The sequence below is a fragment of the Burkholderia sp. BCC1993 genome (assembly GCF_905339865.1).
GTDB lineage: Bacteria > Pseudomonadota > Gammaproteobacteria > Burkholderiales > Burkholderiaceae > Burkholderia.
On sequence record NZ_CAJPGZ010000025.1, the window covers coordinates 55783 to 112796 of the forward strand.

A 57014-nucleotide genomic window follows, 5' to 3' on the forward strand; every position below is an offset into this window, starting at 1 on the left:
CCAATTGCAGGAGGCATGACCCGCGGCGTTGATATGCCGCGCGTCTGCCTCATCTTCATTGCATCCCGGCGGCGGCGCCAGCCGGCCGGATGGCCGATGCGGCGCGCCGCTCCACCGAATACCGAACACCATGGCTTTGCTGAACATTCTTCATTACCCCGACAAGCGGCTGCACAAGGTCGCGAAGCCCGTCGACAAGGTCGACGACCGGATCCGCAAGCTCGTCGCCGACATGGCCGAAACCATGTACGCCGCGCCGGGCATCGGCCTCGCGGCGACGCAGGTCGACGTGCACGAGCGCGTGATCGTGATCGACATCTCCGAGGAGAAGAACGAGCTGCGCGCGTTCATCAACCCCGAGATCATCTGGTCGAGCGATGTGAAGCAGGTCTACGAGGAGGGCTGCCTGTCGGTGCCCGGGATCTACGACGAAGTCGAGCGTCCCGACCACGTGCGCGTGCGTGCGCTCAACGAGCACGGCGAGACCTTCGAGCTCGACTGCGAGGGCCTCCTGGCCGTGTGCGTGCAGCACGAGATGGATCACCTGATGGGGCGCGTGTTCGTCGAATATCTGTCGCCGCTGAAGCAGACCCGCATCAAGACGAAGATGAAGAAACTCGAACGCGCGATGTGACGCGCGTGTGCCCAGCCCGATCCCGAACGCTGTCATGACCCATACGTTGCGCGTGATTTTTGCCGGCACGCCGGAATTCGCCGCGGCCGCACTCGCCGCGATCCACGAGGCCGGTTTTCCGGTGCCGCTCGTGCTCACCCAGCCCGATCGCCCTGCCGGGCGCGGGATGAAACTGCAGGCGAGCGCCGTGAAGCGCTATGCCGTCGAGCACGGGATGCCCGTCGCGCAGCCGCCGTCGCTGCGCCGCGCGGGCAAGTACCCGGCCGAGGCGGCCGACGCGATCGAGCTGCTGCGCGCGACCCCGCACGACGTGATGGTGGTCGCCGCATACGGCCTGCTGCTGCCGCAGGAAGTGCTCGACATTCCGCGTGCCGGCTGCATCAACATCCACGCGTCGCTGTTGCCGCGCTGGCGCGGCGCCGCGCCGATCCACCGCGCGATCGAGGCCGGTGACGCCGAGACGGGCGTCACGCTGATGCAGATGGACGTCGGTCTCGACACCGGCGCGATGATCGAGGAAGCGCGCGTCGCGATCGCGCCCGACGATACGACCGCCACGCTGCACGACCGGCTCGCCGCCGACGGCGCGCGGCTGATCGTCGATGCGCTGGTGCGGCTCGAGCGCGACGGCACGCTGCCCGCCACGCCGCAGCCGGCCGACGGCGTGACCTATGCGGAAAAGATCGGCAAGCACGAAGCGGCGCTCGACTGGCGCAAGCCGGCCGACGTGCTCGCGCGCCAGGTGCGCGCGTTCGACCCGTTCCCGGGCGGCGTCGCCACGCTCGACGGCGCGGCAATCAAGCTGTGGGCGGCCGAGCCGGTGGCGGCGCGCGGCACGACGGTCGACGTGGCGCCCGGCACGATCGTCGAGGCTGCGCCGGAGGGCGTGGTCGTCGCCTGCGGCAGCGGCGCGCTGCGCGTCACGCAACTGCAGAAACCGGGCGGCAAGCGGCTGCCCGCGCGCGAATTCCTGGCCGGCTCGCCGCTCGCCGCGGGCCAGCGCTTCGCGTTGCCTGACGCGGCCTGAGCGTCATTCGACCCGATCTGCCGACCTGCCGGCCGCACGCGATCGCACGCATTCGGCCGGATGGTCGAGTCGCGCGGCGCGGCAGGCGCGCGTAGAATTTCCCTGCGCATTCCGGTTTCGAGGTTCTCATGCTTGGCATCACCCATTTCGGCTTCTTCGTGCTCGCGGTCTTCCTGCTGAACGTCACGCCCGGCCCCGATACGGCGTACATCGTCGGCCGCAGCGTCGCGCAGGGCCGTGGCGCGGGGCTGATGTCGGCGCTCGGCATCTCGGCCGGCTGTTGCGTGCACGCGCTTGCGTGCGCATTCGGCCTGACCGCGCTGCTCGCGGCGTCGGCCGCCGCGTTCACGGCGATCAAGCTGGTCGGTGCCGCTTACCTGATCTACCTCGGCGTGCGCATGATCGTCACGAAGCAGGCCGCCGCGCCGGCAGGCGCCGAGGCGGCGCAGGCCAGGGCCGCGAAGCCGCTGCGCCAGCTGTTCATGCAGGGTTTCTGGACCAACGTGCTGAATCCGAAGGTCGTGCTGTTCTTCGTGTCGTTCTTCCCGCAGTTCGTGTCGGCCGACAGCCCGCACAAGGCGCTGGCGTTCCTGGCCCTCGGGTCGGTGTTCCTCGTGATGAGCACCGTCTGGAGCTGCATCGTCGCGTGGGTCGCGGGTAGCGTCACGCAGCGCTTTTCCGGCAAGCCGGGCGTCAGGAAATGGCTGGATCGCACGGTGGGCAGCGCCTTCGTCGGCCTCGGGCTGCGGCTCGCGGCGACGCAACGCTGAAATTGAATTTTTCCGGCAAGACCTTATCTAACAAATCGCTTACAATTTTCCGCCGCGCACTGTGATGTCGGCGGGTCCCCTGACGGATAAGGAGTGGGTATGTTCAATTGGGTCAAAACGGCGATGCTGATGGCCGCGATCACGGCCCTGTTCATCGTGATCGGCGGCATGATCGGTGGCTCGCGCGGCATGACGATCGCGCTGCTGTTCGCGCTCGGCATGAATTTCTTCTCATACTGGTTCTCCGACAAGATGGTGCTGCGCATGTACAACGCGCAGGAAGTCGACGAGAACACGGCGCCGCAGTTCTACCGGATGGTGCGCGAGCTCGCCACGCGCGCGAACCTGCCGATGCCGCGCGTCTACCTGATCAACGAGGACGCGCCGAACGCGTTCGCCACGGGCCGCAACCCCGAGCACGCGGCGGTCGCCGCGACGACGGGCATCCTGCGCGTGCTGTCCGAGCGCGAGATGCGCGGCGTGATGGCGCACGAGCTCGCACACGTGAAGCACCGCGACATCCTGATCTCGACGATCACCGCGACGATGGCGGGCGCGATTTCGGCGCTGGCCAACTTCGCGATGTTCTTCGGCGGCCGCGACGAAAACGGCCGTCCGGCCAACCCGATCGCGGGGATCGCGGTCGCGCTGCTCGCGCCGATCGCCGGTGCGCTGATCCAGATGGCGATCTCGCGGGCGCGCGAGTTCGAGGCCGACCGCGGCGGCGCGCAGATCTCCGGCGATCCGCAGTCGCTCGCCACCGCGCTCGACAAGATCCATCGCTATGCGGCCGGCATCCCGTTCCAGGCGGCCGAAGCGCATCCGGCCACCGCGCAGATGATGATCATGAACCCGCTGCACGGCGGCGGCCTGCAGAACCTGTTCTCCACGCACCCGGCGACCGAGGAACGCATCGCGCGCCTGATGGAGATGGCCCGTACCGGCCGCTTCGATTGATCCCCGGCGTATCGCGCGGCCATTGCCGCGCGGGGGCGCCATACCACCCCGCACGCTTCGCGCTGCGGGGTTTTTCATTTCTGCGCGCCGTAAAGGGGCCAAAGGGTTCGCGCGGTCGCACGCTACAATGCGCGGTTTGGAATCGCGCGGCCTCGGGGCCGTTGTGATCCCGCCGTTTGCCGCCTGTGTTTGCCGTACCTGCTTGCCGCGCTTGATTGCCGATTCCGTTCCGATGACACGAACCCGTTCCTCCGCCCCGTCTTCCTCCGGCCGCCCGGCGCGCCCGTCCGCGCTGCATCTCGCGCCCGATTCGCTGGGCTTCGCGCTCGACGCGGCCGCGCAGGCAGTCGATGCGGTGCGGCGCGGCACCGCGCTGCCGGCGGCGCTCGCCGCGGTGTTTGCGCAGATGCCGGCCGGCACGCAGGCGCTTGCGCGTGGCGCGACGCAGGACGTTGCATACCGGACGATGCGTCGTCTCGGGAGCGCCGATTGGCTGATCGGCCGGCTCGTCAGCAAGGCGCCGCCCGCGCACGTGCATGCGGTGCTCGCCGGCGCATTCACGCTGCTGCTCGATCCGGAGGAAACGGCTGCATATCCGGCGTTCACGATCGTCGACCAGGCCGTGACTGTAATCGGCGCGCGACGCGAATACGCGTTCGCGAAGGGGCTGGTCAACGCGGTGCTGCGGCGTTTCCTGCGCGAGCGCGATGCGCTCGTCGCGACGCTGCAGGACGATCCCGTCGCGCGCTGGAATTACCGCGCCTGGTGGGTCGATGCGGTGAAGCGCGCGTGGCCGGACGCATGGCAGGCGATCCTCGCGGCCGGCGAGCGCCAGGGGCCGCTGACGCTGCGCGTGAACGCGCGCCGCGCGAGCGTCGACGCGTATCTCGACACGCTGCGTGCGAGCGGGATCGACGCGACCGCGATCGGCCGTCACGCGGTGCGGCTCGCGTCGGCGCTGCCGGTCGATCGTATTCCGGGCTTTGCCGACGGCGTCGTGTCGGTGCAGGACGCCGGCGCGCAACTCGCGGCCGAATGGCTCGGTGCGCGCGACGGCATGCGCGTGCTCGACGCGTGCGCGGCACCGGGCGGCAAGACCGGGCATATCCTCGAACTGGCCGACGCGGAAGTCGTTGCGCTCGAAAGCGACGCGACGCGCGCGGCGCGTATCGGCGAGAACCTCGCGCGCCTGTCGCTCGCGGCGGACGTGCGCGTCGGCGACGCGGGCGCGCCGCACGCGTGGTACGACGGCCGTCCGTTCGACCGCATCCTGGCCGACGTGCCGTGCTCGGCGTCCGGCATCGTGCGCCGTCATCCCGACATCCGCTGGCTGCGCCGCGAAGCCGACATCGCCGCGCTCGTCGCGGAACAGCGCCGCATCCTGAGCGCGTTGTGGCCGCTCGTGAAGCCGGGCGGCGAACTGCTCTACGTGACCTGTTCGATCTTCCCCGAGGAAGGTGAGTTGCAGGCGCGCTGGTTTGAAGCGGCCTGTGAAGATGCGGTACGATTGGACGCGCCCGGCCAACTGCTGCCGGGCGGCGTGCACGGCGGGGCGGCCGGCGCACGCGACCAGAACACCGATCACGACGGATTCTTCTACGCGCGGTTTCAGAAACGGTGACGATCAAACACCTTTTTCCACTTCGGCTTGCGGCCGTCCTGCTGGTCGCGTTGACGCTGTGCCTGACGGTCGTTCGGCCGGCGCGCGCCGAGTCGATCGCCGTGCAGCGCGCATCGCTGCAGGCTGACGGAAGCGGCTGGAGCCTCGATGCCCGCTTCGATTTCGAGCTGAATCCGAACCTCGAGGATGCCGTCAACAAGGGCATCCCGCTTTACTTCACGACCGACTTCGAACTGGGCCGCGCGCGCTGGTACTGGTTCGACGAGCAGCCGGTGTCGGTGTCGCAGACGATCCGGCTGTCGTTCCAGCCGCTCACGCGCGAGTACCGCGTGTCGACGGGCGGCCTGCAACTCGGCTTCCCGTCGCTGAAGGACGCGCTCGCGGTCGTCCGGCACATCACGTCGTGGCACGTGATCGACCGCAACCAGGTGCGTGCCGGCGAAACCTACACGGCCTCGGTGCGGATGCAGCTCGATACGGCGCTGATGCCGAAGCCGTTCCAGGTCGACGCGGTGAACAACCGCGACTGGACGCTCGGGTCGGACTGGAAGCGCTTTACTTTCACGGTGACCGAACGTGCTAAATAAAGTGCGCCGCGCGGCCAGCGGGAAGAGCCTCCTCGTTCGCGTGATCGTCTCGACCGTCGCGATCACCGCACTGCTGCTGCTCGTGCTGCTCGCGGCCGCGAGCGCGAACACCGAATTCTTCGACCGCTACTACTCGTGGCTGTACGCGACGAACATCGTCGTCGCGCTCGTGTTCCTGCTCGTGGTGCTCGGGCTGATCGGGATGATCGTCGTGCGCCTGAGGAAGGGCAAGTTCGGCACGCGGCTGCTCGCGAAGCTCGCGGTGTTCTTCGCGCTCGTCGGCGTGGTGCCGGGCGGGATCATCTACATCGTGTCGTACCAGTTCGTGTCGCGCAGTATCGAGTCGTGGTTCGACGTGAACGTCGAGACCGCGCTGACGGCCGGCCTGAACCTCGGCCGCGGGATGCTCGACGCGTCGCTGTCCGACCTGCAGACGAAGGCGCGGCTGATGTCCGACCAGCTCGCGAGCGTCGATGCGAACACGAACGGCACGACGCTCACGCTCTTGCGCTTGCGCGACCAGTTCGGCGTGCAGGATGCGACGATCGTCGAGCCGAGCCGCGGCGGGTCCGGCGCGGCGCCCGAGCTGCACATCGTCGCGCAGGCATCGGGCAATTTCGCCGCGCTGATTCCGGACGACCTGCCGACGCAGCTGATGTTGAGCCAGGCGCGCGAACACGGCGCGTACGCGGCGATCGAGGGCGAAGTCGACGGCGACCCGCGCGCGCATGGCGCGAAGGGCGCATTGCGGCTGCGTGTCGTGCGGCCGATTCCCGACGCGACGACGTCGCTGCTGCAGCCGGCGGAGCGATTCCTGCAACTCACGCAGCCGGTGCCGCCCACGCTCGCGCACAATGCCGACGCGGTGCAGCGCGCGTATCGCGAGTACCAGGAAAAATCGCTCGGCCGCACCGGGCTGCGCAAGATGTACATCGGCACGCTGACGCTCGCGCTGTTCCTCGCGACCTTCATCGCGATGATGCTCGCGCTCGCGCTCGGCCAGCAGCTCGCGCGGCCGCTGTTCCTGCTCGCGCAGGGCACGAAGGAGATCACGGAAGGCGACTACACGCCGAAGCGCGAGATCAAGTCGCGCGACGAGCTCGGCTTCCTCACGCAGTCGTTCAATGCGATGACGCGCCAGCTGTCCGAGGCGCGGCTCGCGGTCGAGAAGAACCGCGTCGCGCTCGAGCATTCGAAGACGTATCTCGAGAGCATCCTCGCGAACCTGACCGCCGGCGTGTTCGTGCTCGACCGCCAGTTCCGGCTGACGACGGCCAACCGCGGCGCCGAGCGCATTTTCCGCCAGCCGTTCGGCGCGATGATCGGCACGGCGCTCGACCGGATCGGCGTCGTCGCGGAATTCGGCGCGATGGTGCGCAAGGCGTTCGCCGATCGCGAAGCGGCGTCCGACGACGGCAGCGGCGATCGCGGCCACTGGCAGCAGCAGTTCGCGATCGAAGTGCCGGGCGAAGCCGATCCGCTGACCTTGCTCGTACGCGGCGCGCGCCTCGTATCGACCGTCGAGGGCGAGGCCGACGATCCGCAGACGTCCGGCTACGTCGTCGTGTTCGACGACATCTCCGACGTGATTTCCGCGCAGCGTTCGGTCGCATGGGGCGAGGTCGCGCGGCGTCTCGCGCACGAGATCAAGAACCCGCTGACGCCGATCCAGCTGTCGGCCGAGCGGCTGCAGATGAAGCTGTCCGACAAGCTCGCGCCGCCCGATGCTGACGTGCTCAAGCGCGGCGCGACGATGATCGTCAACCAGGTGGCCGCGATGAAGCGGATGGTCGACGACTTCCGCGAATATGCGCGCACGCCGCCGGCGGTGCTCGCCAACCTGCAGCTGAACGAACTGGCGAGCGAGGTGCTCGGGCTGTATGGTGTCGGCGAAGGCAAGAGCGCGATCGTCGCCGAACTCGCGCCGTCGCTGCCGGTGATCCGCGGCGACGCGACGCAACTGCGCCAGGTGATTCACAACCTGCTGCAGAACGCGCAGGATTCGGTCGCGGAAGTCGCGCATCCGCGTGTGTTGATCGAAACCAAGACAGTAGAATATGGCGACCCCGACGCCGAGGGCAAAACGCGCGTCGCGGTACGTCTTACCGTGTCCGACAACGGGCCCGGTTTTCCGGCACGCATCCTGACCCGTGCGTTCGAGCCTTACGTGACGACGAAGGCGAAGGGCACGGGGCTCGGGTTGGCCACGGTCAAGAAAATCGTCGACGAGCACGGCGCGCGGATCGATCTGCGCAATCGCATGCACGGCGAGACCGTCGAGGGTGCGCAGGTGTCGATCCTGTTCCTGCAGATGGCGAGCGATACGCCAGGCGTCGAATCCGGCGCGCAGGGCGGGACGGCTCCCGCCAAGACAAAAGCAAGTGTGCAGACAAAGGCAGCGTAAATGGCAACCATCCTGGTGGTAGATGATGAAATGGGCATCCGGGAATTGCTCTCGGAGATCCTCAGCGATGAAGGACATGTCGTCGAGGCGGCGGAGAACGCGCAGGCCGCGCGGGAATACCGCCTGAATCAGGCGCCCGATCTCGTGCTGCTCGATATCTGGATGCCCGATACCGACGGCGTCACGCTGCTCAAGGAATGGGCGGCGCAGGGCCTGTTGACGATGCCCGTGATCATGATGTCCGGGCACGCGACGATCGACACGGCCGTCGAGGCGACGAAGATCGGCGCACTCGATTTCCTGGAGAAGCCGATCGCGCTGCAGAAGCTGCTGAAGTCGGTCGAGCATGGTCTCGCGCGCGGCGCGGCACCGGTGTCTGCCAACGCGGCGGCGAAGGCGGGCGGCGGCCAGGCATCGGGTCCGGCGGCGGTCGCGTCCGCCGCCGCGCTGCCGACGCTCGGCGACGACATGGCCGCGGCGCTCGGCCTCGCGGGCCAGACGGCGGCGATTCCGTTCGACATCCCGTTGCGCGAAGCGCGCGACGCGTTCGAGCGCGCGTACTTCGAATATCACCTCGCGCGCGAGAACGGCAGCATGACGCGCGTCGCGGAGAAGACGGGCCTCGAGCGCACGCACCTGTATCGCAAGCTCAAGCAGCTCGGCGTCGAGCTCGGCAAGAAGCCGTCGGAAGGGGCCGTATAAGAAATTTCACGAAACCCCTTGTGCGACACAATAAAGCTCGATATACTTTGTTTCTTCGTTGGCCCGGTAGCTCAGTTGGTAGAGCAGCGGATTGAAAATCCGCGTGTCGATGGTTCGATTCCGTCCCAGGCCACCAGCAGTTCCAACCCCAAGAATCGGAAGGTTCTTGGGGTTTTTCGTTTGTGGTGGGTTTGCGTGGCATCGGCGGTGCGCCCGGCAGCATTCGCCGGGGCGTGATAAAATCCGTGCCCGCTCAATGACTTAGCGCATCGCTTCATGCGCACGGCAAGGCTGCCCGCAGGCGCTGCCGTGATGTGCGGCAACGATGCCGCGCGATGGGCGGTATAAGCGCTCCGCCGCGTTCGCGGCCGACCGCGCTGCCTATACTGGTCGAGCCGGCGCAGGCCGGCACGCGTCGGGCCGCCCGGCGGCAGCCGGCCCCGGGGCGCAGCGCGACGCGAGCCTACACATTCACGGAGTATCACGGTGATTCGGACAGACGCTAAAGACGGCGCGCTCGTGTTGTTTTCCGGCGGGCAGGACTCGACCACGTGCGTGGCGTGGGCCCTCGAACGCTACCAGACGGTCGAGACGCTCGGCTTCGATTACGGCCAGCGCCACCGCGTCGAACTCGAATGTCGCGAAGGTGTGCGCGACGCGCTGAAGCATCAGTTTCCCGCCTGGGCGGACCGCCTCGGCGACGATCACATGGTCGACCTGTCGGTGCTCGGCGCGATCAGCGATACCGCGATGACGCGCACGATCGAGATCGAGACCGCGGCGAACGGCTTGCCGAACACGTTCGTGCCGGGCCGCAACCTGCTGTTCATGACGATCGCGGCCGCGATCGCCTATCGTCGCGGCTTGCGCGTGCTGGTCGGCGGGATGTGCGAGACCGATTTCTCGGGCTACCCGGACTGCCGCGACGATACGATGAAGGCGCTGCAGGTCGCGCTGAACCTCGGGATGGATACGCGCGTCGTGCTCGAGACGCCGCTGATGTGGCTGGACAAGGCACAGACCTGGCAACTCGCCGAACAACTCGGCGGCGAGGCGCTCGTTGAGCTGATCCGCGTCGAGACGCACACGTGCTATGTGGGTGAGCGCGCGGAACTGCACGACTGGGGCTTCGGCTGCGGCGAATGCCCGGCCTGCAAGCTGCGCAAGCGCGGCTACGAGGCCTACCTGAAGGGCGAGCGCGTGACCGAAGCACCGCTGTGACGCGGGTGCGGGCAGCGCTTGATGGACAACGGATTCTGATCGACAACGAGCGGCGCGAGCCGGACGAAGCACGATGACTTACGCGGTCAAGGAAATTTTCTACACGTTGCAGGGCGAGGGCGCGAACGCGGGCCGTCCGGCCGTGTTCTGCCGGTTCGCCGGCTGCAATCTGTGGTCGGGCCGCGAAGAGGATCGGGCGGACGCCGTGTGCCGCTTCTGCGATACGGACTTCGTCGGCACCGACGGCGAGAACGGCGGCAAGTTCAAGGACGCTGACGCGCTCGTCGCGACGATCGCCGGCCTGTGGCCGGACGGCGAGGCGCATCGCTTCGTCGTCTGCACGGGCGGCGAGCCGATGCTGCAGCTCGACCAGCCGCTCGTCGACGCGCTGCACGCGGCGGGCTTCGAGATCGCGATCGAGACCAACGGCTCGCTGCCGGTGCTCGAGACGATCGACTGGATCTGCGTGAGCCCGAAGGCCGACGCGCCGCTCGTCGTCACGAAGGGCAACGAACTGAAGGTCGTGATCCCGCAGGACAACCAGCGGCTGGCCGACTACGCGAAGCTCGATTTCGAGTATTTTCTCGTGCAGCCGATGGACGGCCCGTCGCGCGATCTCAATACCAAGCTCGCGATCGACTGGTGCAAGCGGCATCCGCAGTGGCGGCTGTCGATGCAGACCCACAAATATCTGAACATTCCCTGAGCCACGGCTTTTGACATCGTGCTGATTACCCGAAAACTCGAATTCGACGCGGGCCACCGCATTCCCGATCACCGCAGCCAGTGCCGCAACCTGCACGGCCATCGCTACGTGCTCGAAGTCACGCTGCGCGGCGATCTCGTCGATACCGAGGGGGCGCCCGACCGCGGCATGGTGATGGACTTCGCCGACGTGAAGGCGCTCGCGGTCGAGCACCTCGTCAACAAGTGGGATCACGCGTTCCTGGTCTATGCGCGCGACGAAGTCGTGCGCTCGTTCCTCGAGCAGATGGCCGACCACAAGACCGTCGTGCTCGACCGGATCCCGACCGTCGAGAACCTCGCGGCGATCGCGTTCGACATCCTCGCGAATGTGTACGACGCGCACTACGGCGTGAACCTGCGCCTGGAGCGCGTGCGCCTGTACGAAACGCCGAACTGCTGGGCCGACGTCGAGCGCCAGCCCGGCCGCTGATCCTGCCTTCCCGGCAGCCCCGCCAGCCGGCGCGGGCTGCCTGCCGCCGCGCCGCGCAGCCTCGCCCGGCGCTGTTCCCCGCCTGTTCCCACATTCCGCGTAACGCCGCGCTATGATCGTTGCGTGGCACCGGAAAACGCATCCGTGCGGCCTCGCGCGGCCCGCGCTGTCAGATCGGCTGCTCACGGCCGACTGACGTTCCAGGGCCCGGTCCGGCGCCGCCGGGCATGGCGGCCCGGCGTATTGCGCCCGCTTCGCCTGTTGCTTGTCCCGTTCGATTGCCGTTCCGTCCAGGAGCCCGTATCGATGAGCACGCTCACCAATTCCCTCAAACAACGCCTGCACGACGGCGACGAGCCGCTGTACGGCCTGTGGCTGTCGCTCGGCTGCGATTCGGCCGCGGAAGCGCTCGCGCACGCCGGCTACGATTGGCTCTGCATCGACATGGAGCATGCTCCGAACGACAGCCGCGACGTCGCGTCGCAACTGCGCGCGCTGGCCGCCGCGCATCTGCCGAGCGAGCCCGTCGTGCGCGTGCCGGGGCGCGAGCCGTGGCTCGTGAAGCGCGCGCTCGACGCCGGCGCGCGCACGCTGATGTTCCCGTGCATCGAGACGCCCGGCGAGGCCGCGCACGCGGTGCGGCTCACGCGCTTCCCGTCGCCGGATTCCCCCGACGGGCTGCGCGGCGTGGCCGGCATGGTGCGTGCGGCGGCGTTCGGCATGCGTCGCGATTACCTGCAGACGGCGAACGCGCAGGTCGCGGTGATCGTGCAGATCGAATCGGCGCGCGGCATCGACGAAGTCGAGCGGATCGCCGCGACGCCGGGCGTCGACTGCCTGTTCGTCGGCCCGGCCGATCTGGCGGCGAGCCTCGGGCACCTCGGCGACAGCCGCCATCCGGACGTCGAAACCGCGATCGCGCGCGTGCTCGCGGCCGGCAAGCAGGCCGGCGTCGCGGTCGGCATCTTCGCGAGCGATACCGCGACCGCGCGCCAGTATCGCGAGGCCGGCTTCCGGATGATCTCGCTGTCCGCCGACGTGAGCTGGCTGCTGCGTGCGACGCGCCAGGCGCTGCAGGAGGTGCGGTCATGAACGATGGCGACGGCGCGGGGCACGAAGGTGTGCGGCGTACGACCGGCGTACGCGGGCGGATCGGCGCGCTGCTCGGGCTGTGGGCCGTATGCGTCGCGGCGGTTGCGCAGAATGCGCCGCACGCGAAGCCGGACCCGGCGCGCGAGACGCAATCCGCGGTGGCCGACTACAACGCGGGCGACTATCGCGCGGCGCTGGTGCAGTTCCACGACGCGGCCGAACGCGGCGACCGGCTCGCGCAGTTCAACTACGCGATGATGCTGCTCACCGGTGTCGGCGTGAGCGCGAACGTTGACGAAGGGCTGCGCTGGCTGAAGCGGGCGGCCGACGCGAACATGTCGCATGCGCAGTACGTGTACGGGCGCATGTTCGACGACGGCGAGTTCGTTGCGCGCAACCCGGCCGAAGCGCACCGCTGGTTCCTGCGCGCGGCGAAGCAGGGGCACGTGCAGGCCGAGCTGTCGCTCGCGAACCAGTTCCTCGACGGGCGCGGCACGCCGCGCGACAACCGGCGGGCGTTCGAGTGGTACAAGCAGGCGGCCGACGCGGGCGAGCCGACCGCACAGTACGTGACCGCGTCGTTCTACGAGCGCGGTGGCGACGGCGTCACGCAGAACCTGAACATCGCGCGCGCGTATTACGCGGCCGCGGCCGCGCAGGGCGACGAGACGGCCGGGCTGAAATTCAAGGAGCTGAGCGCGCGGCTGAGAGCGCAGGAGCCTGCTTCGGGCGCCGGTGCGGATCATGGTAGCCCGCGCGCGACGCCGCAATGAGTGGGCCGTCCCCGCTGCATTCGACCTGCCTGACGAAAAACGGCGCCCGGGGCGCCGTTTTTCGTTGCTGCGACTGTGTGCGGCCGCTGCGGCAGCGTGTCGCGCCGCGCCGTCAGCTCTTCATCAGCCGCCGCTGTCGCCCGACGCTCATGATCATGCCGATCGCGACACCGAGCGTCGCGAGTGCGGTGCCGCCGTAACTCATGAACGGCAACGGCACGCCGACGACGGGCAGCACGCCGCTCACCATCCCGATGTTGACGAACGCGTAGACGAAGAACGCGAGTGTGAGCGAGCCTGCGAGCAGCCGGCCGAACAGCGTCGCGCCCTGCGCGGCGATATAGAGCCCGCGTGCGATCAGCGCCATGTACAGCGTCAGCAGCACGAGGCCGCCGGCGAGCCCCCATTCTTCCGAGAACACCGCGAAGATGAAGTCGGTGTGCTTCTCCGGAATGAATTCGAGGTGGGCCTGGGTGCCCTTCAGGTAGCCCTTGCCGAGCGCGCCGCCCGAGCCGATCGCGATCACGGCCTGGATCGTATGGAAGCCCTTGCCGAGCGGGTCGGAGGTCGGGTCGAGCAGCGTGCACACGCGGTGCTTCTGGTAGTCGTGCATCAGCGGCCACTGCACTTCGGGCTGGCAGATGCGCTCTTCGAACACGGCGATCGAGCCGACCGCGATCACGCCCGCGACGAGCACCGGCACGATCAGCTTGAACGACAGGCCCGCGAGGTAGATCACGAAGAAGCCCGCCGCGAACACGAGCAGGCCCGTGCCGAGGTCGGGCTGCTTCGCGATCAGGCCGACCGGCACCAGCAGGATCGCGAACGCGGCGATGAAGTCGTACCAGCGCAGCCCGCCTTCGCGGCGCTGGTAGTACCACGCGAGCATCAGCGGTGTCGCGATCTTGAGGATTTCCGACGGCTGGATCACGACGCCGACGTTCAGCCAGCGCTTCGCGCCTTTCTTGGTCATCCCGAACAGCGCGACGGCGACCAGCAGCGTGACCCCGAACGTATAGAGCGGGACCGCGAAGCGCATCAGTGTCGTCGGCGGGATGTTGGCGATCACCCACATCAGCACGAACGTCAGCAGGATGTTGCGCAGCTGATCCTCGACGCGGCCCGGCATGTCGATCGACGCGCTGTACAGCGTGACGATGCCGACGCACAGCAGCAGGAACACGATGAGGGCGAGCGGGCGGTCGAAGCCCGCGAACATCTGCTTGATCTTGTCGAGCCAGGCGCGCTTGTCGAATTGCATGCCTTTCTCCGTTAATGAGCGGTGCCGGCGTTCACCGCTTTCGCGGAGGCCGTGACACGGAAGTTGTCGTCGCGCGGCGCAGTGGCGAGCGGCTGCGCGTCGCTGGCGGGCCGGCGCGGCCGGTGCGGGCGCCGGATCGGCGGCAGGCTCGCGGCCCTCGGCGCCGCGGCGCTCGCGTCGGCGGGCTGCGCCGCGCTTGCCCCGGCCGCACCGGACGCATCGGGCGCCGACGCGGCCGATGCCGCATCCGCCGCGCTGGCCGCGGCCGGCACGACGGGCTGCGGCAGCGCCTTGAAGCCGGCCGCGACGGACACGGCCTTCGAGGCATCGCCGATCACCGGTGCGCTGATCGGCTCGGTCGCCGACGCGGCGGCGGCGACGGCGGCCGCCTCGTTCTCCGGTTTCTGGCGCTCGACGAGGTAGAAGTCGAGCACGCGGCGCGCGATCGGGCCCGCGGCCTGCGCGCCCCAGCCGCCGTTCTCGACGACCAGCGCGAGCGCGATCTGCGGATGGTCGACCGGCGCGTACGCGATGAACAGCGCGTGGTCGCGCAAGTGCTCGGCGAGCAGGTGGCCCTTGTAGTTCGAGCCCTGCAGCGAGAACACCTGCGCGGTACCGGTCTTGCCGGCCGCGAGGTACGACGCGCCGCGGAACACCTTGTACGCGGTGCCGGACGGGTTCTCGATCACGTTCTCCATCCCGCGCTTCACGACATCGATGTCGGCCTGCTTGAGCGGGATCGTTTCGCTTTCCTTCGGCACGGTCAGGTGGCGCCCGCGCGTGATCGGATCCTCGACTTCCTTCACGAGGTGGGGCTTCATCACGACGCCGTTGTTCGCGAGCGTCGCGGTGGCATGCGCGAGCTGCAGGATCGTGTACGAGTTGTAGCCCTGGCCGATCCCGAGGCTGATCGTCTCGCCGTCGAACCACTTCTGCTGCGCGGCCTTCTTGAACGCCTTCTTCTTCCAGTCGGTCGACGGCAGGATCCCGCGTGCCTCGCCCTGGATGTCGATGCCGGTGATCTGGCCGAAACCGAACGGCTTCATGAAGTTCGCGATCGCGTTCACGCCGAGATCGCGCGCGAGCATGTAGAAGTAGGTGTCGTTCGACACCATGATCGCCTTGTTCATGTCGACCCAGCCCTGGCCCGAGCGCACGTCGTTGCGGAACGTGTGCCCGCCGAACGTGAAGTAGCCGGGATCCTGGAAGCCCCAGCCCGGCGTGCGCTTGCCGAGCGTCAGGCCGGCCAGCGCCATGAACGGCTTGTACGTCGAGCCGGGCGGGTAGGTGCCGTGCAGCGGGCGGTTCAGGAGCGGCTTGTCGGACGAGTTGTTCAGTTCGTCCCAGGTCTGCTGGTCGATGCCGTCGACGAACGAGTTCGGGTCGAAGCTCGGCGACGACACGAACGCGAGCACGTCGCCCGTATTCGGCTCGATCGCGACGAGCGCGCCGCGCTTGCCGGCGAACGCCTGCTCGGCGACCTGCTGCAGCGCGATGTCGAGCGACAGCACGAGGTTGTTGCCGGGCGTCGCCTGCGTGCGCGACAGCGTGCGCACGGGCCGGCCGCCGGCCGTCACCTCGACTTCCTCGAAGCCCGTGAGGCCGTGCAGCTCGGTTTCGTAGCTCTGCTCGACGCCGATCTTGCCGATGTAGTCGGTGCCCTTGTAGTTGTTCGCGTCGCGACGCGGATCGTAGTGTTCCTGGTCGCTGTCGTTGTCGTCGCTCATCGCATCGATGCGATCCTGGTCGCGCTTCGAGATCCGGCCGATGTAGCCGATCACGTGCGCGGCCGTCATGCCGAGCGGGTATTGGCGGAACAGCCGCGCGCGCACGTCGACGCCGGGAAAGCGGAAGCGCTGCGCGGTGAAGCGCGCGACTTCCGCGTCGGTGAGGCGCGTGCGGATCGGCAGGCTCTCGAAGTTCTTCGAGTCTTCCTGCAGCTTCTTGAAGCGGCGGCGGTCGCGCGCGTCGATCGGGATGATCTCGGACAGCTTGTCGATCGTGTTGTCGAGCGTGTCGTTGAGCTTCGACGGCGTGATCTCGAGCGTGTAGGCCGAATAGTTCTTCGCGAGGACCACGCCGTTGCGGTCGGTGATGATCCCGCGGTTCGGCACGATCGGCGCGACCGAGATGCGGTTTTCCTCGGCCTGCAGCGCGTATTTGCCGTGCTGCATCAGCTGCAGGTAGAAGAAGCGGCTCGCGAGCAGCCCGAAGCAGACGAACACGAACACGCCCGCCGCCGCGACGCGCAGGCGGAACTTCGAGAGCTGCTGTTGGGTGTCGTTGAATTCGGTCATGCGGTTACGATCGATCTGGCCCGTGCGCGGCGCGCGCGCGGGCGAGGAGCCGCCCCGGAGCGCGGCGCGCGGGCGTGGGGGCGGCGGGTATTCAAGGTCGGTCCGGCTCAGATGGGGCGCGTATCGTCCGGGTCGACCGGGCGGCGTTGCGGCATCAGCAGCAGGTGGCTCGCGATCGGCCACAGCGCGGCCTCGACGAAGCCGTCCACCAGATAGCGCCAGCCGGGAAACGCGGCGCCCATCACGAGGCGGATCACGAACGGCACCAGCTGCGCGACGACGAGCAGCGGCGTGACGTACAGCACCTGCACGCCGATCGGCATCCACAGCACGCGGCGGTGGATCGTGATCGCGCCGTACGACAGCAGCGTATAGGCGAGCGCATGCTCGCCGAGCAGCCCCGCGTCATGCACGTCCATCAGGATGCCGAGCGCGAACGCGACGCCCATTCCGACCTTGCGCGGCTGGTGGATGTTCCAGAACAGCAGCACGAGCGCGACGAAGTCGGGCACGCCGGGCAGGCGGCCCCACGGCATCAGGTTCAGCAGGAACGCGGCGGCGAGGCTGAAGACGATGAAGTACGGGTTGACCGGCTGCAGGATGTATTGCGGGCGGTTCATCGCTGGGCTCCTGGTTGCCCGGCCGCGGGCTTCGCGGGCGCGGCGGCGGGCTTGGCAGGCGCGGCGGGGGCGGCAGGCGCAGCGGGTGCCGTCGGCGCCGGTTTCGCGCCGGGCGCAGCCGCGGCGGCCGGTTTCGCGTTCGCGTCCGCCTTGTCGGCCTTCTCGCTCTTCGCGGCGGCCTTGGCGCCTTTCTTGCCCTTCGCGTTCTTGTCGGCCGGCTCGGGCTCGGCCGGGCGCGGCGGGACATCGTTCTGGTAATGCAGCACGAGCATCTGGCGCGCGCCGCGCACGGCGGCGACCGGCGCGCAGGTCACGCGCGCGAACGCGGTATCGGCGAGCTTGTCGACCTTCGCGACCTTCGCGACCGGCAGGCCCGGCGGATAGACGCCATCGAGGCCGCTCGTGACGAGTTCGTCGCCCGCGACGAGGTCCGAGCTCGTCGGCACGAAGCGCAGGTCGAGCGAATCGCCCTTCGGCGTGCCGTAGATCACGCTGCGCAGGCCGGTGCGCAGCACCTGCACGGGAATCGCGAGATCGCGGTCGGTGATCAGCGTGACTTCGGCCTGCAGCGGGAACACGCGCGTGACCTGGCCGATCACGCCGTCCTCGCTGACGACCGGCGCGCCGTTCTGGATGCCCTGCTGCGAACCCTGCCCGATCACGATTTTCTGCGTGAACGGGTCGCTGGTGTCGTACTGGATCTCGACCGGCGTCGAATGCGTCGCGATGTGCTGGCGCAGTTCGAGCACCGCGCGCAGATGCGTGTTCTCCTGCGCGAGCACCGCGGCCTGGTTGGCCTGCGTGGACAGCTGCAGGTTGCGCTTGCGCAGCGCGTCGTTCTCGTGGCGCAGCGATGCGCCGGTGACGGCGATGTCGGCCGCGCCCATGAACAGGTCGCGCGGCACGAGCGCCGCGCGCTGCAGCGGGTACAGCACGGTGCCGAGCACGCCGCGGACGATTTCGAGCGTGCTGAAGCGCGCGTCCGATACGAGGAGCGCGATGGCGAGGGCGACGAAGAAGATGAGCCGCGCGAGCGCGGGCGGACCTTGCTTGAAGAGGGGCGGCGGACTGTATTCCATGGTCGGCGCCGGGCGCGTGGCGATCGGTTAAATAATGCTCAGACGCGCGAACGGCGTGGCGGTTCGTTCTGAACGAGCGATCCGGCCACGCCGCGGGTGCGTCATATCAAACGGGACTGCTTAGGCGACCACTCGTCGATCACTCGTACGAGAAGATGCTGCCCAGCTTGTCCATGCGTTCGAGCGCCATGCCCGAACCGCGTACGACGCAGGTGAGCGGATCTTCGGCGACGAGCACCGGCAGGCCGGTTTCTTCCGCGAGCAGGCGGTCGAGGTCGCGCAGCAGTGCACCGCCGCCCGTCAGCATCATCCCGCGCTCGGCGATGTCGGCGCCGAGTTCCGGCGGCGTCTGCTCGAGGGCGATCTTCACCGACGACACGATCTGGTTCAGCGGATCGGTCAGTGCTTCGAGGATTTCGTTGCTGGAGATCGTGAAGCTGCGCGGAATGCCTTCCGACAGGTTGCGGCCCTTCACTTCCATTTCCTTGACTTCGGAGCCCGGGAACGCGGAGCCGATTTCCTTCTTGATCGCTTCGGCCGTTTGCTCGCCGATCAGCATCCCGTAGTTGCGGCGGATGTAGTTGACGATCGCCTCGTCGAACTTGTCGCCGCCGACGCGCACCGAGCCTTTGTAGACGATGCCGCCGAGCGAGATCACGCCGACTTCCGTGGTGCCGCCGCCGATGTCGACGACCATCGAGCCGGTGGCTTCCGACACTGGCAGGCCCGCGCCGATCGCGGCCGCCATCGGCTCCTCGATCAGGTAGACCTGCGATGCGCCGGCGCCGTGCGCGGCTTCCTTGATCGCGCGGCGCTCGACCTGGGTCGAGCCGCACGGCACGCAGATGATGATGCGCGGCGACGGCGAGAACATGCGCGACTCGTGCGCCGTCTTGATGAACTGCTTGATCATCTGCTCGGTGACGGTGAAGTCGGCGATCACGCCGTCCTTCATCGGGCGGATCGCCTCGATGTTGCCCGGCACCTTGCCGAGCATCTGCTTGGCTTCCTTGCCGACTGCCTGGATCGTCTTCTTGCCGTTGGGGCCGCCTTCCTGGCGGATCGACACGACCGACGGCTCATCGAGCACGATGCCCTTGCCGCGCATGTAGATCAGGGTGTTTGCGGTGCCGAGGTCGATCGCCAGATCGTTGGAGAAGTAGCTGCGCAAAAAACCGAACATTCAGAATCCTGTTTCGCTCTGGGCCGGCCCTGCATAGCGAACGCTGAGGGCGGGCAGCGGAAAAAATAACAGCCTCGGGAAGCGTGGCGGAAGCGGCCGCCGCGGCGCACGAAGCTGCGAGTGATGTCTACCGGGAATCGCACGAAGCACGCACGGCTTGCCGAAGCGGGGCGAAACGGTGCGGGAAAAGGCTGCCGGGTTTGGGTCGAACGCGTAATGATACCTTATAATTTCGCGGTATTTGAATCGAAACGGACGGTATTTTTGCCGCTTCGGCCCCGATTTTTGAGGGTGGGATCGTACCCTCCAACCCCCCGCCGCAGCGCGGTTTTCGATGTGCTGCGCAGCCTTGTTTTTCCGGTGATCGCATGGCCCTGACCCTGACCGATGTGAAACGCATCGCGCACCTGGCGCGACTCGAAATGGCCGACGCCGACGCCGAGCATACGCTCGGCCAGCTCAATGAATTCTTCGGCCTCGTCGAGCAGATGCAGGCGGTCGATACCGCCGGCATCGCGCCGCTCGCCCACCCGATCGAACAGATCCAGGAAGTCGCGCAGCGCCTGCGCGACGACGCCGTGACGGAAGTCGTCAATCGCGACGACAACCAGCGTCCGGCGCCGGCCGTCCAGGACGGCCTCTATCTCGTGCCGAAGGTGATCGAGTAAGCATTCGATGAGAAGCGCGCCGGCCGGCTTGCGCCGCGCGCCACCCAGAATTCCCAGGAAAACCACTCAATGCACGCAAAAAGCCTGACCGAACTGCGCGCCGCGCTCGCCGCCAAGGAATGCTCGGCCGTCGAGCTCGCGCAGCTCTACCTGAAACGGATCGACGCGGCACGCGACCTGAACGCGTTCGTCCATGTCGATGCCGACCTCACCCTTGCGCAGGCGAAGGCCGCCGACGCCGAGCTCGCGCGCGGCGCGGGCGGCGCGCTGACCGGCCTGCCGATCGCGCACAAGGACGTGTTCGTCACGCGCGGCTGGCGCTCGACCGCCGGCTCGAAGATGCTCGCGAACTACGAGAGCCCGTTCGACGCGACCGTCGTCGCCCGCCTGCAGGCGGCCGGCATGGTCACGCTCGGCAAGACCAACATGGACGAGTTCGCGATGGGCTCGTCGAACGAGAATTCCGCGTTCGGCGCGGTGAAGAACCCGTGGGATACCAACGCGGTGCCGGGCGGCAGCTCGGGCGGCAGCTCGGCCGCCGTCGCCGCGCGCCTCGCGCCGGCCGCGACCGGCACCGACACCGGCGGCTCGATCCGCCAGCCCGCGTCGTTCGCGGGCGTGACGGGCATCAAGCCGACCTATGGCCGCGTGTCGCGCTACGGGATGATCGCGTTCGCGTCGTCGCTCGACCAGGGCGGCCCGATGGCGCAGAGCGCGTCCGACTGCGCGCTGCTGCTGAACGCGATGGCCGGCTTCGACGAGCGCGACTCGACGAGCCTCGAGCGCGACGACGAGGATTTCACGCGCCACCTCGGCCAGCCGTGGGCGGCCGGCAACGATGCGGGCAAGCCGCTCGCGGGGCTGCGTATCGGCCTGCCGAACGAGTATTTCGGCGATGGCCTGGCCGACGACGTGCGCGCGTCGATCGACGCGGCGCTCAAGCAATATGAAGCGCTCGGCGCGACGCTCGTGCCGGTGTCGCTGCCGAAGACGGAACTGTCGATCCCCGTGTACTACGTGATCGCGCCGGCCGAGGCGTCGTCGAACCTGTCGCGTTTCGACGGCGTGCGCTTCGGCCACCGCGCCGCGCAGTACGGCGACCTGCTCGACATGTACAAGAAGTCGCGCGCCGAAGGCTTCGGCCCCGAGGTGAAGCGCCGGATCCTGGTCGGCACCTACGTGCTGTCGCACGGCTACTACGACGCGTACTACCTGCAGGCGCAGAAGATCCGCCGCATCATCGCGAACGATTTCCAGGAAGCGTTCAAGTCCTGCGACGTGATCATGGGCCCGGCGTCGCCGACGGTCGCATGGGATCTCGGCGCGAAGGGCGACGATCCGGTGCAGATGTATCTCGCGGATATCTACACGCTGTCGGTGAGCCTCGCCGGTCTTCCCGGCATGAGCGTGCCGTGCGGCTTCGGCGCCGGCGCGAACGCGAAGCGCCCGGTCGGTCTGCAGATCATCGGCAACTATTTCAACGAAGCCCGGATGCTGCAGGTCGCCGACGCGTTCCAGCGCGCGACCGACTGGCACAAGCAAGTTCCGGCAGGGGTGTAAGCATATGGCTACTCAATGGGAAGTCGTCATCGGTCTCGAGACGCACGCGCAACTGTCGACCGTCTCGAAGATTTTCTCGGGCGCGTCGACGCAGTTCGGCGCCGAGCCGAACACGCAGGCTTGCCCGGTCGACCTGGCGCTGCCGGGCGTGCTGCCGGTGCTGAACCGCGGCGCGGTCGAGCGGGCGATCCGCTTCGGCCTCGCGATCGGCTCGACCATCGCGCCGCGCAGCATCTTCGCGCGCAAGAATTACTTCTACCCCGATCTGCCGAAGGGCTATCAGATCAGCCAGTACGAGATTCCGGTCGTGCAGGGCGGCCAGATCACGATCCAGGTGCCCGCCAACGAAAAGGCCGGCAAGGAAGCGTACGAAAAGACCGTCAACCTGACCCGCGCGCACCTCGAGGAAGATGCGGGCAAGTCGTTGCATGAAGACTTTGCCGGGATGACGGGGATCGACCTGAACCGTGCGGGCACGCCGCTGCTCGAGATCGTCACCGAGCCGGAAATGCGCAGTGCGGCCGAGGCCGTCGCGTATGCGAAGTCGCTGCACGCGCTCGTCGTGTGGCTCGGCATCTGTGATGGCAACATGCAGGAAGGCTCGTTCCGCTGCGACGCGAACGTGTCGGTGCGTCCGGTCGGCCAGGAAAAGTTCGGCACGCGCGCCGAGATCAAGAACCTGAACTCGTTCCGGTTCCTCGAGGAAGCGATCAACTACGAAGTCCGTCGCCAGATCGAGCTGATCGAGGACGGCGGCGAAGTCGTGCAGGAAACACGCCTCTACGATCCGGACAAGCGCGAGACGCGCTCGATGCGCAGCAAGGAAGACGCGCACGATTACCGCTACTTCCCCGACCCCGACCTGATGCCGCTCGTGATCGGCCGGGACTGGGTCGAGCGCGTGCAGGCCGGCATGCCCGAACTGCCGGCCGCGATGCAGCAGCGCTTCGTCGAGCAGTACGGCGTGTCCGCGTACGACGCGGGCGTGCTGACGTCGAGCAAGGCGATGGCCGCGTACTTCGAGGCCGTCGTCGCGAAGGCCGGCGCCGCGAACGCGAAGATCGCCGCGAACTGGCTGATGGGCGACGTGTCGTCGCAGCTGAACCGCGACGGCATCGACATCGACGCGATTCCGGTTTCGGCCGCGCAGCTTGCGCTGGTGCTGCAGCGCATCGCCGACGGCACGATCTCGAACAAGATCGCGAAGGAAATCTTCGCGACGATCTGGGACGAGAAGGCGACCGACGAAGCCGCGGCCGACCGCATCATCGACGCGAAGGGCCTGAAGCAGATTTCCGACACCGGCGCGCTGGAAGCGATCATCGACGAGGTGCTCGCCGCGAACGCGAAGTCGGTCGAGGAATTCCGCGCGGGCAAGGAAAAGGCGTTCAACGCGCTGATCGGCCAGGCGATGAAGGCGACCAAGGGCAAGGCCAACCCGCAGCAGGTCAACGAGCTGCTGAAGAAGAAACTCGGCTGAACATGGCCGCGCGCCTGAACCGCGCCTGACGACGGGCCGCCGCCGAACCTGTTCGGGGCGGCCCGTCGCTTTGGTGCATGCGTTATCGTGTGCGCGTGTGCATCGCACCGTCCAACGGAGGAACGAATGGCGAAACAACCGTCGCTCGACGATTTCCGCGTGCCGTACAGCACGCGCGAGAAGGAAGCTGCCGCATTCAAGCTCGATGCGTTCGATCCGGCCGCGAAGCCGTTTTCGTCGGGGTCGAAGGACGCCGACCGCGAACGGCTGTCCGCCGTGTCGACCGAGCTCGACGTCCAGCAGGAGCGCCTGCACACGCAGCAGCAGAAGCGCGTGCTGCTCGTGCTGCAGGGGATGGATACCAGCGGCAAGGACGGCACCGTGCGCGCCGTGTTCCGCGAGGTCGATCCGCTCGGCCTGCGCGTCGTGTCGTTCAAGGCGCCGACGCCGATCGAGGCCGCGCACGATTTCCTGTGGCGCGTGCATGCGCAGGTGCCGGCCGCAGGCGAGCTCGCGATCTTCAACCGCAGCCACTACGAAGACGTGCTCGTGCCGCGCGTGATCGGCGCGATCGACGGCAAGGAATGCGAGCGCCGCTACCGGCAGATCCGCGATTTCGAGACGATGCTGTTCGAGAACGGCACGACGATCGTCAAGTGCTTCCTGCACATCTCGAAGGACGAGCAGCGCGAGCGGCTGCAGGCGCGCATCGACGATCCGACCAAGCACTGGAAGTTCGACATATCCGATCTCGACGCGCGCAAGCACTGGGAGGCATACCAGTCGGCGTACCGCGATGCGCTCGCCGCGACGTCGGCCGAGCATGCGCCGTGGTACGTGATCCCGGCGGATTCGAAGACGCACCGCAACGTGATGATCGCCGAGCTGCTGCTGCGCACGATGACCGACATGAAGCTCGAATTCCCGCCGCCGAAGCCGGAACTCGAAGGCGTGAAGATCCGCTAGGCTGCGATCCTGTAACCAATCGAACTGAACTGAACAACGGAACCCGACATGATGCGAGTGATTACCGCCAACCTGAACGGCATCCGCTCCGCCGCGAAGAAGGGCTTCTTCGAATGGCTCGGCGAACAGAAGGCCGACTGTGTGTGCGTGCAGGAAATCAAGGTATCGGCCGACGACCTGCCGACCGAATTCGTCGAGCCGCACGGCTTCAGGAGCTACTTCCACCACGCCGAGAAGAAGGGCTACAGCGGCGCGGGCGTGTACAGCCGCCACGAGCCCGATGACGTGATCATCGGCTTCGGCAGCAGCGAATTCGATTCCGAGGGGCGCTACGTCGAGGCGCGCTACGGCAAGCTGTCGGTCGTGTCGGTGTACGTGCCGTCCGGCTCGAGCGGCGAAGAGCGCCAGCAGGCGAAGTACCGTTTCATGGACGAGTTCATGCCGCACCTCGCCGAGTTGAAGAAGAAGCGCGAGGTGATCCTGTGCGGCGACGTGAACATCGTGCACAAGGAAATCGACATCAAGAACTGGAAGAGCAACCAGAAGAATTCGGGCTGCCTGCCGGAAGAGCGCGCGTGGCTCACGCAGCTGTTCGACGATGTCGGCTACGTCGACGTGTTCCGCACGCTCGATCCGCGCCCCGAGCAGTACACGTGGTGGAGCAACCGCGGCCAGGCGTACGCGAAGAACGTCGGGTGGCGGATCGATTACCAGATCGCGACGCCGGGCGTGGCCGGCACCGCGAAGCGCACGTCGATCTTCAAGGACATCAAGTTCAGCGATCACGCGCCGCTGACGGTGGATTACGACTACAAGAAGTGAGCGTCGGCGCGACGCGATGCGCGTCGCTGCCGAGTCGTCCGGTCGCCGGACGCAAAACGGGGCCGCATGTCGAACATGCGGCCCCGTTTCGTTTGGTGCGTCGCTTACTGCTTGATCGATGCCATGTCGATCACGAACCGGTACTTCACGTCGCTCTTCAGCATCCGCTCGTAAGCGGCATTGATCTGCTGCATCGGAATCGTTTCGATATCCGACGTAATGCCGTGCTCCGCGCAGAAGTCGAGCATTTCCTGCGTTTCCGCGATCCCGCCGATCAGCGAGCCCGCGAGGCGGCGGCGCTTGAAGATCAGGTTGAACACCTGCGGCGACGGATGGTCGTGCTCCGGCGCGCCGACGAGCGTCATCGTGCCGTCGCGCTTCAGCAGGTGCAGGAACGGGTTCAGGTCGTGCTGCGCGGCGACCGTGTTCAGGATGAAGTCGAAGCTGTTCAGGTGCGCGTTCATCTGCGCTTCGTCCTTCGAGATCACCACGTCATGCGCGCCGAGACGCTTGCCGTCCTCGATCTTCGACGGCGACGTCGTGAACAGCACGACGTGCGCGCCCATCGCGCGCGCGAGCTTCACGCCCATGTGGCCGAGCCCGCCGAGGCCGACGATGCCGACCTTCTTGCCGGGGCCGACGTTCCACTGGCGCAGCGGCGAATAGGTCGTGATCCCCGCGCACAGGAGCGGCGCGGCACCGGCCGGGTCGAGCGTCTCGGGCACGCGCAGCACGAACGCCTCGTCGACGACGAGCTGCGTCGAATAGCCGCCGTACGTGACGTCGCCGGTCACGCGATCCTGGCCGTTGTAGGTGCCGACGAAGCCGTTCTCGCAATACTGCTCGAGGCCTTCTGCGCAGCTCGGGCAGGTGCGGCACGAATCGACGAGACAGCCCACGCCGACCAGCTCGCCGACCTTGAAGCGCGACACTTGCGGGCCGGTCGCGGTCACGCGGCCGACGATTTCATGGCCCGGCACGACCGGGTAGATCGTGTTGCGCCATTCGTTGCGGGCCTGGTGCAGGTCCGAGTGGCAGACGCCGCAGTAGAGCACCTCGATCTGGACGTCGAGGTCGCGCAGCGCGCGGCGCTGGAATTCGAACGGGGCGAGCGGCGAGCGCGCGTCGGTCGCCGCGTAAGCGTAAGTTGTGCTCATGCAGGGGGCTCCTTGTCCGGGAAAACGTCCGGCGAATCAGACTGCCGCCGCATCATGTGGCGACGCGGCGAGACAGGTGCCCATCGTAAGGAGCGGGCCGCTTCGGCGAAATACACGAAGGTCTCGAAGATTTGCCTATTCCTCTCGAATTGCACGCGAACGGCCGTCAAAACGCTTTCAAGGTGCTACATTGCGAGCCTGATTCTCTTGCCGGACAGGACGACGCCCGTGAGCTTCCAACCCCTTTTCGACGACACGGGCGAGCGTGTGCGGCGCCGCATGATCGAGCTGCACGCGCGCCTCGCGCCGAACGAGGGCGATACGCTGGCGGCGCTCGACGGCGTGCGCTTCTTCCGCGTGAGCCGCCCGGTGCCGCGTATGCCGGTGCTGTACGAACCGAGCATCATCGTCGTGTGCCAGGGCCGCAAGCTCGGCTATCTCGGCGATCGCTCGTTCGTCTACGACGCGCAGCAGTATCTCGTGCTGTCGGTGCCGCTGCCGTTCGAATGCGAGACCTTCGCGAGCATGGACGAGCCGTTTCTCGCGATCTCGATCCGCGTCGATCTCGCGGTGATCGCCGAGCTCGCGATCCTGCTCGACGAGACGCTGGGTGCTGCGGTCAGCGAGCCGCACGGCGTCTATTCGACGCCGCTCGATGCGCCGCTCGCCGACGCGGTGGTGCGGCTGCTCGAAGCGCTCGCGTCGCCGCACGACACGTGCGTGCTCGGGCCGGCGATCATGCGCGAGATCGCATACCGCGTGCTGACGGGGGCGCAGGGCGATGCGATTCGGGCGGCGCTCGTCCAGCAGCATCATTTCGGCCGCATCGCGAAGGCGCTGCGGCGCATCCATGCGGACCTGAAGGCCGATCTCGACGTCGAGACGCTCGCGCGCGAGGCCGGGATGAGCGTTGCGGTGTTCCACGCGCAGTTCAAGCACGTGACGGCGACGTCGCCGATGCAGTATGTGAAGGCCGCTCGCCTGCACCAGGCGCGGTTGATGATGGTGCAGGACGGTGTCGGTGCGGGTGCGGCGTCGGCACGGGTCGGCTATGCGAGCGCGTCGCAGTTCAGCCGCGAGTTCAAGCGGCTGTTCGGCCGCAGCCCGGGAGACGAAGTCCGCTGGATGCGAGAAAGCGGCAGCCGGCCGGTCGAGTCGCAAGTCGGCGCGTAGCGCCTGGCCTCGTGCGCCGGTGATGCGTGCCGGCGATTCCCGACGGGAGGCCGCCGGGTGCGGCGCTCAGCGCCGCACGACCTTGCGCCGCTGCGCGCTGATGCCCGCGTAGTCGGGCAGCGTGTCGACGCGTTTGGCCGTCGCCTTCGCATACAGCGGCATCAGGTCCGGCAGGCGGTTCAGCAGATCCTGCCGCCGCGCGGCGCTGTACGGATGCATGTAGATGAAGCCCGACGTCTTGTTCGTGCGCGTCGCCGCCGCGAGCTTGTCCCACAGCGTGATCGCCGCGCGCGGATCGAAGCCCGCGCGGGCGGCGATGTCGCCGCCGATCACGTCGGCTTCGGTTTCGTCGGTCGGGTCGTAGCGGAGCGTCTGCAGGCGTTCGCCGAGGTTCAGCGCCTGCGGCAGCGGATCGCCGACGCCGAACAGCGGCGGCAGCGTGGCCGCGCGCAGCGACGTTTGCGACGTCGCGCTGAAATTGCTGCGCGCGTGTTCGCGCAGCGCATGCGCGATGCCGTGTGCGATCAGCACGCCGAACTCGTCGTCGTTCAGGCGGACGCGATCGAGCAGCCCGCCGTACACGAGCACCTTGCCGCCCGGCAGGCAGGTGATGCGGATGTCGCGCGAACGGATCACGTTGACGTCCCACGCCCAGCTCTTCACACGATCGTTCCACTTCACCGAATACGGCGCGAGCTTCATGACGATCGCGCGCAGCCGCTTCACGCGCGGCTGGTTCGCGGGCAGCAGGCGGTCGCTGTCGGCGGCGGTCTGGACGATCTGCGCGTATTCGTTCGCGGTGAGTTGTTCGAGCAGCGGCGACGGGATCAGCGTGCGGAACGCGATCGCGTTGCCGTAGCGAACCTGCTGCGGCGTCGGCGTATAGGCTTTCGCGGGCACGGCGGCGCCGGTCGGCTGCGCGGCTTCGGCTGCAGGCGGTGGAGCGGATGCCGCCGGCGTGGACGGCGATGCCGGGGCAGCGGGCGCGGAGCCGGCCACGGCCGCAACGGTGTCGGACGCATGAGCGCTTCCCGCCGCGCCGAGCGTCGCGAAGCCGACGCCCAGCGCGGCGGCGACGCGCGCCACGCGATGCAGTCGATCATTGCGCACGGCTGGCCTCGCCGTTGCGCGCGGTGCCGTTCCACGGCGCGATCTTGAACAGCAGCAGCATGCCGGGGATCGCGAGCGCGGTGCACACGATGAAGTAGTCGAACCAGCCGATCTTCGCGACGATGAAGCCGCTCGCGGCCGATGCGAGGGTGCGCGGCACGGACGCGAGGCTCGTGAACAGCGCGAACTGCGTGGCCGTGTAGCGCGGATCGGTCGTGCTCGCGATATACGCGACGAACGCGGCCATCGTCAGGCCGGTCGTGAAGGTTTCGACGCCGTAGACGATCGCGAGCGCGACCGTCATCGGGCTGAATTGCGGCGTGACCGCGACGCCGAACACGGACAGCGCCGCCGCGAGCGCGTGGCTCGTCGATACCGTGAAGTCGTACAGCATGGCGAGCACCGGCGAGCCGGGGCCGAGTTGCGCGAGCCACGCGAAGCCGAGCGTCGACACCATCTGCAGCGCGCCGAAGATCCACAGCCCGCGGCCGATCCCGATCTTCACGAGCCAGACGCCGCCGATGATGCCGCCGGCGACGCTCGCGACGAGCGCGGTGGTCTTCGCGACGATGCCGATCTCGGTGCGCGTGAAGCCGATGTCGAGGAAGAACGACGTCGACAGCGTGGTGGCCATCGTGTCGCCGATCTTGAACAGGAAGATGAACGCGATGACGAGCAGCGCGCCGCTCCAGCCGTCGCGCTGGATGAATTCGCGGAACGGCAGCACGATCGCGTCGCGCAGGTTGCGCGGCGGCGTGCCGACGACTTCCGGTTCACGCACGAGCAGCGTCATCAGGATGCCCGGCAGCATGAACGCGCCGGTGAGCGCGAACACGGCGTCCCACGGCATGTGGTCGGACAGGATCAGCGCCAGCGAGCCGGGGATCAGCGCGGCGAGCTTGTATGCGTTCACGTGCACCGCGTTGCCGAGGCCTTGCTCGGTGTCGCGCAGCAGTTCGCGGCGATAGGCGTCGATCACGATGTCGGAGCTTGCGCCGAAGAACGCGACGAGCGTCGTGAGCGCGGCGACCGTCCAGATCGAGTCGCGCGGCGACACGAAGCCGAGCGCGGCGATCGCGCCGGCGACCAGCACCTGCGTGAGCAGCATCCAGCCGCGCCGGCGGCCCGGCCGCCAGCCGGGCAGGCGCGGGATGTAGCGGTCCATCAGCGGCGCCCACAGGAACTTCCACGTATACGGGAACTGGATCAGCGCGAACAGACCGATTTCCTTCAGGTTCACGCCCTCGGAGCGCAGCCATGCCTGCACGAGGTAGACGAGCGTGAACAGGGGCAGCCCCGACGTGAAGCCCAGGAACACGCAGATCAGCATGTGCGTGTTCAGATAGGCGCGCCAGCCGGGGTGATCCTCGTGAGCGGTGAGTGCGGGCGCCTCGTGTGGCGTTTTGGACATGGACGGAAACTGGGTAGCGTTGACTGATGGCGGCGGCAGCGCAGGCGGCGCGGGCGGCACTGGAGGGGCGGCCGCACGCGGGTGCGGGCCGGATCATCCGTCAACGGCCCCGGCTCAGCTGCGCTTGACGCGGTAGACAGCAAGACTACCACGCCAGTTCGCTCCCCATCGAATCGGCTGGCCTTCGTGCAGCACGATGCGATCGAGGATCGTGACGCCGACTTCCGGTGCGAGCGCCTCGAAATCCTTGATCGTCAGCACCCGGACGTTCGGCGTGTTGTGCCACTGGTAAGGCAGCGACTTCGACACCGGCATCCGGCCGCGCAGCACCGACAACCGGTGCGCCCAGTAGCCGAAGTTCGGGAACGACACGATGCATTCGCGCCCGACGCGCGCGGTTTCGCGCAGGATCGCGGCCGTCTGGTGGATCGTCTGAAGTGTTTGCGACAGGATCGCGAAATCGAAGCTGTGATCCTCGAACAGGCGCAGGCCGTCCTCGAGGTTCTGCTGGATCACGTTGATCCCGTTCTTCGCGCTGGCGAGCACGCCTGCGTCGTTCAGCTCGATCCCGTAGCCGGACACGTCGAGTTCTTCCGACAGCAGCGACAGCAGCGAGCCGTCGCCGCAGCCGAGGTCGAGCACGCTCGCGCGCGGTTCGACCCAGCGGGCGATCGCGCGGAAGTCCGCGCGGGCGGACAGGGAATTCAGTGCTTGCTGGTTCATGCCCCTACCTCGATGGCGATTCGTTCGTAATACGCGCGGAGCAGGTTGTGATAGCGCGCGTCGTCGAGCAGGAACGCGTCGTGGCCGTGCGGCGCGTCGATTTCCGCGTAGCTGACCGTGCGCTTGTTGTCGAGCAGCGCCTTCACGATCTCGCGCGAACGCGCCGGCGCGAAGCGCCAGTCGGTCGAGAAGCTCGCGATCAGGTATTTCGCCTGCGTGTGCGCGAGCGCGGCCGTCAGGTTGCCGTCGAACGCCTTGGCCGGATCGAAGTAGTCGAGCGCGCGCGTGATCAGCAGGTAGGTGTTCGCGTCGAAGTAGTCGGCGAACTTGTCGCCTTGGTAGCGCAGGTACGACTCGACCTCGAACTCGACGTCGAAGCTGAAGTTGTACGCGTCGAGCGCGCCGTCCGCGCGGCGCAGCGCACGGCCGAATTTCTCGGCCATGTCGTCGTCGGACAGGTACGTGATGTGGCCGATCATCCGCGCGACGCGCAGGCCGCGCTTCGGCTTCACACCGTGCGCGTAATAGTCGCCGCCGTGGAAGTCGGGATCGGACAGGATCGCCGAGCGCGCGACCTCGTTGAACGCGATGTTCTGCGCGGACAGCTTCGGCGTCGACGCGATGTCGATGCAGTGCGCGACGCGCTCCGGATACATCAGGCTCCACGCGAGCGCCTGCATCCCGCCGAGGCTGCCGCCCATCACGGCGGCGAAGCGCTCGATGCCGAATGCGTCGGCGACGCGCGCCTGTGCGTGCACCCAGTCTTCGACGGTGACGACCGGGAAGCGTGCGCCGTACGGCGTGCCGGTCGACGGATCGATGCTCATCGGGCCGGTCGAGCCGAAACACGATCCGAGGTTGTTCACGCCGATCACGAAGAAGCGGTTGGTGTCGAGCGGCTTGCCGGGGCCGACCATGTTGTCCCACCAGCCGGTGCTGCGCGGATCGTCCGCGTAGACGCCGGCGACGTGGTGCGACGCGTTGAGCGCGTGGCAGACGAGCACCGCGTTCGAGCGCGCGGCGTTGAGCTCGCCGTACGTCTCGACGACGAGCTGATAGTTGCCGATCACGCTGCCGCTTTGCAAGCGCAGCGGTTCGGCGAAGTGCATGGTCTGTGGAGCGACGATGCCGATCGATTCCATTCGTTCCGCCTTATGCCATATGACTGGGCGGCTAAATGGTGTCGGCGAGGCGCGGAGTCGAAGGTGCGCGGCTGACGACCTCTTTAGCCGCATTTGTAGTGAACCGCCGGGGAACGACGCATCGACGCGTCAGGGCCCCGGCCGGTTCGCGCGCCCGCAATCGAGTCAGCAAATCGGCGCGCTTCCGGCCTGCCGCCAAGGAGGCGGCAAGTCGGCAAAGTATAGCGGAAATTGCAGGGCGCGGATTCGGGAGGTGTGCTGGGCGGCCGGCGGCCCGGCCCTGCGGACCCGCCGGGCCGCCCGGAACCGCCTGCGTGGGGAACAGGCGGCGCCGGGCGCGCCCCGTCACCAGCGGTACTTCGCGGCCAGCTCGCCCTTGACCACAGCATAGTCGGACAGGTTTGCCTCCACGCCGAGGCTCGCCGATATCGCGAAGCGCTTCGACACCTGGCCCGTCGCGCCGACCCGGAACGCCGCGCGATCGCGCGGAACACTGAACGAGAAAGCATTGCGGTCGAGCGTCAGCGTGCGCGAGCCGGGGCCGTGCCACCAGTTCGCTTCGATGAACGGCCGAAGTTCGCGTCCGTTCGACATCGCAGTGACACCGTGCACGCGCACGCCGAGCCGGGTGAGCACGTCGGTGGCGCCCTGGCCGTCGAGGCGGCCGCCGGCGGTGCCGTGCGCGTCCGCGCGATAGTCGGACACGACGAGCTGCGCTTCGGGCTCGACGAAGAACCGCGTGTCGCCCCGCTCGTAGAACCCGAGTGAATAGCCGGTCTCGATCGAGCCGGTCACGGTGCGCGACCGGTACGAGTCGGCCGCGAGGCTGCCGCCGACGCTGTTCGCGTAGGCGCCGTACATGAACCACGCATCGACGTAAGGGCCGGTCAGGATGTCGCGGCTGCCGTACCACGTGCCGTACACACCGACGTTGTAGCCGGCCACGCTGCCGCGCGCGGTGGCGTTCGTGACACGCCCCTCGATCGCGTTCCACAGCGGGCGTGTCGACCAGTTGGTCTGGCTGCCGTACATGCCCATCGCGCCGATGCGCACACTGCCCCCGCGACCGTCGTCGAAGCGGAGCAGGTCGGCTCCCGCGTGGATCAGGCGACCGTTGCCCGACACGCTGCGGTTGCCGCCGGACATCGAGGTCGTCTGGCCTTCGGCGCGCAGCCAGACGGCGCCGTCGAGCGGGCCGGTGGCTTCGGTGCGTAGCGAGCGATCGTTGCGCTGATGCAGCGAATGAATCGCCATCGTCGCTGCGGCATCCGCGTTTGCCAGATACGCGTCGGGTTCCGGTGCGGCGGCGCGCGGCGGAGGGGGGATGACTTCCGGCTCGATCGGTGGATCGGGCGGGAGCGGCGGATCGGGCGGTTCCGGCGGCTGTGGCTTTGCCGCGGAGACGAGATACCAGTTTTCCGCCTGTCCGCCATCGCCGCCACGTTTGAGCATGTAATCGTAGCCGCCTGCCGACAACGTGCCGAAGCCGCTCCGGTAGCCGTCCGATGCCGCATCGAGCGTGAATGCCGACGCGTCGGTCGTGCCGCCGTTACGGGTTTCGACGAGCGGGATGCCGATGGTCGTCGCCGCGCCGTCCCCGCCCGCGTGCTTCACGACGATGCCGGTGTCGCCCGATGCGTGGCCGCCGTCGATCACGAGGCGGTCGGTGGGCGACGCATCGTCCTGCAGCGTCGTATGGAGCACCAGCTTGCCGTTGCGCGCCGCATAGTCGCCCGTCACCACGAGCGTGCGCGGTGTGGGCGGCACACCGGCCGCCGGCGCGTCGAATGCGATCGTCGAATCGTTCAGCGCGACGGTGCCGACCGACGAGTCGCCGGTGATGGTCCAGAGGCTGTCCGCGTCGAGCGCCAGTGTGCGGACGGCGTCTGTCGCGCCGGTCCATGCGGACGCGTTCGACAGCGCGACGTCAGTCACGGCGGGCGTCGGGCTGCCGTCGTCGGCCGGATGGTTGACGATGTCGCCGTCCGCGACGGCGTTCGTGTCGAGCGTCAGGCGCACGGGTGCACCCGACTCGGCATGGACGGACAGCAGCGTGCCGTTGCCGCCGATCGCGCGCGTGCCGTTTTGCAGCGTGATCGTCGCATTGGATGCGTCGATTGCACCATGGCGCTCGCTGACGAGCGTGCCGTCGTCGATCGTCAGCGTGCCGCCATAGACGGCAGCGGCATAGGCGCCGGCGCCGGTCGTGCGCACGTCGCTGCGCAGCAGGTCGATCGTGCCGTCGGTGCTTGCGTATAGCCCGGTGGCTTCGGTGCCATTCGTTTCGACGCTCGTATCGGTGAGCGCGGCGACGGAGTTCGCGCCGGCCGACAGCACGCCGCGCGCCCGTTGGCCGCTCGTCACGATGCCGCCGCGCGTGATCGCGACCTTGCCGCCGAGCCGGGCGACCACGCCGATGGCGCCTTTGCCGGTGGTCGTCACATCCGTATCGGTTGCGTCGATGACGGGCGTGTCGGTGTACTCCTTCGACGCGTAAAGGCCGTGCGAACTGATGCCGTGCGTGACGACGCCCGTGCGTTCGAGCTCGACGCTACCCTCGCGGGTATCCACGCCGAGCGCCGCGTATCCGCTCGTTTCGAGATGCGAGTCGCTGAAGGTGACGGTGGATGCGCCCGGCATGTACAGCACCGACGCATAGTCGCCATCGGTGCGGATATCGGTGCGCTTCAGCGTGGCCCGGACGCCGCCGTAGCTGAGGGACAGGCCGGTCCCGAACAGGCCGCTGGTCCTGATCAGCGTGTCGGCGACGTCGATAGTGCCGCCCGGAACGAGGATCGTTGCGATGCCCGACGCCTCCTTGCCGCGTGTCACGATCACGCTGTCGGAGAGCGACAGCCGGCCGTTGGTGCCGTCGATGAATGTGCCGTGCGCGTAGTCGCCGTCGGTATCGATGGAGACGCGCTCGGCGGATGCGCTGCCGCCATAACGAAGTTCGATGCCTGAGCTCGACCCGCCGCGCGTACGGATTTCCGTATCGCGCAGCACGACGCGCGACCCGGTGCCCTCTGCGGCAGCGCCGGCCGAGACGTAGCCGGTCGTGAACACGCGGGTCTTGCCGAGGGTCGTCAGCACCCCGCCGTTGACGGCGGAAAGCACGGCCTTGGCGGATGCGGTCGTCGAATAGTCGCCCGGTGCGACTTCGAGCGCGATGCCGTCCGCGAGTTGCGGGCCGCCTCCGACGACTTGTGCCGTCGACGCCCAGGGCATTGCCGCGCCGGCGAGCAGCGCAGAATGCAAGACACGCCGGCCGATGCGCGCGTGAGAAAAAGGGAAGTAACTGCGGTTCACCTGATCACCTTGATTTATCTCGAGTGAGCGAAGATGAACTTTTGCGGGTTATTTTGAAATTGGACGAGTTCGAATTTTTTGCGGTGCTTGGCGGCCGGCACGGCGCACGCGCGAAACGCGGAGATATTGGGCGCTCGTTTTTCGATCGATCGGGATTGCCTGCGGGGTGTTCGACGAGAGCGGATGGCGTAATGGACAGAGGCGCGCGATCGAGCGGGCATGTTTCAAGCCAATTGGAGGGGGAGCGGCAAAACGAATGGCGTGCCGTGCTGACTGCCCGATCGCCGGGTTTGTCCGCACACGAATGGACGGTCTGCGTGCGACTGTGCGCGTACGGCAGCTATCGCGAAAGCCGGGGCACCCATCCTGCCGTGCGCCCCGGCAATGAACCGGCGGCGCGCGCAGCACGCGCCCCGGTTCGCGATGTGTTACTGATACATGATCGAGTACATCACCGACGTATTCACCGTACCCTGGCCTGCAGCGCCACCCGTTGCGACGTATTGCGCGTAGTACGGCAGGTCCGCGGAGCCGCCCACCAGCGCGACCGCCTTCGAGTTTTCATCGGCCTTGCCCAGGGCGATGTTGGACGAATCGCCGTTGAGCAGGCCGACTTCGACGTTTTTCGCGGTACCCGTTGCGTTGAACAGCTGACCCGTCGTCGAGTTGACCGTGGTGCCCGCCTCGAAGTGCGTGTAGACGTTCCCGCTTGCCGGCGAGCAGTTCTTCAGACTGATCTTGAATGGCGTGCGGCCGGCCGTCGAACCGCCGTTGACGAGCGCCGACGTCGATACCTTCGGCAGTGCCACGGTGAAGTTCTTGCCGCCGGTGCCGTTGCCGTCGATCGTGCAGGTTTGCGTACCGATGTTGCCGTTGATGGTAATCGTTCCGTCGGCTGCGTGCGAGACGGCCGGCAGAGTTGCCGCTGCGGCGACGGCGAGTGCTGCGATGCTGGTGTATGCGAACTTCATATCGATTCCTCTAGTACTAGTTGGAAAAAGGACTCGGTCGGCACACCGCCCGACTGCCGTTACCGGTCGTACGAGCGACATCTGACTTCGTCCAAAAAGACCCACCGAGGCAGTCATGAAGGACTACGAAACGGAAGGCCGTTCCGGCCATCGATGCACCGATGGTCGTGGGTAGGCGTCGGCCCCTCGTGGTGTCGGGCGGCCGATGCGCTACCGAATTGCTCTGCTATGCGTCAAGCGATGGGCTCACTGATAGCTCATCGTGAACGTCGCGACCCCCTTGACCGTCCCGGCGGAAACCTGGCCGGTCGAGATGTATTGAGCGGACAACGGAATGCTCGTCGTCGTCGCCGACGGGCCGACATACCATTGATTGGTGTTGCCGACCGCAGCCGAATCCGGGCCGTAACCGACGGGTTGCCCGTTTCTCAGGATGCGCAGCTTGACGCCTTTCGCCGTCGAGTCAGGCGTGAGCGTCAGTTGATCTCCGGTATTGCCCGGATCGGTCAAGTCGGTCAGCGTGACGTAAACATTGGATCCCGATTTGCAGCTCAATCCGATGTTGAACCCCTTGTCTCCGGCGGTCATGCCGACGGCATTGAGTTTGCTTGCCGCAATGGGTTGCAAGGGCACGGGGATATTCGGCGTGGTGACCGTGCAGGTAGTCGGCATGATGGTCAGACTTCCGCCGCGGTTGTTCCAATAAAACTGATATCGATAGCCGCCAGCGGTCGGATAAGCCCGATTCTCGGCGCCGATGTTCCATTGGCCAACGGATGACTGCGGGAGCGTCACGCCGTTGTAGATGAGATCGCTGAGCTTGATCAGTTCGACCTTGATTCGATAGAAGCCGCTGATCGGCCGTGTCGACGTATTGGGTGGCGCCCATTCCGCCTTCGAACTGAGGCTGCTGTGCATGACTTGCCCGGTTTCCATGTTGGTGAAGCGCAACCCCATGGACGGCCACGAGAGTAGGTACGTCACGCCGGGAATATTGCTGGGGCGCTGGGCATCGTGGAAATAAAATGAATATCCACCGGGAGGATAGGGGTTGGCATCGCATCGATACGGCATCGTCAGCACCGTAGTAGCCAAAACCGCACCATTCGGGGCATTGTGCGGAACAAGGACATTCCCGAAGCCGAACCTGCGTTGATAATCCGAGCTTTCATCGTTGTAGCAAGTCGGGGTCTGCGCATGACCCGCGATCGAATACAGTGAACTGGTCAAGCAAAGTGCGGCAAGCAGCAGATACTTGGCCATCGTTCTTTCATTTCGCATCTCGTAGGATTCCGCTTGAATTTCGGTCTATGGGAGGCCGCATCTTTAATGCGAATCATCGTCGGCGTGAGGCGCCGCACCGGCGCATATCGATTCGACGTGCGTATACGCTTCGCTCTTGTTCTGTTTGACCGGCAACTGGTAACTGAACGAACAGAATTCGGTCTTGCGATTGCCCCATTTCGCCTTCAGCGTGCCGGTATCGCTCAAGCCGCGGACGAACAGCTTGCCGCCCTGTCCGGCCAGCCCGAGGGTCTTGCCATCGGCGTCGACGACGTTGCTGCCGAACGGGATCGGCGTACCGTCGGGCTGACGGATCGTCATCAGCACCGCGCGGCCGGTGACCGTGTCGAACTTGACCTTCACGACCGAATTCGCGCGCGGCGCGACCTGCTGGCTCGTCGTCAGCATTTCGACGTCGATCGGAATGCCCTTCGGGTCGAGCTCGATGGTGTTCATCTTGTACGGCGTCAGGTACGGCAGCACCGCATAGCCGCGTCCGTCGATCCGCACGTCCGTGCCGTTCGTGATGGAAGCGCCGACGGCGTCCTTTGCTTCGACGATCGCGACCGTTTCGCCGAGATCGTTGGCAAGCGTGACGCCGCCCGCATGGCCGACGAGTGCACCGGTCACGCCGGCGGACACGCTCGAGAAGCCGCTGCCGCCGCTCGCGCTGCCGGAGAACGTCGCGAACGGACTGCGGTATTGCGCGTTGCCGCCGCCGGTTGTCTGATCGCCGGTATTGACGTTCACGCCGTACGAGAACTGGTTGGACTTTCCAGTGGTGCCGGTCAACGACATCTGTCCGGTCGTGCCGCCCTGGTTGTCGTGCGCGATACCCGTGCTCAGCGTCGGCGCGTGCGAGCGCCGGCCGAGCGGGACCGTCAGGTTTGCGTACACCTGGTTGTTCAGGCGGCCCGAGTAGCCGTCTCGCTGCCGCGACACCGACAGGTTGTAGCTCAGATTGACGCCGAGGAGCCGCAGGCTGTTGTTGTAGCCGACCTGGAACTGCGTCGTCGTGCCCTGGCGGTTCCAGTAGTTGACCGTCGAGCCCACCGCGAACAGGCTGCCGCGCTTTTCACCGAGCGACTGGTTCAGCGTCAGCTGCACCTGGTTGCGTTGCCGGTAGATGCTGTTCGGATCGCTTCGGCCTGCCGACAGCTCGCGCGCAACCATCGCGTCGCGCATGCTCCAGTAACCGCGCGACGAGTAGCGATACGCGGCTATCGCGATGTTCGTGCCGGTCGCGTCGACGGACTTGCTGTAGCTCACGCGCACACTCTGCCCGCTCGTCGCCGATACGCCCGGGATGCGGGCGCTGGCGTGCGTGACGTCGACCGCGAGCGCGCCGAGCGGCGTGTTGAACGCAGCCCCGACCAGGCCGGCCAGGTAATTCTCGGCGACGATCGCGCCGACGTAACCCGTCATCAGGTTGCTGATGCCGCGCTGATACGTGGCCTGCGCGAAATTCGGATGACGTTCGAGCTGCGACTCGCGCAACTGCCCGAGCGCGACGCCGAACCGGGAGATACCCGGGCGCAGCGACTGCACGACTGCCGCATACGGCACCGTGAAGCTGTGTTTCCTGCCGTCCGCCTCGGTGACCGTGACGAGCAGGTTGCCGCCGTAGCCGGTCGCGTACAGGTCGCTGATCTCGAACGGGCCGGGCGCGACGTTGGTTTCGTACAGCACCGCACCGTTCTGCGACACCGCAACGTGTGCGTTGCTCGTTGCAACACCGCGGACCACGGGTGCATAGCCGCGCATCGAATCGGGCAGCATCCGGTCGTCCGTCTCGAGCGTGACGCCGCGCATGCCCACGCTGTCGAACAGCGTGCCGTCGGTATAGGTCTCGCCGATCTTCAACTGGCTACGCCATGCCGGCAGGTCGCGCTGAACGTACGTGTTGAGGCTTTGGTAACGGTTGTCGCCCTGCGTTTGCGCGCTGTAGGTGCCGTTGTGCCGGAAATGCCAGTTCCCGATGTTGGCGCCGGCATTCAGTCCGAGGTAACCCTGCGTGCTTTCGTAGCCGGACGAGGTGTTGCGGAATACGTTCGCGTTGTACTTGAGCGTCGCGCTCGGCACGCCGCCGTCCCACAGTTCGGGGCTGACATAACCGCGCGGATTGCGCAGCAGCGACGCCTGCGGAACGCTCACGTTCAGGCGCAGTTCCGACATGTCGAATTCGACCGTTGCGCCGGCTACCAGCTTTTCGATGTCCGTGCACTCACCGGACTGCACGCGCAACAGCTCGGCGCGCGCTGCATCGGTCAGTGTCTGATCGTCGAGACCGAGGCGGCTCACGAGCGTGCGATCGAAGCACGGCGTCGCGCTGACCGCGCCTGCCGCTGCGTCGAAGCGCACCGTCGAGCGGCCGGTCCACGTCTGGTTGACGTAGAGGTCGACCAGATACTCGCCGGCCGGAACCGGGTTGCCTTTCGCGAAGCGCTCGAGGTCGAGCTGCTGGCCGCGCGGCTTCATCATCAACGTATCGTTGAACTGGACCTGCGCGACCTGGACGCTGTCCGCCGATGCGGTCGACGCTTCCACGGCGCACGCGCCGGCTGCCCATCCGCCGAGCGTCGCCATGACGAGCAGATAGCCCGGCTTCAGCGCGAAATGCGCCGGGGCCTCCAGTGATTGAATGTGATGATTCGCTCGCATGAATTCAATGTGTTGATGCCGCATCGTCATAGTTCGAGCGACGGTCTGCCTGCGCCGGTGCGATGGCTGCACCGGCGATCAGCGACGGTTGAGTCGAGAACGGTCGGGTAGCGTCAGTGCGTTTTCTTGGGGGTATAACTGCCTTCGACGCCCGCGCCGTAGTCGTTGAGGAACGTGTAATCGACCTCGATCGGCGCGCTGGGCACCGACTGCACGTTGCCGACGTCGAACTGTTCCGTGGCGCCCGGCTTGAGCATGCCGCCCGTGTCGTTGGTCCATGTGGAGCCGCCGGACTTGACGGTCAGCTTGGTGAACGTCACGTGGTAGGGCGTCGGGTTCTTTGCTTGCAGCGCATAACCGCCACCGGCCTTCGGCGCGAAGTTCCAGGTGACCTGTTCCGCTGACTCGTCCGCGACGCCTTGCAGCGCGGCCGGGCGGAAGAACAGCTTGATGCGCGAGCGGAACGCGAGCTGCAGCAGGTTCGGTGCGTTCGGATCGTCGGTCGCTTGAGGCGGGACGTCGAGCACGTTGAGCCAGTACAGCGTTTCCTTGTCCTGTGCGAGCGGCTCCTGCGTGTAGATCAGACGCAGGCTCTGGCCCTTCTTCGGGTCGAGGCGGAACAGCGGCGGCGTCAGCGTGAACGGCACCTTCGAATCGTCGGGCAGTGCATTGGCCCGGCCGTCGTCGATCCACGCCTGCACCAGCGACGGGCGGTCGCCCTCGTTGGTCAGCTTGACCGTGACCTCGCGTTCCTTTTCCGGATACACCACGCGCGTTCCACCGATCACGACGCTTGCGTCCGCCGTGCTCATGCCATACAGCGACGCGACCAGCGCTGCGGCACCCACGCTCGAACGCCAGTTCATTGGCATCCCCATCGCCGATTTCTCCTTGTAGATGATCAGACTCACTGTTGGTCGGGGGCGGCGGCCCGCACACCGCTGTGGCTTCGCGATGCCCGGGCCGCCGGTCGGGAGACCGAATTAGTCGTACGAGACCGAGTACATGACCGACGTGCCGACCTTGCCGGAGCCGGCGGCACCGCCGGTTGCGACGTATTGCGCGTAGTAGTTGAGTTCCGCAGAGCCGCCCGTGATTGCGACCTTCTGCGAGTTCTGCTGTGCTTGCGCTGCACCGAGCTTGATGTTCGAGCCGTCCTTGTTCAGCAGGCCGACTTCGACATTCTTCGCGTCACCCGTCGCGTTGAACAGCTGGCCCGTCTGCGCGTTGACCGTCGTGCCCGGCTCGAAGTACACCGATGCGTTGCCCGAGTTCGGCGAGCAGTTCGACAGGTTGATGCGGAACGGCTTGCGGCCGGCCGTCGAGCCCGCCACGGACAGCGCCGACGTCGACACGTTGGGCAGCGTGACCGTGAAGTCCTTGCCGCCGCCGTCGCCGGAGATGTTGCAGGTCTGAGGGGTGATCTCGCCGGTGATCGTGATCGTGCCGTCGGCTGCCTGGGCCGACGAAGCAACAGCCAGGAGGCCCGCTGTAGCCATCAGAATGGAAAGTGCTTTTTTGGACATGAAAGTACCTATTAGTAAGGAGTCCTGCGTCGAGGGGCGACGCGCCGACGTTTCCTGAACGCTGTCTGTCGATGTCGTTGAAACGGAACGGAAACGGGCGACAGGAAACAGCGGACATTGTTGATTTTTAAGGGAGTTGAAAGAATTGGACGATTACTAATCCGCCCTGGGATTTATTAGGTCGAGTACTAAATTCTTTTAAAAATCGTCAGACATACGGGCTCGGCAGACATCGCCGCTGGATGCGGATACTGTCGGAGCGGGGCGGGAGGCCATTCAGCGAAGTTGAGGCGGGCGTTGCGAATGCCCGCGCGAGGGGCGAAGGCTGCTGGAGGAATGTGACATCGATCGTGAGCCGCCGACGCACATCAATTCAGAGGAATCCTGATTATGATGGGCGACGGATCGAATGTTTTACTGTATCGGCATCGTTCGCCGCCCCGTGCCGATCGTCACAAAGGTGGACGACACCCAGGCGAAGCGCGCTTGAGCCGGCGCCGCCGGTATCGGGCCACTCACGTCGGAAATGTCGCTCGATCCGGTAGTGGGCGGCCGTTACGCGGATGTGCCGGATCGTGCGTCGATTTGCGTGTGCGCGCCGCGCATCACTGCAGGATCAGCCGCAAATGCGCATCGGCCTGTTCCCCGGGCGGCTTCTGGAACCCGCCTTTCGCGAACCGATGCCACCTGCCGATCACGTAGCTGACGAGCAGGCTCGCACGCGCGGCGGGATCGTAATCGGCCGGCAGCGCAAATGACGCCGCGCCATCGGGCGCCTGCGCCTCCGTCCGCGCGACCCGCAGGCACTGCTTGACGGTCGCCTCGATCCGGTCGACGAGCTGGTTCACGCGCTCGGTGAGGCGCTCGTCCTCGCCGACCAGCGCCTCGCCGGTCAGCACGCGCGTCATGCCGGGGTTCTTCGCGGCGAAATTGAGCATCGTCAGCGCGATCGTGCGTGCCTGCAGCACGCCGTTCGGCTCCTTCGCGACGATCTGGTTGACGAGGCCGAACAGCGCCTGCTCGATGAACTCGATCAGCCCTTCGTACATCTTCGCCTTGCTCGCGAAGTGCCGGTACAGCGCGGCTTCCGACACGTCGAGCCGGGCCGCGAGCGCGGCCGTCGTGATTTTTTCGGGCTTCGGCGCCTCCAGCATCGCGGCGAGCGTCTGCAGGATCATCACGCGCCGCTCGCCCGGCTTCGGGCGCGGGCGGGACGGTGTGGCCTGGTCTTCCGTTACGGCTTGGTCCTGCGGGTAAGTCGGCTGCATTTTTGTCGCCCCGATCGTGTGCCCAGTCGCAGCGATTTTAACGAACGAATACGCTGGTCGACATAATGCGGCCGGCCGATGTTCGGCAGATGACCCGGCAGGTGCCCTGTGATCCATACGGTGCCGATGCCGAGGCGCTTGTAGCGCTTCAGGTGGCTGCGGGTATCTTCGACGAGGATCGCGTCGGCGAGCCGCGCGTGCGCGGCGCGCAGCGTGCGGCGCAGCATCGTGTGATCGGGCTTGGCGCGCCACGCGCGCCGGTCTCGCATGTGCTCGATCGCGATCACGCGCTCGAACAGCCGTTCGATGCGCAACTCGCGCAGCACCGCGCGCGCGTAGTTCTCGGGCGCGTTGGTCAGCACGAACTTGCGGCCCGGCAGCGCGGCGATGATGCGCGCGAGGCCACGCTCGGCGCGCAGCATCGCGGGCAGGTCGGAAAACGTGTGCACGACCCGCAGGAAGTCGTTCGGATCGATCGGATGATGGCGCGTGAGGCCGAGGAGCGCCGCGCCGTAGCGCTGCGTGTAGCCGGTGCGCAGGCGATCGGCTTCGACGCGCCCGACGTGGAGCGTGTCGATGATGTATTGCGTCATCGCGCGGTTGATCTCCGGGAAGATCGCGTGCGATGCGTGATGAAGCGTGTTGTCGAGATCGAACAGCCAGACGGGCGCGCCGGCGCGCGGCCGGCTGCGGGAGATGCGCCGGCGTCGCAGCGACGCCGGCAGGTCGGGGCGGGTGGTCTTGCGGCGCGCGCTCAATGCGAGCGGATCATCGTGCCGAACGGCTGCTCGGTCAGGATTTCCAGCAGCACCGAGTGCTCGATGCGGCCGTCGACGATGTGCACCGACTTCACGCCGCTCTTCGCCGCGTCGAGCGCCGACGAGATCTTCGGCAGCATGCCGCCCGAGATCGTGCCGTCCTCGAACAGCGCGTCGATCTCGCGCGCCGACAGGTCGGTCAGCAGGTTGCCGTCCTTGTCCATCACGCCGGGGATGTTGGTCATCATCAGCAGCTTCTCGGCGTTCAGCACCGTGGCGAGCTTGCCCGCGACCAGATCGGCGTTGATGTTGTACGAGAGGCCGTCCTCGCCGAAGCCGATCGGCGAGATCACCGGGATGAACGCGTCGTCCTGCAGCGCTTTCACGACCGCCGGGTTGATCGCCTCGACTTCGCCGACCTGGCCGATGTCGATGTACTGGCCCGGATTGTCGCGGTCCGGCATCAGCAGCTTGCGAGCATGGATCAGGCCGCCGTCCTTGCCCGTCAGGCCCACTGCATGGCCGCCGAAGTGGTTGATCAGCATCACGATGTCCTGCTGGACTTCGCCGCCCAGCACCCATTCGACGACTTCCATCGTTTCTTCGTCGGTGACGCGCATGCCCTGGATGAAGGTGCCGGCCTTGCCGATCTTCTTCAGCGCATGATCGATCTGCGGACCGCCGCCGTGGACGATCACCGGATTGATGCCGACCAGTTTCAGCAGGATCACGTCGCGCGCGAAGCCCTGCTTGAGCCGCTCTTCCGTCATCGCGTTGCCGCCGTATTTGATCACCACGGTCTTGCCGTGGTAGCGGCGGATGTACGGCAGCGCTTCGGCGAGGATTTCTGCTTTCAGCGTGGGGGCGATCTGCGAGAGGTCGATGGGCTCGGACATGGCGGCGGCTCTGGCTGGGAACGGTTGAAACAGGGCGAATTGTACAGGAGTGGCGCAGCGCAGCATCGGGTTTTTGGGCTGGCCGGACGGCGGATCGCGCGGGCCCGGCGCCACGCGCGGCGGCCCGCCGGCCATGGCGCCGGACCCCACGTCGAACCCTGCGCCGAACCCTGCGCCGAACCCTGCGCCGAACCCTGCGCCGAACCCTGCGCCGAACCCTGCGCCGGGCTCCACGCCGGGCTCCACGCCGGGCTCCACGCCGGCCCCCGCGCCGGCGCCCCCGCGCCGGCGGCGCGAGCGGGGCGACGCCCGGCGCGTGCGGCGGTGTCGGCGGCACGCATCGGCCAGACGGCAGACGTGCAAAATCCGTCCACCGCGCTATGCTTGTCGCGTAGGGCGACGTGCATGCCCGCTTTCACGCTTGAGCCATGACCGATTCCGCCGCCGACGCCCGTTCGACCCCGCGCCGCGCGCGTTGCCCGCACTGCGGGCGCGGCTTCGACTGCGGCGCCGGCACGCAGCCGTTCGAGTGCTGGTGTGCGTCGATGCCGGCCGTGCCCGGTGGCGTGCCGCCGGCAGCCGGTACGCGTTGCCGCTGTCCGGAGTGCCTCGCCGACGAGATCGCCCAACGCATGGCCGGTGCGGCCGGCTGACGGCTGCCGGCCCGTGCAACCCGATGCGACGCCGGCTCGCCCGGTGCGCCGTTCGTCCCCAGCGATCCGGCCCCCGGTAGAGGCGCCGGGCGCTAAACGGGTAAACTGCTCGGATGCAACGAATCACCACCACCGGGCGCGTCAACCTCAGTCACCTGTTCTGGCTGCGCAATCTCGCGATCATCGGCCAGCTCGTGACGATCGGCGTCGTGCAGACCTATTTCGGCGTGCATCTGCCGCTGCCGGCGATGCTGATGGTCATCGCGCTCGAAATCGTTTTCAACGCGCTGACCTGGGTGCGCGTGCTGCGCGCGCGGCCCGAGACCAATTTCGAGCTGCTCGGCCAGCTGTGGGTCGACCTCGGCGCATTGTCGGCGCTGCTGTTCCTGTCGGGCGGCACGACCAACCCGTTCGTGTCGCTGTACTTGCCGTCGCTCGCGATCGCGGCGGCCGTGCTGCCGTGGCACCTGATGATCTGGCTCGCGGCGTTCGCGGTCGCGTGCTATGCGGCGCTCGGCTTCGATTCGGTGCCGCTCAACATGGATAACCCGGCGAACCTGTTCGACTACTACCGCACCGGGATGTGGGCGAACTTCATGGTCAGCGTCGGGCTGATCGCATGGTTCGTCGCGCGCATGTCGAACGCGCTGCGCCAGCGCGATGCGGCGCTCGGCGAAGCGCAGGCGCACCTGCTGCGCGACGAGCGGGCGGTCGCGCTCGGCGTGCAGGCGGCCACCGTCGCGCACGAGATGGGCACGCCGCTGTCGACGATCGCGATGCTCGCGGAGGAACTGCGCGACGCGGCCCGCGCCGATCCGGGGCTCGCGCGCTACGAGGGCGACCTGAAGGTGCTGGAAGAACAGATGACGCTCTGCACGTCGGCGCTCGCGCGCTTGCGCAGCCGCGCGAGCGCGCCGGCGAGCCGCCAGCCGGTGGATGACTGGCTCGACACGTTCGTCGAGCACTGGCGCCTGCGGCATCCGCACGTGCAGTTCGAACTGCTGGGAGCGCGCCCGTCAGGCGTCGCGCTCGACGACACGGTCGCGGCCGGCCAGATCCTGACGATCCTGCTCGACAATGCTGCGCGGGCGAGCCCGCACCGCGTCACGCTGGCCGCGAAGCTCGCGCACAACGACCGGGCGGGCGACCAGATCGAATTCGAAGTATGCGACGACGGCCCCGGCATTCCGGCCGCATTGCGCGAATCGCTCGGCGCGATGCCGGTCGACAGCACGCAGGGCGGACACGGGGTCGGCCTGTATCTTGCGTTCAGCGCGGCCGCGCGCCTCGGCGGCGAGGTCGCGCTGTCCGATGTCACGCCGCGCGCGGCGGGCGGCAACGGGCGCGCGGGTGGCGGCGCGAACGGTCACGCCGCCGCTGCGTCGGGCCAGCGCGCGGGCGAACGAGCGGCAGCCGCGCCGGACAGCCGCCCGGCTGGCGTTCCCGGCCGCGGTACCCGCGCGGTGCTGCGCCTGCCGGTGGCGCGCGTCACGGCGCCGGCCGCCTCAACCAACACGTAGACGGAGAAACCACATGAGCGAGAACAATTTCCTGGTGATCGACGACAACGAGGTGTTCGCGGGCACGCTCGCGCGCGGCCTCGAGCGCCGCGGCTACGCGGTCCAGCAGGCGCACGACAAGGAGGCGGCGCTGCGGCTCGCGGCCGGCGGCAAGTTCCAGTTCATCACCGTCGACCTGCATCTCGGCGACGATTCGGGGCTGAGCCTGATCGCGCCGCTGTGCGACCTGCAGCCCGACGCGCGGATTCTCGTGCTGACCGGCTACGCGAGCATCGCGACCGCCGTGCAGGCCGTGAAGGAAGGCGCCGACAACTATCTCGCGAAGCCGGCGAACATCGAGTCGATCCTGGCCGCGCTGCAGACCAACGCCAGCGAAGTGCAGGCCGACGAGGCGCTCGAGAATCCGGTCGTGCTGTCGGTCGACCGGCTCGAATGGGAGCACATCCAGCGCGTGCTCGCGGAGAACAACAACAACATTTCGGCAACCGCGCGCGCGCTGAACATGCATCGCCGCACGCTGCAGCGCAAGCTCGCGAAGAAGCCGGTGCGCCAGTAAGCGGCGCGGCGGCAGCGGCCGGCCGCACCAGCGAAAACGGGCGGCCCGGCGGGCCGCCCGTTTCGCATCCGGCGCCGCGTGCGTTACAGCACGTAGCGCGACAGGTCTTCGTCCTGCGACACTTCGCCGAGCGCACGGTCGACATACTTCGCGTCGATCGTCACGCGCTCGCCGGCGTGGTTGCCGGCCGAGAACGACACTTCCTCGAGCAGCTTCTCGATCACCGTGTACAGCCGGCGCGCACCGATGTTTTCGGTCTTCTCGTTGACCGCATACGCGATCTCGGCGAGGCGGCGGATGCCGTCTTCGGCGAACTCGAGCTGCACGTCTTCGGTGGCGAGCAGCGCCTGGTACTGTTTGACGAGGCTCGCATCGGTCGCGACGAGGATCGCCTCGAAGTCGTTCACCGACAGCGAGTCGAGCTCGACGCGGATCGGGAAGCGGCCCTGCAGTTCGGGAATCAGGTCGCTCGGCTTCGCGAGGTGGAATGCGCCGCTCGCGATGAACAGGATGTGATCGGTCTTCACCATCCCGTACTTCGTGTTGACCGTCGTGCCCTCGACGAGCGGCAGCAGGTCGCGCTGCACGCCCTGGCGCGACACTTCGCCGCCGCTGCCTTCGTTGTTGCGCGACGTGATCTTGTCGATCTCGTCGAGGAACACGATGCCGTTCTGCTCGACGTTCTGCACGGCCTTCGTCTTCACTTCCTCGTCGTTGAGCATCTTGGCCGCTTCCTCGTCGGTCAGCAGCTTCAGCGCTTCCTTGATCTTCACCTTGCGGCGCTGCTTCTTGCCGCTGCCGAGGTTCGAGAACATCGAGCGGATCTGCTCGGTCATCTCTTCCATCCCCGGCGGCGCCATGATGTCCATGCCGGCCGACGGCTGCTCGATGTCGAGCTCGACTTCCTTATCGTCGAGCTGGCCTTCGCGCAGGCGCTTGCGGAAGGTCTGGCGCGTCGCGTTGTTGTCGTCGTTCGCGTGGTCGGCGTTGCCGCCGAAGCCCACCGCGCGCGGCTGCGGCAGCAGGATGTCGAGGATGCGGTCTTCCGCCTGGTCGGTGGCCTTGCTGCGCACCTTGCGCATCTCGGTTTCGCGCGTCTGCTTGACCGAGATCTCGATCAGGTCGCGCACGATGCTGTCGACGTCGCGGCCGACGTAGCCGACTTCGGTGAACTTGGTCGCTTCGATCTTGATGAACGGCGCGTCGGCGAGCTTCGCGAGGCGTCGTGCGATTTCGGTCTTGCCGACGCCCGTCGGCCCGATCATCAGGATGTTCTTCGGCGTGATTTCCTGGCGTAGCGGGTCGGCGACCTGCTGGCGGCGCCAGCGGTTGCGCAGCGCGACCGCGACGGCCTTCTTCGCCTTCGCCTGGCCGATGATGTGCTTGTCGAGTTCCGAGACGATCTCGGCAGGGGTCATGGTGCTCATGGGGCGGTCCTTACTCGATCGTTTCGATGATGCGGTTGTGGTTCGTGTAGATGCACATGTCGCCGGCGATCTCGAGCGACTTCTCGACGATCTCGCGCGGTGACAGCTCGGTGTTCTCCGCGAGCGCGCGGGCCGCGGCCTGCGCATAGGCGCCGCCCGAACCGATCGCACAGATGCCGCCTTCCGGGTCGAGCACGTCGCCGTTGCCGGTGATCACGAGCGTGGTGGTCGCATCGGCCGTGATCAGCATCGCCTCGAGGCGGCGCAGCATCCGGTCGGTGCGCCAGTCCTTCGCGAGCTCGACGGCCGCGCGGGTCAGGTTGCCCTGGTGCTTCTCGAGCTTCGCCTCGAAGCGATCGAGCAGCGAGAACGCATCGGCGGTGCCGCCCGCGAATCCGACCAGTACCTGGTTGTTGTAGATCCGCCGCACTTTCCGCGCGCCACCCTTCATGACGATGTTGCCGAGGGTTACCTGGCCGTCGCCGCCGAGTGCGACCTTGTCGCCGCGCCGGACCGAAACGATGGTCGTGCCGTGAAATTGCTCCATCTGCGTTCCTTGAGAAAAACGGGGAAGAGTCGGGCGGCGCGGGGCGCCGCCGCATGAATCGCAGTGCGCCGGGGAGCGGCCCGGCGCGCGTCCGTTTCATTTTAGGGCGGGCGCCGGGATATCAAGAGGGGGACGCAAATCGGCCGGCGGGCCGGGAACCGGTGCCGGAAAAACAAAAAGCGCGCGGCAGGCCGCGCGCTTTCGGGAAGCAGCGTGTCGGAGCGGAACGCCGCTCGATCAGTCGCCGAACAGCTTCTGGCGCAGCTCGCGGCGCTCTTGCGCCTCGAGCGACAGCGTGGCCGTCGGGCGCGCGAGCAGGCGCGGGATGCCGATCGGTTCGCCGGTTTCCTCGCACCAGCCGTAGTCGCCGGAATCGATGCGGGCGAGCGACTGCTGAACCTTCTTGAGGAGCTTGCGTTCGCGATCGCGCGTGCGCAGCTCGAGCGCGTGCTCTTCCTCGATCGTCGCGCGATCGGCGGGATCGGGGACGATCACCGTCTCGCGCAGGTTCTCGGTCGTCTGGCCTGCGTTCTTGAGGATGTCCGCCTGCAACTGTTCGAGCCGATTTTTGAAGAAGGCGAGCTGATCCTCATTCATGTAATCCTTGTCGCTCATCTTCAGGATTTCGGCTTCGGTCAAGAGTTTCTTCGTCATCTGCTTGCTTCTTCAATGTGCGGCAAATCAAGAGATAGTGCCTGCACTTTGGGATTACCCGCAACTGCCGCTTGCAATCATTTGCGATTTGCCGCCGCGGGGCCGAAAGCCTCTGGAAAACCGGTTCTCAAATACCAGGATAGGCCTGGCGCGGATTTGCGCGCGCGGCGAACCGGTGCTGCGCGGCAGATCGCATCGGCCGCGGCCGGGTGGCGGATGGGCGATCCGGCGCGGTTGCGATGCCCGGGTAATGGTTCTGCAAGAACCGGGCCTGTTATTGCCGTACTCCAGCGGGCACGTATTGTAACTGAATCGCAAGCGGGCGCCGTATCGGGTCGATCCCCGTCGGCTGCGCCAATATCTAGAAAATATAACGCGCAAATCGCGAAAAAGCGATGACGGCGAAACCCTGCCCGGAAAAGGCACCGTGCAAGCGCCGCGGCCGCCCGCGAAGGCGGCCGCACGGAAGGCGCGCGACGCCGGCCTGACCGCTCAGGCGAGGCAGGCGTCGAGGCCGTCGGTGATCAGGTCCTGCGGCAGGTCGACGCCGATGAACACCATCTTGTTGGTCTTCTTCTCGACCGGCAGCCACTTCGCGGCGAGGTCGCTGCCCATCATCTGGTGCACGCCCTGGAATACGACCTTGCGGTCGACGCCCTTCATGTACAGCACGCCCTTGTAGCGCAACATCCGTTCCCCGTAGATCTGCAGGATGCCGCCGAGGAAGTCCTCCAGCTTGTTCGGGTCGAACGGGCGGTCGTTGCGGTACACGAACGACTTGATCTTGTCGTCGTGGTGCGCGTGATGGTGATGGCCGTGGTCGTGATCGTGCGCGCATTGACCGTGATCGTGGTCGCAATCCGCATGATCGTGATCATGGTCGTGATCGTGGTGATGGTGCGCGTGGTCGTCCTCGGCGAGGAAGTCCGGGTCGATCTCGAGCTTCGCGTTCAGGTTGAAGCCGCGCAGGTCGAAGATCTCCTTGATGTCGGCTTCGCCGAAATTCACGACCTTGATCGTCGCCTTCGGGTTCATGTGCATCAGGCGGTGCTTGAGCGCCGCGACGGCCTGGTCGTCGACGAGGTCCGACTTCGTGATGAACAGGCGATCGGCGAAGCCGACCTGGCGCTGCACCACTTCGTGTTCGTCGAGCTGCGCGTTCGCATGCTTCGCGTCGACCAGCGTGATGACGGCGTCGAGCAGGAAATCGTCGGCGATCTCGCTGTCGATGAAGAAGGTCTGCGCGACGGGGCCCGGGTTCGCGAGACCGGTCGTCTCGATCACGATGCGGTCGAAGTCGAGCTTGCCTTCGCGCTTCTTCGCGGCCAGATCGCCGAGCGCGCGGGCGAGGTCGCCGCGGATCGTGCAGCAGATGCAGCCGTTGCTCATCTGGATGATCTGCTCGTTCGAATCCTGCACGAGGATCTCGTTGTCGATGTTCTCTTCGCCGAACTCGTTCTCGATCACGGCGATCTTCATGCCGTGCTGTTCGTTCAGGATGCGCTTGAGCAGCGTCGTCTTGCCGCTGCCGAGGAAGCCGGTGAGGATGGTGACGGGAGTGGCCATGTCGGTCGCCTGTGGTTCGTGAATCGGGGTCAAAACCAGGATGTGTGCGTCGCGCCGTCGACTCGCGAGCCGGGGCGCACAACCATCCATTGAAACATACCTGTCAAGCCCTCGCCCGTCGTCCGGACGACAGGCGAGAGCGCGGTTCCGCCAGCGCACGAACGGCCGGCGGACGGGTGTGCGTCTAGATCGGGGCGATCAGACGATTTGCAACAGCAGGCCCTTCAGATATTCGCCTTCCGGGAATGCGGCGAGCAGCGGGTGATCGACGCCCGCGCCGAGCCGCTTCAGGATCCGCGCGTCGACCTTCGCGTCGGCGGCCGCGCCCGCGACGATCTTCTGGAACAGGTCCATGTCGATCGCGCCCGAGCACGAGTACGTGAACAGCAGGCCGCCCGGACGCAGCAGCCTGAAGCCGCTCAGGTTTATGTCCTTGTAGGCGCGCGACGCGCGATCGACGCTGTCGCGGGTCGGCGCGAACTTCGGCGGATCGAGCACGATCAGGTCGAAGCGCTCGCCTTCGTCGACGAGGCGGCGCAGCGTCTTGAACGCGTCCGCGTCGAGCCAGGTCGCGCGGTCGGGATCGAAGCCGTTCGCGACGACGTTCTGCTGCGCGAGCGCGAGCGCGTCGCCCGACGAGTCGATCGACACGACGCGTTTCGCGCCGCCCTTGAGCGCCGCGAGCGAGAAGCCGCCCGTGTAGCAGAAGCAGTTCAGTACGTCGCGGCCGTCCGCGTATTGCGCGACGAGCGCGCGGTTATCGCGCTGGTCGACGTAGAAGCCGGTCTTGTGGCCGTTCGGCACGTCGACGTGATAACGCACGCCGTTTTCGTTCGCGATCAGCGTCGCGGGCGGCGCGTCGCCGGCGAGCACGCCGGTGGTTCGCGCGAGCCCTTCCTTGTCGCGGATCGACACGTCCGAGCGTTCGTACACGTTCGGGCAGCCGGTCGCGCCGCTGAGCGCCGCGACGATCGCATCCTTCCACGCCTCGACGCCCGCAGCCATGAACTGGCACACGAGCTGGCCGCGCGGCGCGGCGCCCGCTTCGGCCGTGTCCGCGATGTAGTAGTCGACGATCAGCCCCGGCAGCCCGTCGGCTTCGCCGAACACGAGCCGCATCGCGCCCGTGCCCGACACCATCGTCGTGCGGTGCGCGACCGCGCGCTGCACGCGGCGCTTGAAGAACGCGTGATCGATCGGCTCGTTCTCGTCGAAGCTCCACACGCGCACGCGGATCTGCGACTGCGGGCTGTACGCGCCGCGCGCGAGGAAGCGGCCGTCGTGCGCGCGCACGACCACGGTCGCGCCGGGTGCGGGCGTGCCGTCGACGCGGTCGATCGCATTGGCATAGATCCACGGATGCCGGCGCAGCAGCGATTTTTCCTTGGACGGTCTGAGTGTGACGGTTTGCATGATCGGATCGATTGGGGCCGCGGACGGCGCCGGCCGTTGCCGGCCGCCGCGCGCGGCGGGTAGGGCGGGACGCGCGTCAGTCGCGCTTCTTCGCGCGCGGATGCGCGCTGTCGTAAATTTTCGCGAGATGCTGGAAGTCGAGCGACGTGTAGACCTGCGTCGCGGCGACGCTCGCGTGGCCCAGCAGCTCCTGCACCGCGCGCAGGTCGCCGCTCGACTGCAGCACGTGCGTCGCGAACGAATGGCGCAGCACGTGCGGGTGGACGTTGGCGGGGATGCCCGCGGCCAGCGCCGCGCGCTTCACGCGGTCGCGCACGACGCCCGGCGCCATCCGGTTGCCGCGCACGGACACGAACAGCGGATGCGGATCGTGCTTCACGAATTCGCCGCGCACCGCGAGCCACGCGTTCAGCGCGTCGATCGCCTTGCGGCCGACCGGCACCTTGCGCTCCTTGTTGCCCTTGCCGCGCACGGTGACTTCGGCTTCGGCGAGATCGAGCCAGCCGGCCGAGCGGTAGCCGTCGGCCTGCGTGTACATGACGTCGAGCCCGACCAGTTCGGCGAGGCGCAGCCCGGACGAATAGAACAGCTCGAGGATCGCGTGATCGCGGATGCCTTCGGTCGTGCCGGCGAGCGGCGTGTCCATGAGTGCGACCGCATCGTCGACCGACAGCGCTTTGGGCAGCGATTTCTCGCGTTTGGGCGCGCGCACCCCGGCAACGGGATTTGCGGGCATCTCGATGCGCTGCGCGAGCCAGCGATAGAACGCACGCCATGCGGAAAGCCGGTGCGAGATCGAGCGAGCGGACAAGCCGCCCGCGTGCGCGCGCACGACCGCGCCGCGCATGTCGGCGGCCGTCAGCGCGTCGAGCGGGCGGCCGGCGGCGAGTTTTTTCAGTTCGTCGAGTTCGTGCGTGTACGCACGCAGCGTGTGTTCCGACAGCTGCCTGACGTGTTTCAGGTTCGACAGGTAGGCGGCGATCGGATCGTCGGTCATCGCGGGAGCGATCTCAATGCGGCAGCAGGCGCGTGAGCGCGGCGCTCGCGAGCGTCGCGATCTGCGCGAGGAAGTCGGTCGCCATCCCGTCGTGGAAGCGGCGCGGATCGGGCGAGCCGAGCACGAGCAGGCCGAACGCGGGCGCGTCGGTGCCGCCGAGCGGCGCGCGCAGCGCGAGCAGCGCGACCGACGTGGCCGCGCCGTCGCCGGCCGGCGCGGCTTCGGCGCCTTCCGCCGCATTCGCGGCCGGCGCCGCGAGCGCGGGCGCGAGCCACTGGGCCGCTTCGAATCCGGTGTTCGCGCCGCAGTACGGCGTCGACAGCCCGTTCGTGAAGAGGCGCACTTCCTCTCCGACCTGGCGCGCGAAATCGGCCTGCGCGTAGGTGTCGGCGATGTCCCACACGCGCAGCGCGGTTTGCGGTACGTCGAACACGTCGGCGATGCCTTCGGCGATCGTGCGCGGCAGCGCGTACGGGTCGCGTTCCGCGATCACGCGCGCGGTCCAGCGGCTGAACTTCGCGGACAGGCTGTCGTTCTCGTGGCCGTAGCGCACGAGCTCGGCGAGCCGGCGCTCGAGATGCTTGTTCTTGTCGCGCAGCATCTCCATCTGCCGCTCCTGCAGCGAGATCGCGGCCTTGCCGTGCGGGTTCGCGAGACGGATCGTCGCGAGCAGTTCCGCGTGTTGCGCGAAGAATTCGGGATTGGCGAGCAGGTAGTCGGCGACTTCGCGATCGTTCATGTGGCTGGAGCGTTCTTCGGTTATCGGGACGTTGAAGGGTCAGACGTTCAGGTCGATCTCGCCTTCGAACACGGTCGTGGCGGGCCCGGACATCATCAGCGCGGCAGCTTCGTCGCGCGCGCCACCCCAGCCGATCGTCAGCGTGCCGCCATGCGTGTGCACGGTCACCGGCGAATCGAGCAGGCCGCGCCGAATGCCGGCCGCCACCGCCGCGCACGCGCCGGTGCCGCACGCGAGCGTCTCGCCCGCGCCGCGTTCGTACACGCGCAGCTTCACCTCGCTGCGCGACACGATCTGCATGAAGCCGGCGTTCACGCGCTGCGGGAAGCGGGCGTGGCGCTCGATCAGCGGGCCTTCGTCGAGCACCGGATACGCTTCGACGTCGTCGACGACCTGCACCGCGTGCGGGTTGCCCATCGACACCGTCGAGATCCAGCGCGTGTGGCCACCGACGTCGAGCGGCCACAGCGTGTCGTTGCCTTCCGTCCGGCCGTCGAGCCCCGCGGCGTCGAACGGCACCTCCGCCGGCACAAACACGGGCGCGCCCATGTCGACGACGACTTCACCGTTGTCCTGCATCGTCAGTGTGATCAGGCCCTTCATCACCTGCACGCGCACGCTGCGCTTGTCGGTCAGGCCGCGGTCGCTGACGAACTTCACGAAGCAGCGCGCGCCGTTGCCGCAGTGTTCGACTTCGCCGCCGTCGCAATTGAAGATCCGGTACTTGAAATCCGCGCCGTCGACGGTCGGTTTCTCGACGAGCAGCAACTGGTCGGCGCCGATGCCGAAGTGTCGGTTGGCGAGCGCGCGCACCTGCGCCTCGGTGAGCGGCGGCAACGCGCGCGAATAGCTGTCGAGCACGACGAAGTCGTTGCCCGCGCCGTGCATCTTGGTGAACGAGAGTTTCACTGGGTCCGGAATTCCATGGCGAACAGGGCGGCCGGCACGACGGACGCGGCGTGCCGTCATGCCGGGCGGCGTCGTTCGTCGTGCTGATCTCAACCGCAAATGATACATGCAGCCGACAGGGGCGTCCTGCGCGGGCGGGGCGCCGGGCGTCGTTCGGGGGGCGGAGCGCGGCGATGCCGGCCGATCGGCTGACTGGTCGCGTGGGCAATGAGTCGGCAGATTGAGGTGGTGCGATGTGGCGAGCGTTGTCGGGACAGGTGAATCCGGCGGCACGCTTCCCGCCGTTGCCAGTGCACGGGATTTCGCCGCGTGCGTGTTTTCGTACCGGTCAAATTGACAAATCAATCAGGCGATTCGTATAGTCCGGCTATACGCCATGTGGGCCATGCCATCGAATCGCACTCGAGTGTGGGAGGCCCATGATCAAGTCATGGCAGCACAAGGGGCTGGAAGCGTTTTTCACGAACGGGAGCAAGGCTGGGATCCGGCCGGATCATGCCCCGAGATTGCGGCGCCAGCTTGCCCGTCTCGACATGGCGAGCCAGCCGTTCGACATGAACGTACCCGGCTGGCGCCTGCATGGCCTCGCCGGCGGGCTGGAGGGTTACTGCTCGGTGAGCGTGAGCGTCAACTGGCGCCTGACGTTCAGGTTCGAGGGCCCGGATGTCGTTCTGGTCAACTATCAAGACTATCACTGAGGTCATTCAACGCCATGACTCGCATCTTCAATCCGCCCCATCCGGGCGAGGCGCTGCGCGACGACGTCTTGCCGGCGCTCGGCCTGACCGTCACCGAAGCCGCCACACAGCTCGGCGTCACGCGCGCGGCGCTGTCGCGCATCCTGCACGGCCATGCCGGCATCTCGCCTGAAATGGCGCTGCGTCTCGAAGCGTGGCTGGGCGAGGAAAACGGCGGGAAGGCGGATCTGTGGCTGGCGCAGCAGTCGGCCTACGATCTCTGGCAGGCGCGCGCGAAAGGCGCGCCGAAGGTGGCGAGGGTGCAGGCGCGTATCTGACGACGCGCCCGCGGGTTCGACTCAGTAGAGGCTCGGCTCGCCGGGCGGGCGCGTCTTGAAGCGCTTGTGCACCCAGTAATATTGCTCGGGCATCAGCGGAATCTGCTCTTCGAGGAATGCGTTCATCCGCCGCGCGTCGAGATCGTCGTCGCCGGTCGGGTAGTGATCCCACGGCTTGAACACCTTCAGCCGGTAACCCTGGTAGTTCGGCAGCACTTCGCCGATGAACGGCACGACCTGCGCACGGCCCGTCTTCGCGAGCCGGCCGACGGCCGTCAGCGTGCACGCGGGCACGCCGAAGAAGGGTACGAACGTCGAATTGCGCAGCCCGTAGTCCATGTCGGCGCCGAGCATCACCGGCTTGCGGTCGCGCAGCCAGCGCAGCACGACGCGCGCGCTGTCCGCGCGGCCGACCATCTCGGCGTCGAAACGCCCGCGCGCCTTCTTCGCTTCTTCCTCGAGTATGGCGTTCGAGAACGGCTGGTACAGCGATCCGCAACGGCGCTGCAGCGAACGGTTCAGCCAGATCGAGCCGGCTTCGATGCCGACGAAATGCATGCCCAGGAACAGCGTCGGGGGCAGGTCCGGATCGGTGAGATCGACCGCGCTGTCGACCTGGATCAGTTTCGCGAGCTTGCGCTCGGAGCCGAACCACTGGACGCTGCGCTCGACGTAGCTGCGGATCGCGTGGCGGAAATGCCGGCCCGCCACTTCCTCGCGCCGTTCGT

52 protein-coding genes and 1 tRNA gene (1 of these 53 running past the window's edge) are annotated in these 57014 nt (G+C 67.1%); 25 read left to right on the plus strand and 28 right to left on the minus strand.

Annotated elements, in window-relative coordinates; translation table 11 throughout:
* Positions 1-130 precede the first annotated feature (130 nt).
* The 14 genes from def (at position 131) to U4Y91_RS33210 (ending at position 12965) form a co-directional block, all read left to right on the plus strand.
* Positions 131-634, plus strand: a complete 504-nt coding sequence (gene def / locus U4Y91_RS33145; protein ID WP_321808606.1) for a peptide deformylase — start codon at positions 131-133, stop codon at positions 632-634.
* A 34-nt stretch (positions 635-668) separates the two neighbouring features.
* Positions 669-1661 carry a methionyl-tRNA formyltransferase gene (fmt, locus tag U4Y91_RS33150; RefSeq protein ID WP_321808607.1) on the plus strand — a complete coding sequence of 331 codons (993 nt, stop codon included), beginning with the start codon at positions 669-671 and terminating at the stop codon, positions 1659-1661.
* Positions 1662-1789: 128 nt separating this feature from the next.
* Entirely contained in the window at positions 1790-2431 is a 642-nt protein-coding gene (locus U4Y91_RS33155; RefSeq protein ID WP_321808608.1) for a LysE family translocator, read from the plus strand.
* Between the two features lie 99 nt (positions 2432-2530).
* Positions 2531-3388, plus strand: a complete 858-nt coding sequence (htpX, locus tag U4Y91_RS33160) for a zinc metalloprotease HtpX (protein WP_006485774.1) — start codon at positions 2531-2533, stop codon at positions 3386-3388.
* Positions 3389-3620: 232 nt separating this feature from the next.
* The gene (rsmB, locus tag U4Y91_RS33165; protein WP_321808609.1) at positions 3621-5009 is read left to right on the plus strand and encodes a 16S rRNA (cytosine(967)-C(5))-methyltransferase RsmB; all 1389 of its coding nucleotides are present in this window, start codon (positions 3621-3623) and stop codon (positions 5007-5009) included.
* A complete protein-coding gene (locus U4Y91_RS33170) occupies positions 5006-5596 on the plus strand; it encodes a DUF4390 domain-containing protein (RefSeq protein ID WP_044847362.1) in 591 nt (196 codons plus the stop codon). Before rsmB ends, U4Y91_RS33170 begins: the two co-directional genes overlap by 4 nt.
* Complete coding sequence (gene esaS, locus U4Y91_RS33175) at positions 5586-8000, plus strand: sensor histidine kinase EsaS (protein WP_321808610.1); 2415 nt, start codon at positions 5586-5588, stop codon at positions 7998-8000. The genes U4Y91_RS33170 and esaS overlap by 11 nt, the downstream gene beginning before the upstream one ends.
* Positions 8001-8702, plus strand: a complete 702-nt coding sequence (gene esaR / locus U4Y91_RS33180; RefSeq protein ID WP_044847354.1) for a response regulator transcription factor EsaR — start codon at positions 8001-8003, stop codon at positions 8700-8702.
* Between the two features lie 60 nt (positions 8703-8762).
* Positions 8763-8838, plus strand: a tRNA-Phe gene (locus U4Y91_RS33185).
* 350 nt (positions 8839-9188) lie between these two features.
* Entirely contained in the window at positions 9189-9923 is a 735-nt protein-coding gene (gene queC / locus U4Y91_RS33190) for a 7-cyano-7-deazaguanine synthase QueC (protein WP_321808611.1), read from the plus strand.
* A 73-nt stretch (positions 9924-9996) separates the two neighbouring features.
* Positions 9997-10629: a 7-carboxy-7-deazaguanine synthase gene (gene queE, locus U4Y91_RS33195; protein WP_044847356.1), complete on the plus strand. Its 633-nt coding sequence runs from the start codon at positions 9997-9999 to the stop codon at positions 10627-10629.
* Between the two features lie 18 nt (positions 10630-10647).
* Positions 10648-11100: a 6-carboxytetrahydropterin synthase QueD gene (queD, locus tag U4Y91_RS33200; RefSeq protein ID WP_044847357.1), complete on the plus strand. Its 453-nt coding sequence runs from the start codon at positions 10648-10650 to the stop codon at positions 11098-11100.
* 306 nt (positions 11101-11406) lie between these two features.
* On the plus strand, positions 11407-12192 hold the full coding sequence (locus tag U4Y91_RS33205) for an HpcH/HpaI aldolase family protein (RefSeq protein WP_321808612.1): 786 nt from the start codon (positions 11407-11409) through the stop codon (positions 12190-12192).
* Complete coding sequence (locus U4Y91_RS33210) at positions 12189-12965, plus strand: tetratricopeptide repeat protein (RefSeq protein WP_321808613.1); 777 nt, start codon at positions 12189-12191, stop codon at positions 12963-12965. Before U4Y91_RS33205 ends, U4Y91_RS33210 begins: the two co-directional genes overlap by 4 nt.
* A 112-nt stretch (positions 12966-13077) precedes the next feature.
* Here U4Y91_RS33210 and rodA read toward each other — a convergent pair whose 3' ends face one another.
* From rodA to U4Y91_RS33235, 5 genes are all read right to left on the minus strand, one after another.
* On the minus strand, positions 13078-14226 hold the full coding sequence (gene rodA, locus U4Y91_RS33215; protein ID WP_044847360.1) for a rod shape-determining protein RodA: 1149 nt from the start codon (positions 14224-14226) through the stop codon (positions 13078-13080).
* 11 nt (positions 14227-14237) lie between these two features.
* Positions 14238-16523 carry a penicillin-binding protein 2 gene (mrdA, locus tag U4Y91_RS33220; protein ID WP_321808614.1) on the minus strand — a complete coding sequence of 762 codons (2286 nt, stop codon included), beginning with the start codon at positions 16521-16523 and terminating at the stop codon, positions 14238-14240.
* Between the two features lie 107 nt (positions 16524-16630).
* A complete protein-coding gene (gene mreD, locus U4Y91_RS33225; RefSeq protein WP_009687274.1) occupies positions 16631-17143 on the minus strand; it encodes a rod shape-determining protein MreD in 513 nt (170 codons plus the stop codon).
* Positions 17140-18222, minus strand: coding sequence for a rod shape-determining protein MreC (mreC, locus tag U4Y91_RS33230; protein ID WP_321808615.1), 1083 nt, complete (start codon positions 18220-18222; stop codon positions 17140-17142). The genes mreD and mreC overlap by 4 nt, the downstream gene beginning before the upstream one ends.
* A 139-nt stretch (positions 18223-18361) precedes the next feature.
* On the minus strand, positions 18362-19405 hold the full coding sequence (locus tag U4Y91_RS33235) for a rod shape-determining protein (protein WP_004189550.1): 1044 nt from the start codon (positions 19403-19405) through the stop codon (positions 18362-18364).
* Positions 19406-19773: 368 nt separating this feature from the next.
* Between U4Y91_RS33235 and gatC the strand changes: the two genes are divergently transcribed.
* From gatC to U4Y91_RS33260, 5 genes are all read left to right on the plus strand, one after another.
* Complete coding sequence (gene gatC / locus U4Y91_RS33240) at positions 19774-20073, plus strand: Asp-tRNA(Asn)/Glu-tRNA(Gln) amidotransferase subunit GatC (RefSeq protein WP_006407213.1); 300 nt, start codon at positions 19774-19776, stop codon at positions 20071-20073.
* 69 nt (positions 20074-20142) lie between these two features.
* Entirely contained in the window at positions 20143-21633 is a 1491-nt protein-coding gene (gatA, locus tag U4Y91_RS33245; RefSeq protein WP_124486699.1) for an Asp-tRNA(Asn)/Glu-tRNA(Gln) amidotransferase subunit GatA, read from the plus strand.
* A gap of 4 nt (positions 21634-21637) precedes the next feature.
* Positions 21638-23113 (plus strand): Asp-tRNA(Asn)/Glu-tRNA(Gln) amidotransferase subunit GatB, encoded by a 1476-nt coding sequence (gatB, locus tag U4Y91_RS33250; RefSeq protein ID WP_321808616.1) that lies wholly within the window; start codon positions 21638-21640, stop codon positions 23111-23113.
* Positions 23114-23239: 126 nt separating this feature from the next.
* Positions 23240-24079, plus strand: a complete 840-nt coding sequence (locus tag U4Y91_RS33255) for a polyphosphate kinase 2 family protein (RefSeq protein WP_321808617.1) — start codon at positions 23240-23242, stop codon at positions 24077-24079.
* Positions 24080-24127: 48 nt separating this feature from the next.
* On the plus strand, positions 24128-24901 hold the full coding sequence (locus U4Y91_RS33260) for an exodeoxyribonuclease III (protein WP_321808618.1): 774 nt from the start codon (positions 24128-24130) through the stop codon (positions 24899-24901).
* 104 nt (positions 24902-25005) lie between these two features.
* Here U4Y91_RS33260 and U4Y91_RS33265 read toward each other — a convergent pair whose 3' ends face one another.
* Positions 25006-26058 carry an NAD(P)-dependent alcohol dehydrogenase gene (locus tag U4Y91_RS33265; RefSeq protein ID WP_321808619.1) on the minus strand — a complete coding sequence of 351 codons (1053 nt, stop codon included), beginning with the start codon at positions 26056-26058 and terminating at the stop codon, positions 25006-25008.
* Between the two features lie 228 nt (positions 26059-26286).
* Here U4Y91_RS33265 and U4Y91_RS33270 point away from each other — a divergent pair, with 228 nt between their 5' ends.
* Positions 26287-27231: an AraC family transcriptional regulator gene (locus tag U4Y91_RS33270; protein WP_321808620.1), complete on the plus strand. Its 945-nt coding sequence runs from the start codon at positions 26287-26289 to the stop codon at positions 27229-27231.
* A 66-nt stretch (positions 27232-27297) separates the two neighbouring features.
* On the opposite strand, the gene U4Y91_RS33275 is transcribed toward U4Y91_RS33270, so the two are convergent.
* The 13 genes from U4Y91_RS33275 to argB all read right to left on the minus strand — a co-directional run bounded on the left by U4Y91_RS33275 (position 27298) and on the right by argB (position 44290).
* The gene (locus U4Y91_RS33275; protein WP_321808621.1) at positions 27298-28341 is read right to left on the minus strand and encodes a M48 family metallopeptidase; all 1044 of its coding nucleotides are present in this window, start codon (positions 28339-28341) and stop codon (positions 27298-27300) included.
* Positions 28331-29752, minus strand: a complete 1422-nt coding sequence (locus tag U4Y91_RS33280; protein ID WP_321808622.1) for an AmpG family muropeptide MFS transporter — start codon at positions 29750-29752, stop codon at positions 28331-28333. The genes U4Y91_RS33275 and U4Y91_RS33280 overlap by 11 nt, the downstream gene beginning before the upstream one ends.
* A 114-nt stretch (positions 29753-29866) precedes the next feature.
* Positions 29867-30475 carry a methionine biosynthesis protein MetW gene (metW, locus tag U4Y91_RS33285; RefSeq protein ID WP_321808623.1) on the minus strand — a complete coding sequence of 203 codons (609 nt, stop codon included), beginning with the start codon at positions 30473-30475 and terminating at the stop codon, positions 29867-29869.
* A complete protein-coding gene (gene metX / locus U4Y91_RS33290) occupies positions 30472-31617 on the minus strand; it encodes a homoserine O-succinyltransferase MetX (protein WP_321808624.1) in 1146 nt (381 codons plus the stop codon). Before metX ends, metW begins: the two co-directional genes overlap by 4 nt.
* A 345-nt stretch (positions 31618-31962) precedes the next feature.
* Positions 31963-34845 (minus strand): autotransporter outer membrane beta-barrel domain-containing protein, encoded by a 2883-nt coding sequence (locus U4Y91_RS33295; protein WP_321808625.1) that lies wholly within the window; start codon positions 34843-34845, stop codon positions 31963-31965.
* Between the two features lie 509 nt (positions 34846-35354).
* A complete protein-coding gene (locus U4Y91_RS33300; RefSeq protein ID WP_321808626.1) occupies positions 35355-35897 on the minus strand; it encodes a fimbrial protein in 543 nt (180 codons plus the stop codon).
* A 246-nt stretch (positions 35898-36143) separates the two neighbouring features.
* Entirely contained in the window at positions 36144-37160 is a 1017-nt protein-coding gene (locus tag U4Y91_RS33305; RefSeq protein ID WP_321808627.1) for a fimbrial protein, read from the minus strand.
* A gap of 63 nt (positions 37161-37223) precedes the next feature.
* Positions 37224-39842 (minus strand): fimbria/pilus outer membrane usher protein, encoded by a 2619-nt coding sequence (locus tag U4Y91_RS33310; RefSeq protein WP_321808628.1) that lies wholly within the window; start codon positions 39840-39842, stop codon positions 37224-37226.
* A gap of 113 nt (positions 39843-39955) precedes the next feature.
* Positions 39956-40720, minus strand: coding sequence for a molecular chaperone (locus U4Y91_RS33315; protein ID WP_321808643.1), 765 nt, complete (start codon positions 40718-40720; stop codon positions 39956-39958).
* A 105-nt stretch (positions 40721-40825) separates the two neighbouring features.
* A complete protein-coding gene (locus U4Y91_RS33320) occupies positions 40826-41368 on the minus strand; it encodes a fimbrial protein (RefSeq protein ID WP_321808629.1) in 543 nt (180 codons plus the stop codon).
* Positions 41369-41973: 605 nt separating this feature from the next.
* Positions 41974-42636: a nucleoid occlusion factor SlmA gene (slmA, locus tag U4Y91_RS33325; RefSeq protein ID WP_321808630.1), complete on the minus strand. Its 663-nt coding sequence runs from the start codon at positions 42634-42636 to the stop codon at positions 41974-41976.
* Complete coding sequence (locus tag U4Y91_RS33330) at positions 42603-43394, minus strand: HAD-IA family hydrolase (RefSeq protein WP_321808631.1); 792 nt, start codon at positions 43392-43394, stop codon at positions 42603-42605. The genes slmA and U4Y91_RS33330 overlap by 34 nt, the downstream gene beginning before the upstream one ends.
* A complete protein-coding gene (argB, locus tag U4Y91_RS33335; protein ID WP_006490510.1) occupies positions 43391-44290 on the minus strand; it encodes an acetylglutamate kinase in 900 nt (299 codons plus the stop codon). Before argB ends, U4Y91_RS33330 begins: the two co-directional genes overlap by 4 nt.
* A gap of 428 nt (positions 44291-44718) precedes the next feature.
* Between argB and U4Y91_RS33340 the strand changes: the two genes are divergently transcribed.
* From U4Y91_RS33340 to U4Y91_RS33350, 3 genes are all read left to right on the plus strand, one after another.
* Positions 44719-44943: a cysteine-rich CWC family protein gene (locus U4Y91_RS33340; protein ID WP_321808632.1), complete on the plus strand. Its 225-nt coding sequence runs from the start codon at positions 44719-44721 to the stop codon at positions 44941-44943.
* 113 nt (positions 44944-45056) lie between these two features.
* Positions 45057-46463, plus strand: coding sequence for an ATP-binding protein (locus U4Y91_RS33345; protein ID WP_321808633.1), 1407 nt, complete (start codon positions 45057-45059; stop codon positions 46461-46463).
* Positions 46464-46476: 13 nt separating this feature from the next.
* Positions 46477-47019 (plus strand): response regulator transcription factor, encoded by a 543-nt coding sequence (locus U4Y91_RS33350; RefSeq protein WP_044847841.1) that lies wholly within the window; start codon positions 46477-46479, stop codon positions 47017-47019.
* Positions 47020-47102: 83 nt separating this feature from the next.
* Here U4Y91_RS33350 and hslU read toward each other — a convergent pair whose 3' ends face one another.
* From hslU to dapF, 8 genes are all read right to left on the minus strand, one after another.
* On the minus strand, positions 47103-48446 hold the full coding sequence (gene hslU / locus U4Y91_RS33355) for an ATP-dependent protease ATPase subunit HslU (protein WP_321808634.1): 1344 nt from the start codon (positions 48444-48446) through the stop codon (positions 47103-47105).
* Positions 48447-48456: 10 nt separating this feature from the next.
* Positions 48457-48993, minus strand: coding sequence for an ATP-dependent protease subunit HslV (hslV, locus tag U4Y91_RS33360; protein WP_006760749.1), 537 nt, complete (start codon positions 48991-48993; stop codon positions 48457-48459).
* A 237-nt stretch (positions 48994-49230) separates the two neighbouring features.
* Positions 49231-49647, minus strand: a complete 417-nt coding sequence (gene dksA / locus U4Y91_RS33365; RefSeq protein WP_006477498.1) for an RNA polymerase-binding protein DksA — start codon at positions 49645-49647, stop codon at positions 49231-49233.
* 492 nt (positions 49648-50139) lie between these two features.
* Positions 50140-51213, minus strand: coding sequence for a GTP-binding protein (locus U4Y91_RS33370; protein ID WP_321808635.1), 1074 nt, complete (start codon positions 51211-51213; stop codon positions 50140-50142).
* Between the two features lie 198 nt (positions 51214-51411).
* A complete protein-coding gene (locus U4Y91_RS33375) occupies positions 51412-52626 on the minus strand; it encodes a class I SAM-dependent rRNA methyltransferase (RefSeq protein WP_321808636.1) in 1215 nt (404 codons plus the stop codon).
* A gap of 76 nt (positions 52627-52702) precedes the next feature.
* Positions 52703-53623, minus strand: coding sequence for a tyrosine recombinase XerC (gene xerC / locus U4Y91_RS33380; protein ID WP_321808637.1), 921 nt, complete (start codon positions 53621-53623; stop codon positions 52703-52705).
* A gap of 13 nt (positions 53624-53636) precedes the next feature.
* On the minus strand, positions 53637-54362 hold the full coding sequence (locus U4Y91_RS33385) for a DUF484 family protein (RefSeq protein WP_321808638.1): 726 nt from the start codon (positions 54360-54362) through the stop codon (positions 53637-53639).
* Between the two features lie 39 nt (positions 54363-54401).
* Positions 54402-55271: a diaminopimelate epimerase gene (dapF, locus tag U4Y91_RS33390; protein WP_321808639.1), complete on the minus strand. Its 870-nt coding sequence runs from the start codon at positions 55269-55271 to the stop codon at positions 54402-54404.
* A gap of 419 nt (positions 55272-55690) precedes the next feature.
* On the opposite strand from dapF, the gene U4Y91_RS33395 reads away from it, so the two are divergent.
* Positions 55691-55969, plus strand: a complete 279-nt coding sequence (locus U4Y91_RS33395) for a type II toxin-antitoxin system RelE/ParE family toxin (RefSeq protein ID WP_044847848.1) — start codon at positions 55691-55693, stop codon at positions 55967-55969.
* A 14-nt stretch (positions 55970-55983) separates the two neighbouring features.
* Positions 55984-56286 (plus strand): HigA family addiction module antitoxin, encoded by a 303-nt coding sequence (locus U4Y91_RS33400; RefSeq protein ID WP_321808640.1) that lies wholly within the window; start codon positions 55984-55986, stop codon positions 56284-56286.
* A gap of 21 nt (positions 56287-56307) precedes the next feature.
* Here the strand turns inward: U4Y91_RS33400 and lpxL are convergent, their stop codons facing one another.
* On the minus strand, positions 56308-57014 hold the 3' portion of the coding sequence (gene lpxL / locus U4Y91_RS33405; protein WP_321808641.1) for a lauroyl acyltransferase LpxL. Its footprint extends 178 nt past the window's final position; only the last 707 of its 885 coding nucleotides appear in the window; the start codon falls outside the window, past its right edge; it ends in the stop codon at positions 56308-56310.

Excerpts from the sequence above, each read along its gene's own strand:
- def (WP_321808606.1), top strand. The coding sequence starts at position 131 with ATGGCTTTGCTGAACATTCTTCATTACCCCGACAAGCGGCTGCACAAG.
- fmt (WP_321808607.1), top strand. The coding sequence starts at position 669 with ATGACCCATACGTTGCGCGTGATTTTTGCCGGCACGCCGGAATTCGCC.
- U4Y91_RS33155 (WP_321808608.1), top strand. The coding sequence starts at position 1,790 with ATGCTTGGCATCACCCATTTCGGCTTCTTCGTGCTCGCGGTCTTCCTG.
- htpX (WP_006485774.1), top strand. The coding sequence starts at position 2,531 with ATGTTCAATTGGGTCAAAACGGCGATGCTGATGGCCGCGATCACGGCC.
- rsmB (WP_321808609.1), top strand. The coding sequence starts at position 3,621 with ATGACACGAACCCGTTCCTCCGCCCCGTCTTCCTCCGGCCGCCCGGCG.
- esaR (WP_044847354.1), top strand. The coding sequence starts at position 8,001 with ATGGCAACCATCCTGGTGGTAGATGATGAAATGGGCATCCGGGAATTG.
- queE (WP_044847356.1), top strand. The coding sequence starts at position 9,997 with ATGACTTACGCGGTCAAGGAAATTTTCTACACGTTGCAGGGCGAGGGC.
- U4Y91_RS33205 (WP_321808612.1), top strand. The coding sequence starts at position 11,407 with ATGAGCACGCTCACCAATTCCCTCAAACAACGCCTGCACGACGGCGAC.
- U4Y91_RS33210 (WP_321808613.1), top strand. The coding sequence starts at position 12,189 with ATGAACGATGGCGACGGCGCGGGGCACGAAGGTGTGCGGCGTACGACC.
- rodA (WP_044847360.1), bottom strand. The coding sequence starts at position 14,226 with ATGCAATTCGACAAGCGCGCCTGGCTCGACAAGATCAAGCAGATGTTC.
- mrdA (WP_321808614.1), bottom strand. The coding sequence starts at position 16,523 with ATGACCGAATTCAACGACACCCAACAGCAGCTCTCGAAGTTCCGCCTG.
- mreD (WP_009687274.1), bottom strand. The coding sequence starts at position 17,143 with ATGAACCGCCCGCAATACATCCTGCAGCCGGTCAACCCGTACTTCATC.
- mreC (WP_321808615.1), bottom strand. The coding sequence starts at position 18,222 with ATGGAATACAGTCCGCCGCCCCTCTTCAAGCAAGGTCCGCCCGCGCTC.
- U4Y91_RS33235 (WP_004189550.1), bottom strand. The coding sequence starts at position 19,405 with ATGTTCGGTTTTTTGCGCAGCTACTTCTCCAACGATCTGGCGATCGAC.
- gatC (WP_006407213.1), top strand. The coding sequence starts at position 19,774 with ATGGCCCTGACCCTGACCGATGTGAAACGCATCGCGCACCTGGCGCGA.
- gatA (WP_124486699.1), top strand. The coding sequence starts at position 20,143 with ATGCACGCAAAAAGCCTGACCGAACTGCGCGCCGCGCTCGCCGCCAAG.
- gatB (WP_321808616.1), top strand. The coding sequence starts at position 21,638 with ATGGCTACTCAATGGGAAGTCGTCATCGGTCTCGAGACGCACGCGCAA.
- U4Y91_RS33255 (WP_321808617.1), top strand. The coding sequence starts at position 23,240 with ATGGCGAAACAACCGTCGCTCGACGATTTCCGCGTGCCGTACAGCACG.
- U4Y91_RS33260 (WP_321808618.1), top strand. The coding sequence starts at position 24,128 with ATGATGCGAGTGATTACCGCCAACCTGAACGGCATCCGCTCCGCCGCG.
- U4Y91_RS33265 (WP_321808619.1), bottom strand. The coding sequence starts at position 26,058 with ATGAGCACAACTTACGCTTACGCGGCGACCGACGCGCGCTCGCCGCTC.
- U4Y91_RS33280 (WP_321808622.1), bottom strand. The coding sequence starts at position 29,752 with ATGTCCAAAACGCCACACGAGGCGCCCGCACTCACCGCTCACGAGGAT.
- metW (WP_321808623.1), bottom strand. The coding sequence starts at position 30,475 with ATGAACCAGCAAGCACTGAATTCCCTGTCCGCCCGCGCGGACTTCCGC.
- metX (WP_321808624.1), bottom strand. The coding sequence starts at position 31,617 with ATGGAATCGATCGGCATCGTCGCTCCACAGACCATGCACTTCGCCGAA.
- U4Y91_RS33295 (WP_321808625.1), bottom strand. The coding sequence starts at position 34,845 with ATGCCCTGGGCGTCGACGGCACAAGTCGTCGGAGGCGGCCCGCAACTC.
- U4Y91_RS33300 (WP_321808626.1), bottom strand. The coding sequence starts at position 35,897 with ATGAAGTTCGCATACACCAGCATCGCAGCACTCGCCGTCGCCGCAGCG.
- U4Y91_RS33305 (WP_321808627.1), bottom strand. The coding sequence starts at position 37,160 with ATGGCCAAGTATCTGCTGCTTGCCGCACTTTGCTTGACCAGTTCACTG.
- U4Y91_RS33310 (WP_321808628.1), bottom strand. The coding sequence starts at position 39,842 with ATGCGAGCGAATCATCACATTCAATCACTGGAGGCCCCGGCGCATTTC.
- U4Y91_RS33315 (WP_321808643.1), bottom strand. The coding sequence starts at position 40,720 with ATGGGGATGCCAATGAACTGGCGTTCGAGCGTGGGTGCCGCAGCGCTG.
- U4Y91_RS33320 (WP_321808629.1), bottom strand. The coding sequence starts at position 41,368 with ATGTCCAAAAAAGCACTTTCCATTCTGATGGCTACAGCGGGCCTCCTG.
- slmA (WP_321808630.1), bottom strand. The coding sequence starts at position 42,636 with ATGCAGCCGACTTACCCGCAGGACCAAGCCGTAACGGAAGACCAGGCC.
- argB (WP_006490510.1), bottom strand. The coding sequence starts at position 44,290 with ATGTCCGAGCCCATCGACCTCTCGCAGATCGCCCCCACGCTGAAAGCA.
- U4Y91_RS33340 (WP_321808632.1), top strand. The coding sequence starts at position 44,719 with ATGACCGATTCCGCCGCCGACGCCCGTTCGACCCCGCGCCGCGCGCGT.
- U4Y91_RS33345 (WP_321808633.1), top strand. The coding sequence starts at position 45,057 with ATGCAACGAATCACCACCACCGGGCGCGTCAACCTCAGTCACCTGTTC.
- U4Y91_RS33350 (WP_044847841.1), top strand. The coding sequence starts at position 46,477 with ATGAGCGAGAACAATTTCCTGGTGATCGACGACAACGAGGTGTTCGCG.
- hslU (WP_321808634.1), bottom strand. The coding sequence starts at position 48,446 with ATGAGCACCATGACCCCTGCCGAGATCGTCTCGGAACTCGACAAGCAC.
- hslV (WP_006760749.1), bottom strand. The coding sequence starts at position 48,993 with ATGGAGCAATTTCACGGCACGACCATCGTTTCGGTCCGGCGCGGCGAC.
- dksA (WP_006477498.1), bottom strand. The coding sequence starts at position 49,647 with ATGACGAAGAAACTCTTGACCGAAGCCGAAATCCTGAAGATGAGCGAC.
- U4Y91_RS33370 (WP_321808635.1), bottom strand. The coding sequence starts at position 51,213 with ATGGCCACTCCCGTCACCATCCTCACCGGCTTCCTCGGCAGCGGCAAG.
- U4Y91_RS33375 (WP_321808636.1), bottom strand. The coding sequence starts at position 52,626 with ATGCAAACCGTCACACTCAGACCGTCCAAGGAAAAATCGCTGCTGCGC.
- xerC (WP_321808637.1), bottom strand. The coding sequence starts at position 53,623 with ATGACCGACGATCCGATCGCCGCCTACCTGTCGAACCTGAAACACGTC.
- U4Y91_RS33385 (WP_321808638.1), bottom strand. The coding sequence starts at position 54,362 with ATGAACGATCGCGAAGTCGCCGACTACCTGCTCGCCAATCCCGAATTC.
- U4Y91_RS33395 (WP_044847848.1), top strand. The coding sequence starts at position 55,691 with ATGATCAAGTCATGGCAGCACAAGGGGCTGGAAGCGTTTTTCACGAAC.
- U4Y91_RS33400 (WP_321808640.1), top strand. The coding sequence starts at position 55,984 with ATGACTCGCATCTTCAATCCGCCCCATCCGGGCGAGGCGCTGCGCGAC.